This window comes from Pseudomonas sp. P4_C8 (genome assembly GCF_056401975.1).
On sequence record NZ_JBFUIH010000030.1, the window covers coordinates 1 to 55261 of the forward strand.

The 55261-nt window shown below is 56.7% G+C and carries 57 protein-coding genes and 6 pseudogenes (1 of these 63 cut by a window edge); 29 read left to right on the forward strand and 34 right to left on the reverse strand.

Translation table 11 applies throughout. From position 1 onward, the window contains the following. Positions 1-533 precede the first annotated feature (533 nt). From AC1DWM_RS19055 to AC1DWM_RS19070, 4 genes are all read left to right on the forward strand, one after another. Positions 534-896 carry a hypothetical protein gene (locus tag AC1DWM_RS19055; RefSeq protein ID WP_477795865.1) on the forward strand — a complete coding sequence of 121 codons (363 nt, stop codon included), beginning with the start codon at positions 534-536 and terminating at the stop codon, positions 894-896. Continuing rightward, a complete protein-coding gene (locus AC1DWM_RS19060; RefSeq protein ID WP_477795866.1) occupies positions 860-1351 on the forward strand; it encodes a glycoside hydrolase family 24 protein in 492 nt (163 codons plus the stop codon). Before AC1DWM_RS19055 ends, AC1DWM_RS19060 begins: the two co-directional genes overlap by 37 nt. An 88-nt stretch (positions 1352-1439) precedes the next feature. After that, on the forward strand, positions 1440-1988 hold the full coding sequence (locus tag AC1DWM_RS19065; protein ID WP_223511174.1) for a lysis system i-spanin subunit Rz: 549 nt from the start codon (positions 1440-1442) through the stop codon (positions 1986-1988). Positions 1989-2137: 149 nt separating this feature from the next. Beyond that, complete coding sequence (locus AC1DWM_RS19070) at positions 2138-2362, forward strand: hypothetical protein (RefSeq protein WP_477795867.1); 225 nt, start codon at positions 2138-2140, stop codon at positions 2360-2362. Positions 2363-2428: 66 nt separating this feature from the next. On the opposite strand, the gene AC1DWM_RS19075 is transcribed toward AC1DWM_RS19070, so the two are convergent. From AC1DWM_RS19075 to AC1DWM_RS19085, 3 genes are all read right to left on the reverse strand, one after another. Further along, the gene (locus AC1DWM_RS19075) at positions 2429-3865 is read right to left on the reverse strand and encodes an FAD/NAD(P)-binding protein (protein WP_223511176.1); all 1437 of its coding nucleotides are present in this window, start codon (positions 3863-3865) and stop codon (positions 2429-2431) included. Between the two features lie 224 nt (positions 3866-4089). Beyond that, positions 4090-5493 (reverse strand): LLM class flavin-dependent oxidoreductase, encoded by a 1404-nt coding sequence (locus tag AC1DWM_RS19080; RefSeq protein WP_223511268.1) that lies wholly within the window; start codon positions 5491-5493, stop codon positions 4090-4092. Between the two features lie 184 nt (positions 5494-5677). After that, on the reverse strand, positions 5678-6241 hold the full coding sequence (locus AC1DWM_RS19085) for a helix-turn-helix domain-containing protein (RefSeq protein WP_223511177.1): 564 nt from the start codon (positions 6239-6241) through the stop codon (positions 5678-5680). On the opposite strand from AC1DWM_RS19085, the gene AC1DWM_RS19090 reads away from it, so the two are divergent. The 7 genes from AC1DWM_RS19090 to AC1DWM_RS19120 all read left to right on the forward strand — a co-directional run bounded on the left by AC1DWM_RS19090 (position 6236) and on the right by AC1DWM_RS19120 (position 13588). Continuing rightward, complete coding sequence (locus tag AC1DWM_RS19090; RefSeq protein WP_223511178.1) at positions 6236-7252, forward strand: DMT family transporter; 1017 nt, start codon at positions 6236-6238, stop codon at positions 7250-7252. The two genes, AC1DWM_RS19085 and AC1DWM_RS19090, sit on opposite strands and share 6 nt — an antisense overlap. A gap of 272 nt (positions 7253-7524) precedes the next feature. After that, the gene (locus AC1DWM_RS19095) at positions 7525-10443 is read left to right on the forward strand and encodes a monovalent cation/H+ antiporter subunit A (protein WP_223511179.1); all 2919 of its coding nucleotides are present in this window, start codon (positions 7525-7527) and stop codon (positions 10441-10443) included. After that, positions 10443-10787, forward strand: coding sequence for a Na+/H+ antiporter subunit C (locus tag AC1DWM_RS19100; RefSeq protein ID WP_007944721.1), 345 nt, complete (start codon positions 10443-10445; stop codon positions 10785-10787). The genes AC1DWM_RS19095 and AC1DWM_RS19100 overlap by 1 nt, the downstream gene beginning before the upstream one ends. After that, on the forward strand, positions 10784-12469 hold the full coding sequence (locus AC1DWM_RS19105) for a monovalent cation/H+ antiporter subunit D (RefSeq protein ID WP_477795868.1): 1686 nt from the start codon (positions 10784-10786) through the stop codon (positions 12467-12469). The genes AC1DWM_RS19100 and AC1DWM_RS19105 overlap by 4 nt, the downstream gene beginning before the upstream one ends. Further along, positions 12466-12954: a Na+/H+ antiporter subunit E gene (locus AC1DWM_RS19110; RefSeq protein ID WP_477795869.1), complete on the forward strand. Its 489-nt coding sequence runs from the start codon at positions 12466-12468 to the stop codon at positions 12952-12954. Before AC1DWM_RS19105 ends, AC1DWM_RS19110 begins: the two co-directional genes overlap by 4 nt. Beyond that, positions 12951-13229, forward strand: coding sequence for a K+/H+ antiporter subunit F (locus AC1DWM_RS19115; RefSeq protein WP_007944718.1), 279 nt, complete (start codon positions 12951-12953; stop codon positions 13227-13229). Before AC1DWM_RS19110 ends, AC1DWM_RS19115 begins: the two co-directional genes overlap by 4 nt. After that, complete coding sequence (locus tag AC1DWM_RS19120) at positions 13226-13588, forward strand: Na+/H+ antiporter subunit G (RefSeq protein WP_223511182.1); 363 nt, start codon at positions 13226-13228, stop codon at positions 13586-13588. Before AC1DWM_RS19115 ends, AC1DWM_RS19120 begins: the two co-directional genes overlap by 4 nt. A gap of 125 nt (positions 13589-13713) precedes the next feature. Here AC1DWM_RS19120 and AC1DWM_RS19125 read toward each other — a convergent pair whose 3' ends face one another. The 4 genes from AC1DWM_RS19125 to AC1DWM_RS19140 form a co-directional block, all read right to left on the reverse strand. Continuing rightward, a complete protein-coding gene (locus AC1DWM_RS19125; protein WP_223511183.1) occupies positions 13714-14151 on the reverse strand; it encodes a DUF3995 domain-containing protein in 438 nt (145 codons plus the stop codon). A gap of 85 nt (positions 14152-14236) precedes the next feature. Then, positions 14237-15253, reverse strand: coding sequence for an ABC transporter substrate-binding protein (locus AC1DWM_RS19130; protein WP_477795870.1), 1017 nt, complete (start codon positions 15251-15253; stop codon positions 14237-14239). 117 nt (positions 15254-15370) lie between these two features. After that, positions 15371-15574, reverse strand: a complete 204-nt coding sequence (locus AC1DWM_RS19135; RefSeq protein ID WP_452626923.1) for a hypothetical protein — start codon at positions 15572-15574, stop codon at positions 15371-15373. Next, positions 15574-16023, reverse strand: coding sequence for a hypothetical protein (locus tag AC1DWM_RS19140; protein WP_223511269.1), 450 nt, complete (start codon positions 16021-16023; stop codon positions 15574-15576). Before AC1DWM_RS19140 ends, AC1DWM_RS19135 begins: the two co-directional genes overlap by 1 nt. 431 nt (positions 16024-16454) lie before the next feature. Here AC1DWM_RS19140 and AC1DWM_RS19145 point away from each other — a divergent pair, with 431 nt between their 5' ends. The 3 genes from AC1DWM_RS19145 (at position 16455) to AC1DWM_RS19155 (ending at position 17461) form a co-directional block, all read left to right on the forward strand. After that, positions 16455-16703 (forward strand): hypothetical protein, encoded by a 249-nt coding sequence (locus AC1DWM_RS19145; RefSeq protein WP_223511186.1) that lies wholly within the window; start codon positions 16455-16457, stop codon positions 16701-16703. A gap of 157 nt (positions 16704-16860) precedes the next feature. After that, positions 16861-17091, forward strand: coding sequence for a hypothetical protein (locus AC1DWM_RS19150; protein WP_223511271.1), 231 nt, complete (start codon positions 16861-16863; stop codon positions 17089-17091). A 130-nt stretch (positions 17092-17221) separates the two neighbouring features. Continuing rightward, positions 17222-17461: a DUF2789 domain-containing protein gene (locus AC1DWM_RS19155; RefSeq protein ID WP_223511187.1), complete on the forward strand. Its 240-nt coding sequence runs from the start codon at positions 17222-17224 to the stop codon at positions 17459-17461. Positions 17462-17470: 9 nt separating this feature from the next. Here the strand turns inward: AC1DWM_RS19155 and AC1DWM_RS19160 are convergent, their stop codons facing one another. The 3 genes from AC1DWM_RS19160 to AC1DWM_RS19170 form a co-directional block, all read right to left on the reverse strand. Beyond that, positions 17471-17674 carry a hypothetical protein gene (locus AC1DWM_RS19160; protein WP_223511188.1) on the reverse strand — a complete coding sequence of 68 codons (204 nt, stop codon included), beginning with the start codon at positions 17672-17674 and terminating at the stop codon, positions 17471-17473. Between the two features lie 120 nt (positions 17675-17794). After that, positions 17795-19399, reverse strand: a complete 1605-nt coding sequence (locus tag AC1DWM_RS19165; protein ID WP_477795871.1) for a methyl-accepting chemotaxis protein — start codon at positions 19397-19399, stop codon at positions 17795-17797. Positions 19400-19598: 199 nt separating this feature from the next. Then, the gene (locus AC1DWM_RS19170; RefSeq protein WP_007907888.1) at positions 19599-20003 is read right to left on the reverse strand and encodes a TraR/DksA family transcriptional regulator; all 405 of its coding nucleotides are present in this window, start codon (positions 20001-20003) and stop codon (positions 19599-19601) included. Between the two features lie 364 nt (positions 20004-20367). On the opposite strand from AC1DWM_RS19170, the gene AC1DWM_RS19175 reads away from it, so the two are divergent. Together AC1DWM_RS19175 and AC1DWM_RS19180 are read left to right on the forward strand one after the other, a co-directional pair. Next, on the forward strand, positions 20368-20979 hold the full coding sequence (locus AC1DWM_RS19175; RefSeq protein ID WP_477795872.1) for a glutathione S-transferase family protein: 612 nt from the start codon (positions 20368-20370) through the stop codon (positions 20977-20979). Between the two features lie 25 nt (positions 20980-21004). After that, the gene (locus AC1DWM_RS19180) at positions 21005-22108 is read left to right on the forward strand and encodes a DNA alkylation repair protein (protein ID WP_477795873.1); all 1104 of its coding nucleotides are present in this window, start codon (positions 21005-21007) and stop codon (positions 22106-22108) included. Between the two features lie 97 nt (positions 22109-22205). Here AC1DWM_RS19180 and AC1DWM_RS19185 read toward each other — a convergent pair whose 3' ends face one another. From AC1DWM_RS19185 to AC1DWM_RS19210, 6 genes are all read right to left on the reverse strand, one after another. Continuing rightward, complete coding sequence (locus AC1DWM_RS19185) at positions 22206-23135, reverse strand: alkaline phosphatase family protein (protein WP_477795874.1); 930 nt, start codon at positions 23133-23135, stop codon at positions 22206-22208. 145 nt (positions 23136-23280) lie between these two features. Continuing rightward, complete coding sequence (locus AC1DWM_RS19190; RefSeq protein ID WP_223511193.1) at positions 23281-24084, reverse strand: 2OG-Fe(II) oxygenase; 804 nt, start codon at positions 24082-24084, stop codon at positions 23281-23283. A gap of 90 nt (positions 24085-24174) precedes the next feature. After that, the gene (locus tag AC1DWM_RS19195; protein ID WP_477795893.1) at positions 24175-24975 is read right to left on the reverse strand and encodes a glycosyltransferase family 2 protein; all 801 of its coding nucleotides are present in this window, start codon (positions 24973-24975) and stop codon (positions 24175-24177) included. A gap of 325 nt (positions 24976-25300) precedes the next feature. Next, positions 25301-25663 carry a DUF6124 family protein gene (locus AC1DWM_RS19200; protein WP_477795875.1) on the reverse strand — a complete coding sequence of 121 codons (363 nt, stop codon included), beginning with the start codon at positions 25661-25663 and terminating at the stop codon, positions 25301-25303. Between the two features lie 541 nt (positions 25664-26204). Beyond that, entirely contained in the window at positions 26205-26387 is a 183-nt protein-coding gene (locus AC1DWM_RS19205; protein ID WP_223511197.1) for a hypothetical protein, read from the reverse strand. A 117-nt stretch (positions 26388-26504) separates the two neighbouring features. Then, the gene (locus tag AC1DWM_RS19210; RefSeq protein ID WP_477795894.1) at positions 26505-27290 is read right to left on the reverse strand and encodes a LuxR C-terminal-related transcriptional regulator; all 786 of its coding nucleotides are present in this window, start codon (positions 27288-27290) and stop codon (positions 26505-26507) included. A gap of 132 nt (positions 27291-27422) precedes the next feature. Here AC1DWM_RS19210 and AC1DWM_RS19215 point away from each other — a divergent pair, with 132 nt between their 5' ends. The 3 genes from AC1DWM_RS19215 (at position 27423) to AC1DWM_RS19225 (ending at position 30668) form a co-directional block, all read left to right on the forward strand. Next, complete coding sequence (locus AC1DWM_RS19215; protein WP_477795876.1) at positions 27423-28238, forward strand: carbon-nitrogen hydrolase family protein; 816 nt, start codon at positions 27423-27425, stop codon at positions 28236-28238. Between the two features lie 117 nt (positions 28239-28355). Beyond that, positions 28356-29465 carry a polyamine ABC transporter substrate-binding protein gene (locus AC1DWM_RS19220; RefSeq protein WP_477795895.1) on the forward strand — a complete coding sequence of 370 codons (1110 nt, stop codon included), beginning with the start codon at positions 28356-28358 and terminating at the stop codon, positions 29463-29465. An 81-nt stretch (positions 29466-29546) separates the two neighbouring features. Continuing rightward, complete coding sequence (locus tag AC1DWM_RS19225; protein ID WP_477795896.1) at positions 29547-30668, forward strand: DmpA family aminopeptidase; 1122 nt, start codon at positions 29547-29549, stop codon at positions 30666-30668. A gap of 73 nt (positions 30669-30741) precedes the next feature. Here AC1DWM_RS19225 and AC1DWM_RS19230 read toward each other — a convergent pair whose 3' ends face one another. Together AC1DWM_RS19230 and AC1DWM_RS19235 are read right to left on the reverse strand one after the other, a co-directional pair. Then, a complete protein-coding gene (locus AC1DWM_RS19230) occupies positions 30742-31176 on the reverse strand; it encodes a GFA family protein (protein ID WP_477795877.1) in 435 nt (144 codons plus the stop codon). Between the two features lie 71 nt (positions 31177-31247). After that, positions 31248-32189, reverse strand: coding sequence for a carbon-nitrogen hydrolase family protein (locus AC1DWM_RS19235; protein WP_477795878.1), 942 nt, complete (start codon positions 32187-32189; stop codon positions 31248-31250). Positions 32190-32293: 104 nt separating this feature from the next. Here AC1DWM_RS19235 and AC1DWM_RS19240 point away from each other — a divergent pair, with 104 nt between their 5' ends. After that, on the forward strand, positions 32294-32989 hold the full coding sequence (locus tag AC1DWM_RS19240) for a winged helix-turn-helix transcriptional regulator (protein ID WP_477795879.1): 696 nt from the start codon (positions 32294-32296) through the stop codon (positions 32987-32989). A 466-nt stretch (positions 32990-33455) separates the two neighbouring features. On the opposite strand, the gene AC1DWM_RS19245 is transcribed toward AC1DWM_RS19240, so the two are convergent. Beyond that, entirely contained in the window at positions 33456-33863 is a 408-nt protein-coding gene (locus AC1DWM_RS19245; protein WP_223511204.1) for a hypothetical protein, read from the reverse strand. 440 nt (positions 33864-34303) lie between these two features. Between AC1DWM_RS19245 and AC1DWM_RS19250 the strand changes: the two genes are divergently transcribed. After that, positions 34304-35206 carry a universal stress protein gene (locus AC1DWM_RS19250; protein ID WP_223511206.1) on the forward strand — a complete coding sequence of 301 codons (903 nt, stop codon included), beginning with the start codon at positions 34304-34306 and terminating at the stop codon, positions 35204-35206. Between the two features lie 31 nt (positions 35207-35237). On the opposite strand, the gene AC1DWM_RS19255 is transcribed toward AC1DWM_RS19250, so the two are convergent. After that, on the reverse strand, positions 35238-35723 hold the full coding sequence (locus AC1DWM_RS19255) for an adenosine-specific kinase (protein WP_223511208.1): 486 nt from the start codon (positions 35721-35723) through the stop codon (positions 35238-35240). A 258-nt stretch (positions 35724-35981) separates the two neighbouring features. Between AC1DWM_RS19255 and AC1DWM_RS19260 the strand changes: the two are divergent. From AC1DWM_RS19260 to AC1DWM_RS19275, 4 genes and pseudogenes are all read left to right on the forward strand, one after another. Then, a pseudogene (locus AC1DWM_RS19260) lies at positions 35982-36191 on the forward strand (thermostable hemolysin); the annotation flags it as partial. Further along, a pseudogene (locus AC1DWM_RS19265) lies at positions 36182-36484 on the forward strand (winged helix-turn-helix domain-containing protein); the annotation flags it as partial. The pseudogenes AC1DWM_RS19260 and AC1DWM_RS19265, both read left to right, overlap by 10 nt. Before the next feature lie 30 nt (positions 36485-36514). Next, positions 36515-37011, forward strand: a pseudogene (locus AC1DWM_RS19270) (two-component sensor histidine kinase); the annotation flags it as partial. 189 nt (positions 37012-37200) lie between these two features. Next, positions 37201-37587 (forward strand): YkvA family protein, encoded by a 387-nt coding sequence (locus AC1DWM_RS19275; RefSeq protein ID WP_477795880.1) that lies wholly within the window; start codon positions 37201-37203, stop codon positions 37585-37587. Between the two features lie 466 nt (positions 37588-38053). Here AC1DWM_RS19275 and AC1DWM_RS19280 read toward each other — a convergent pair whose 3' ends face one another. From AC1DWM_RS19280 to AC1DWM_RS19290, 3 genes are all read right to left on the reverse strand, one after another. Further along, entirely contained in the window at positions 38054-38866 is an 813-nt protein-coding gene (locus AC1DWM_RS19280; RefSeq protein ID WP_223511212.1) for a transporter, read from the reverse strand. Positions 38867-39185: 319 nt separating this feature from the next. Next, positions 39186-39416, reverse strand: a complete 231-nt coding sequence (locus AC1DWM_RS19285) for a hypothetical protein (RefSeq protein ID WP_477795881.1) — start codon at positions 39414-39416, stop codon at positions 39186-39188. Between the two features lie 191 nt (positions 39417-39607). Beyond that, the gene (locus tag AC1DWM_RS19290) at positions 39608-41026 is read right to left on the reverse strand and encodes a DUF1254 domain-containing protein (protein ID WP_223511214.1); all 1419 of its coding nucleotides are present in this window, start codon (positions 41024-41026) and stop codon (positions 39608-39610) included. A gap of 412 nt (positions 41027-41438) precedes the next feature. Between AC1DWM_RS19290 and AC1DWM_RS19295 the strand changes: the two are divergent. Both AC1DWM_RS19295 and AC1DWM_RS19300 read left to right on the forward strand, forming a co-directional pair. Then, positions 41439-41732: pseudogene (locus AC1DWM_RS19295) on the forward strand (transposase); the annotation flags it as partial. 169 nt (positions 41733-41901) lie between these two features. Further along, positions 41902-42425 (forward strand): annotated as a pseudogene (locus AC1DWM_RS19300) (transposase); the annotation flags it as partial. Here AC1DWM_RS19300 and AC1DWM_RS19305 read toward each other — a convergent pair. From AC1DWM_RS19305 to AC1DWM_RS19350, 10 genes and pseudogenes are all read right to left on the reverse strand, one after another. Next, positions 42398-42595 (reverse strand): hypothetical protein, encoded by a 198-nt coding sequence (locus AC1DWM_RS19305; protein ID WP_411741823.1) that lies wholly within the window; start codon positions 42593-42595, stop codon positions 42398-42400. The pseudogene AC1DWM_RS19300 and the gene AC1DWM_RS19305 overlap by 28 nt on opposite strands. 150 nt (positions 42596-42745) lie before the next feature. Then, complete coding sequence (locus tag AC1DWM_RS19310) at positions 42746-43210, reverse strand: glycine zipper 2TM domain-containing protein (RefSeq protein WP_223511216.1); 465 nt, start codon at positions 43208-43210, stop codon at positions 42746-42748. A 14-nt stretch (positions 43211-43224) separates the two neighbouring features. After that, positions 43225-43652 (reverse strand): annotated as a pseudogene (locus AC1DWM_RS19315) (hypothetical protein). Positions 43653-43711: 59 nt separating this feature from the next. Continuing rightward, positions 43712-44389: a DUF3313 domain-containing protein gene (locus tag AC1DWM_RS19320; protein ID WP_223511218.1), complete on the reverse strand. Its 678-nt coding sequence runs from the start codon at positions 44387-44389 to the stop codon at positions 43712-43714. 151 nt (positions 44390-44540) lie between these two features. Further along, entirely contained in the window at positions 44541-45992 is a 1452-nt protein-coding gene (locus AC1DWM_RS19325) for a DUF1254 domain-containing protein (protein ID WP_477795897.1), read from the reverse strand. Between the two features lie 122 nt (positions 45993-46114). Then, entirely contained in the window at positions 46115-47392 is a 1278-nt protein-coding gene (locus AC1DWM_RS19330) for an OmpP1/FadL family transporter (RefSeq protein ID WP_223511219.1), read from the reverse strand. Positions 47393-47677: 285 nt separating this feature from the next. After that, on the reverse strand, positions 47678-48706 hold the full coding sequence (locus AC1DWM_RS19335) for an AraC family transcriptional regulator (RefSeq protein WP_223511220.1): 1029 nt from the start codon (positions 48704-48706) through the stop codon (positions 47678-47680). A gap of 825 nt (positions 48707-49531) precedes the next feature. Next, positions 49532-49894 carry a DUF6124 family protein gene (locus AC1DWM_RS19340; RefSeq protein WP_477795882.1) on the reverse strand — a complete coding sequence of 121 codons (363 nt, stop codon included), beginning with the start codon at positions 49892-49894 and terminating at the stop codon, positions 49532-49534. Between the two features lie 497 nt (positions 49895-50391). After that, positions 50392-50607 carry a DUF4287 domain-containing protein gene (locus AC1DWM_RS19345; protein ID WP_223511222.1) on the reverse strand — a complete coding sequence of 72 codons (216 nt, stop codon included), beginning with the start codon at positions 50605-50607 and terminating at the stop codon, positions 50392-50394. 75 nt (positions 50608-50682) lie between these two features. After that, on the reverse strand, positions 50683-51567 hold the full coding sequence (locus AC1DWM_RS19350) for a LysR family transcriptional regulator (protein ID WP_223511223.1): 885 nt from the start codon (positions 51565-51567) through the stop codon (positions 50683-50685). 121 nt (positions 51568-51688) lie between these two features. On the opposite strand from AC1DWM_RS19350, the gene AC1DWM_RS19355 reads away from it, so the two are divergent. Together AC1DWM_RS19355 and AC1DWM_RS19360 are read left to right on the forward strand one after the other, a co-directional pair. Beyond that, complete coding sequence (locus tag AC1DWM_RS19355) at positions 51689-53341, forward strand: GMC family oxidoreductase (RefSeq protein WP_477795883.1); 1653 nt, start codon at positions 51689-51691, stop codon at positions 53339-53341. Positions 53342-53512: 171 nt separating this feature from the next. Next, positions 53513-55135: an MFS transporter gene (locus AC1DWM_RS19360; protein WP_223511225.1), complete on the forward strand. Its 1623-nt coding sequence runs from the start codon at positions 53513-53515 to the stop codon at positions 55133-55135. Positions 55136-55199: 64 nt separating this feature from the next. On the opposite strand, the gene AC1DWM_RS19365 is transcribed toward AC1DWM_RS19360, so the two are convergent. Then, on the reverse strand, positions 55200-55261 hold the final stretch of the coding sequence (locus AC1DWM_RS19365; protein ID WP_223511226.1) for a DUF427 domain-containing protein. 307 nt of this gene lie beyond the right edge of the window; 62 of the gene's 369 nt are visible here — the last part of the coding sequence; its start codon lies beyond the right edge, outside the window; the stop codon is at positions 55200-55202.

Genomic DNA, 55261 nt, shown 5'->3' on the forward strand with positions numbered 1-55261 from the left:
TAGCAAATAGCAAATAGCAAATAGCAAATAGCAAATAGCAAATAGCAAATAGCAAATAGCAAATAGCAAATAGCAAATAGCAAATAGCAAATAGCAAATAGCAAATAGCAAATAGCAAATAGCAAATAGCAAATAGCAAATAGCAAATAGCAAATACTGGACTAACAACCCTTAAAATTTTCACCCACAAAAAAATCATGCCAACAGCTAGTCATCTAGCCTTTGGCATGGCGATGCAGCACGAAAATAGCAAAATAGTAGCGCTGACCGCCCCCACGACACCATTCCTCAAACTGCGTGCACAGTCCGAATTTGGACTTGATATTGTCACTCGCCAACATCGGCGCTAATGTCAATACCAGCCCGACGTTAAACCATGAACAAGTAGATTTTCAAGTCAAGCGATCTCCCTACAGAGTATTCCTTGCTTAAACGAAAACTGTCGTTCGCGCAGTATTATTGCAGGCGCGTCGACATTGCTATTGCACACTCCAATCTAAAGAAGCTCTACATTCGCAAGGCGAGAGTTAATCATGATCAAGAGACAAAGTGATAGAGGAGTGTTTATTTTTGGTTATTTAGTAGTGGCCTGCGCAATCATCGCATCGAGTATCGCGCTAATCTTTCATGCCGAAGCAAAAATCACTAAAACTCGCTATGAAGAAGTACGCGAGGAAAGACTTCAGAGAATGCAGACTAGCCTGGACACTCTCGTGGAGCTTAAGTCCGTACTCAAGCACACCACTGGAATACCCTCCCCTGACTTACTAAAAGCGGCACACACCTTAGACCAGTTAATTTCAGACATAGAAGCCCTGCAAATTAAAATCAACATAGAAAATAACAGGGAGAAAAAAAAATGGCTCACCTCAATGAGAAAGACGCTGGCGGACTAAATATTCTTGCTTTTTTGGACATGCTTGCATGGTCAGAAGGGACGGACAATGGAAAACAGTGCTCCAGCAATCATGGTTACGACGTGATCGTCGGCGGCGCGCTATTTACTAGTTACGTCGACCATCCTCGAAGACTAGTCGCTTTACCCAGGCTGGGTATTAAATCCACGGCAGCAGGTCGCTATCAATTACTGTCGCGGTACTGGGATGCCTACAAAGACTCGCTTAAACTTGTCGGTGGTTTTACACCCGAAAATCAGGACCGAGTCGCTATCCAGCAAATTCGTGAGCAAGGGGCACTTAATGACATCAAAGCAGGAAGAGTAACGGAAGCCATTGCCAAGTGTTCAAATATTTGGGCAAGCCTGCCGGGCGCAGGATATGGACAGCATGAGCAAACCGTTGAAAAACTAATCGCTCGCTATGTTTCCGCGGGTGGCCTATTAGATGCTTGATAACCGATCCAGTATAGTGAATTTATTGACCGGTACATTTTATCGACCACTAGCTGTGAGATTGTAAAAACACCTAAGAGGTACACATGTGATTGCTTTTATTCTGAAGTCTATTCCTCTGGTTATCGCAGCCGTGATCGCGGCAAGTACCGCGTGGATGATTCAGGGGTGGCGATATGGCGTCGAGATTGAATCCTTACAGCGGGTTCACGCTGACACCATGGCCGAAATTAGCCGAGTCGCTGCACGACAATTACAGGCGCAGATGGACCGGCATAAGGAACAGGCCAACGAGATTATATTGCTCGATAAAAGGCACTATCAGGAGTTACAAGATGCACAGCAAAATTCCGCTCGTCTTAGTGCTGATCTTGCCACTTCTCATCAGCGGTTGTCAGTCCGCGTTCAGCGTTGCTCGTCCAGCCACTTGCCTGCAACCGCCAGCCCCCCCAGCCTGGATGATGGAGCCCAGCGAGCCGAACTATACCCAGAGGATGCAGCGGCTCTTGCAACCATCACCGGTGACGCCGATCGTTGCGCCGTAAAGCTGAGCGGACTTCAAGGTTACGTTTGTGCAATCAATCCTGATGCACCTGATTGTGGGTTAGCCGGTAAAGGCGCGGCAAGGCCTGAATAGGAAAACCGCCAGCGCCTCCTTGTCGACCGCACACCTCGCTGACATCGGATCAACGATCTCGATAACGACTATGCCCAAGGGTGTTTTTCCATCACCACGCTCCAGCACTAGAGTGGCGACATCTTCTCCCCACGCTCTGGAGCAACCTCATGAAAAGCCTCATCGGTCTTGGTTTCGCCCTGTCGGTTCTTGGCGCTACATCCGCTATCGCTGCGCCGCAGGCCACCTCCCGGATTGTCGCCGCCGTTAAAGTCAGCCAACCGGCCACACTCAATGTGAACACTGTCGGTAGCGATCACAAAGACAGTCAGCCGAGCGCACTGTACGTCGCTGAAAACCGCCCTGAATTCGGCTTGAAGTATCAGCGGTATTGATTAACGGCTTTGCGCCGCTTGAACAAAAAACCCTGGGTAGATCCGATCTACCCGGGGTTTTCTTTGTTAAACGCAATCCCCGACAAGTCGCGCCGCCAGGGCTTTAGCCTGTAGGGCTACGTCGGTGACTGCCGTGCTTTCCCACCACATGCCGCGCAACGGCGGCCCCATGGCGAACAGGCGCCGGGCGACCAGCCCTTCGGCGTCCAGTACGGCACCGTCGACAGCCGCTGCAATCCCCAGCGCCAACGGTCCCGGCCGGATCAATCCGCGCGCCAACAGTTGCTGTGGCAGCGGTCGGGCGACCCGGCGCCAGTCATACTCGATGCCGCTGGAGTTGATCAACGCCGCGCCACGCACCACACACGTGCAGGCCTCGCCACGACGACGAATGCGGATGCTGACTCCGTCCTGCGACCCGGGTTCAAGGCCTTTGAACGACGCCGCTTGAATCCGCAAGCGCCCTTCCCGGTGTAACCGCTCCACCAGGGCGGCACTCAAGGGTGGCGAGCGGTGGTGATGACTTTCCCACCACGGCCGGAGATGTCGCACAAACTGCCGACGCTGCCGGTCCGTCGCCTGATTCCACAACCGGCCAATGTGCGCACGCACGGTATCGAGCGGTGCTTGCCAGTCGATGCCTTGGGCGATGGCCTCCCGACAATGTTGTCGCAGCTCGCGCACCAACTGGCGTGGCGCGCGAATGCTGTGATCGTCAGCCAGAAAATCTACCCAGGCCGGTGGTTGCCGACGCACATGCGGTAGCAATCCGTGACGGGAAAACACTTCGATCGGCCCGCGATGCCCGGCCTGTTCCAGCGACACCACGGCATCGACCATGGTCAGGCCGGAACCGATGATCAGCACCGTCGACTGTGGATCAAGCTGGCGCATGGCGGCGACATCCCACGGATCCAGCGCTGCGGCGTTCAAACCGCTGGACTCTTTCAGTGGCGTGCGCGCCGCGGGAAACATCCCGGTCGCCAGCACGGCAAAAGCGCCCTGCAAGCGTTGCCCGTCACTCAATGTCAGCCGAACTGAATCGTCGTCCGTTTGCAGATCGATCACTTCCGCCTGCACATGCTCGACCGTGGAGCCATTCAGTGCCCCGACGGCTTGCGCTTCGGCCAGGCGTTGCTGCACGTACACGCCGAACAGGCCCCGTGGCGGGAACAATTCGCTGATCGGCACAGGTTGTTCGGCCGATTCCGGCCAGCCACCGGTGGCGATGTGTCCAGTCAACCATTGCGTCAGGTCATCGGCGTTGTCTGGATCGACGCTCATCCGCGCCGCGTTGCCGTTCAGCGTATGGCCCAACTCGACTGCGCTATAGGCTTCGCCTCGACCGAGCTCCGCACGGGGTTCAATCACCAGTACCGAACGACGGCCAGGCAAACGCAACAATTGCGCCGCCAGCATCGCGCCACTGAGGCCGCCGCCGATGATCAGAATGTCTGCGTGGCGGGTGGCGTCGATCGTCTGCGCGCTTTGGATTTCGCTCATGCCCTGCTCATTGGTCAATGTTTACCGGAATGGAACGCTGTGCATGCCACCTTAATGTGTTGCTCACCAGCACACAAACCTCCCCCTGTAGGAGCTGGCTTGCCAGCGAAAGCGGCATGTCAGTCAACATTTATATCGACTGATCCACCGCCTTCGCTGGCAAGCCAGCTCCTACAGGTGACCTCGTTTTCTGTGAGATAGGCGATCAAATGTAGCGAAGGCGTCTAGGCAGACACCACTTTCTTCTCCTGCTGGTGCAATGCCGCCAGATCCCGATAACCCGCTCCCGGATGAATATCCGGCAACCGCGCTCCTTCCCCAAACAACTTCTCGCGCAAGGTTCCCGGCGCATAGTCGGTCTTGTACACACCGCGCTTCTGCAACTCCGGCACCAGCAATTCCACGGCATCGATGAAGGTTTCGTGGGTCAACGCATAGGCCAGGTTGAAACCGTCCACGTCGGTCTCCTCCACCCACTCTTGCAGAAGATCGGCGACTGTCTCGGGACCGCCGACAAACAACGGCCCAAATCCGCCGATTCCCACCCAGTCCGCCAGTTCGTTGGGCGTCCAGACCTTGTTCGGGTCCGCCGTGGAAAACGCTTCTACCGCCGATTGAATGGCATTGGTGTGCACGTGCTTGAGCGGTTCATCGGGTTTGAACTGACTGAAGTCGATGCCGGTCCAGCCGGAAATCAACGCCATGGCCCCTTCGTAACTGACCCAGGTCTTGTATTCCTCGAACTTGGATTTGGCCTTCGCGTCTGTTTCACCGAGGATTACCGTTTGCAGGTTGAAGATCAGGATTTTCTTCGGATCGCGCCCGGCCTCGGCGGCACGTCGGCGAATGTCGGCCACGGTTTTCTTCAGCAACACTTTCGACGGCGCGGCGACGAATACGCATTCGGCATGTTCGGCCGCAAACTGCTTGCCCCGACTCGATGCGCCGGCCTGATAAAGCACCGGCGTGCGTTGCGGCGAAGGTTCGCACAGGTGAATGCCCGGCACCTGGAAGTGTTTGCCAACGTGGCGGATCTCGTGAATTTTGCTCGGGTCGCTGAAGATCCGCCGCTCGCGATCACGCAGAATCGCGCCCTCTTCCCAACTGCCTTCCCAGAGCTTGTAACAAACCTCCAGGTATTCCTCGGCGAAGTCATAACGGGCGTCGTGTTCGGTCTGGTTTTTCTGGCCGATGTTTTTTGCGCCACTCTCCAGGTACGAAGTGACGATATTCCAGCCGGCGCGGCCCTTGGTCAGGTGATCCAGCGTCGACATGCGTCGGGCGAACGGATACGGATGTTCAAACGATAGCGAGGCGGTCAGGCCAAACCCCAAATGCTCGGTCACCAGTGCCATCGGCGGGATCAGTTGCAGCGGATCGTTGACCGGTACTTGCGCGGCCTGACGGATCGCCGCCTCACCGTTGCCGTTGTAGACGTCGTAGATGCCCAGCACATCAGCAAGGAACAAGCCGTCGAACTTACCGCGTTCAAGGATTTTCGCCAGATCGGTCCAGTATTCGAGGTCTTTGTACTGCCACGAACGATCGCGCGGGTGCGCCCACAAGCCCGGCGACTGATGGCCGACGCAGTTCATGTCGAAGGCGTTGAGGCGAATTTCGCGGGAGATACGTGGGGGTTGGGCTGGGGTTGTCATGGGCCGACTCCGGGATTCTGGTAAATGCTCCGGAGGCATTTGCAGGAGTCGTGCCTGAATATAATTTCCTGTTATTTCAATAAGTTGGTGAATCTTCCAAGAAAGACTTGAAGCTTTAGAAGGGCAAAGTGTCTATCCACTGTTGATCGGTAAACAGTCAGATCACCACGTTGCGCACAAACCGCGCCGCCACGGGACCATCGTTGCGATAGGCATGGGGCTGGTTGCTGGCGAACATGAAGAACTCACCGGCAGCGATATGCTGCGGCGTGTCGCCCAGCATCAAGGTCAGGCAGCCTTCAAACACGTAGATCTGCTCGCTCCAGCCTTCGGCGTCCGGTTGCGACGGGTAAATTTCCCCCGGTTGCAGGCACCATTCCCATTGTTCCACCTCGCGAGTCGCGGTGGCCTTGGACAGTAAAACGGCTTTGCTGCCGGGGATTACTCCGGCCCAGGCCACTTCGTTGATGCGGCTCGGGTCGCGGGCGTCCGGGGCCTGGATCAGATCGCTGAAGGCCACCTCCAGCGCTTCGGCCACGCGGTCGAGAGTGGTCAGGCTGACGTTCTTCTCGCCGGCCTCGATGGCCACCAGCATCCGGCGGCTGACTCCGGACTTTTCGGCCAGCGCGGTCTGGCTCATGTCGGCGGCGTGGCGCAAACGCCGAACGTTTTGGCTAACGTGCTGGAGGACCGAAGCCCGTTGCGTGGAATCTTTGTGCACTATATTGCTCACTTGGTAGGGTTGGGCAGTATACTGCGCAACATTCGGCGCATTGTGCGTCCCCCTCAGGTAGCGTGCAAGGTCATGACGTCGGCGAACTCTTCCCCCCGTTTCTCACGGTTCAGCAAAGCCGAGTGCGTGCTAGTGCTGATCACCATGGTCTGGGGCGGCACCTTTTTGTTGGTGCAGCATGCGATGACCGTCAGCGGCCCGATGTTTTTCGTCGGCCTGCGCTTCGCCGCTGCCGCGAGCCTCGTCGCGCTGTTCTCCTGGCGCCACCTGCGGGAACTGACCCTGTTCGAACTCAAGGCCGGGGCCTTTATCGGTGTGGCGATCATGCTCGGTTATGGTTTGCAGACGGTCGGCTTGCAGAGCATTCCCAGCAGCCAGTCAGCGTTTATCACCGCGCTGTACGTACCTTTCGTGCCGTTACTGCAATGGCTGGTGCTGGGACGACGCCCGGGGTTGATGCCGAGCATCGGGATCATGCTGGCGTTTACCGGGTTGATGTTGCTGTCGGGGCCTTCCGGCGCTTCGTTCAATTTCAGTCCGGGTGAAATCGCCACGCTGATCAGCGCCATCGCGATTGCCGCGGAGATCATTCTGATCAGCACCTATGCCGGTCAGGTCGATGTGCGTCGGGTGACGGTGGTGCAATTGGCTACCACGTCGGTGTTGGCGTTTTTGATGGTGGTGCCGACTCAGGAACGCATTCCGGACTTCTCTTGGCTGCTGTTGTGCAGCGCCTTGGGCCTGGGCGCGGCGAGTGCGGCGATTCAGGTGGCGATGAACTGGGCGCAGAAGAGTGTTTCACCGACGCGGGCGACGTTGATTTATGCCGGCGAGCCAGTGTGGGCCGGGATTGTCGGGCGGATCGCCGGGGAGCGGCTGCCGGCGATTGCACTGGTTGGCGCGGGGTTGATCGTGGCGGCGGTGATTGTGAGTGAGTTGAAGACCAAGGGTAAGCGTGCTGCGGCGCAGGAAGAGTTGGAACGGGAAACACAGGGTTAGGCCGTAATATCTGCGGTGCATGGTAGATCGCCTTCGCGAGCAGGCTCGCTCCCACAGTTGATCGCGGTGTACTCAGATTATGTGTATACCAAAGACCAAATGTGGGAGCGAGCCTGCTCGCGATGGGGCCGGAAGGGTTTAAACCGGCACTTTGAAACAATGTTAATCAGCCTTTTACCGTCTACCGTGAAGGATTCTGCGACAGCGTGGCGTTTGGCGTTCTGGGGAGTGGCACGTATGATGCTTCACAAACTTCCGCAGATTAGAAGCCTATGTCCCTGATAGTTCTACTGCTTCTGCCTTTTATCGGCAGCTGTCTGGCAGCCGTTCTGCCGCACAACGCGCGTAATACTGCCCCCCTGCTGACTGGCCTGATCGCACTGATCGGCACGGTCCAGGTCGCGCTTATGTACCCGCAAATCGCCCATGGCGGCGTGATCCGCGAAGAATTCTTCTGGCTGCCAAGCCTCGGTCTGAACTTCGTCTTGCGCCTGGACGGGTTCGCCTGGCTGTTCTCGATGCTGGTGCTGGGCATCGGCACACTGGTCTCGCTGTACGCACGCTACTACATGTCGCCGGACGATCCGGTGCCGCGTTTTTTTGCGTTTTTCCTGGCGTTCATGGGCGCGATGCTCGGGCTGGTGATTTCCGGCAACCTGATCCAGGTCGTGTTTTTCTGGGAGTTGACCAGCCTCTTCTCCTTCCTGCTGATCGGTTACTGGCACCACCGCAGCGACGCACGACGCGGTGCCTACATGGCGCTGATGGTCACCGGCGCGGGCGGCTTGTGCCTGTTGGCGGGGGTCATGCTTCTCGGCCATGTGGTCGGCAGCTACGACCTGGACAAGGTCCTGGCCGCTGGCGATCTGATTCGCGCACACGCCCTCTACCCGCTGCTGTTACCCCTGATCCTGATCGGCGCCTTGAGCAAAAGCGCGCAATTCCCTTTCCACTTCTGGTTGCCCCACGCGATGGCGGCGCCGACACCCGTCTCGGCCTATCTGCACTCGGCGACCATGGTCAAGGCCGGGGTGTTTCTGCTGGCACGGCTTTGGCCTTCGCTGTCCGGCAGCGAAGAGTGGTTCTACATCGTCAGCGGAGCCGGCGCCTGCACCCTGCTGCTGGGTGCCTACTGCGCGATGTTCCAGAACGACCTCAAAGGTTTGCTGGCCTACTCGACCATCAGCCATCTGGGACTGATCACCCTGCTGCTGGGCTTGAACAGCCCGCTGGCGGCTGTGGCCGCGGTGTTCCACATTCTCAACCACGCGACCTTCAAGGCTTCGCTGTTCATGGCCGCCGGGATCATCGACCACGAAAGCGGCACCCGCGACATTCGAAAGCTCAGCGGCCTGATCAAACTGATTCCGTTCACCGCTACCCTGGCCATGGTCGCCAGCGCCTCGATGGCCGGCGTGCCGCTGCTCAACGGTTTTCTATCGAAAGAAATGTTCTTTGCCGAAACCGTATTCATCAATGCCACGGCCTGGGTCGAGTGGAGCCTGCCAATTGTCGCAACCATCGCCGGGACGTTCAGCGTCGCCTATTCGTTGCGCTTCACCGTCGACGTGTTCTTCGGCCCGACCGCCACCGACCTGCCACACACCCCGCACGAACCACCCCGCTGGATGCGTGCGCCGGTGGAGTTGCTGGTGTTCACCTGCCTGGTCGTCGGGATATTCCCGGCGCAAGTGGTCGGCTCCATATTGGCTGCCGCGGCCCTGCCGGTGGTGGGCGGCACCCTTCCGGAATACAGCCTGGCGATCTGGCACGGCTTGAACGCGCCGATGATCATGAGCCTGATCGCCATGTCCGGCGGCATCGTGCTCTATCTGCTGTTGCGCAATCAGCTCAAGCGCGGGCGCTTCAAGTATCCACCGGTTATTGGCCGGCTCAGCGGCAAGCGCCTGTTCGAGCGCAGCTTGGTAATCACGATGCGCCTGGCCCGTCGTCTGGTGGGACGGATCAGCACTCATCGCCTGCAAACCCAATTGTTCCTGGTGGTCCTCGCCGCCGTGTTGGCCGGGTTGATCCCGATGCTCCACAGCAGCCTGAGCTGGGGAGACCGGCCTAAAATCCCGGGCTCGATCGTGTTCGTGACCCTGTGGTTGCTGGCGATTGTCTGCGCCCTTGGCGCGGCGTGGCAGGCCAAGTATCACCGGCTCGCGGCCCTGACCATGGTCAGCGTCTGCGGTCTGATGACGTGCGTAACCTTCGTCTGGTTTTCCGCGCCCGATCTGGCGTTGACGCAACTGGCGGTCGAAGTGGTGACCACGGTGCTGATCCTGCTGGGCCTGCGCTGGCTGCCCCGGCGGATCGAAGAGGTATCGCCACTGCCAAGCAGCCTGCGCAAGGCACGCATCCGGCGTATCCGCGACTTGCTGCTGTCGACCGTGGTCGGTGGCGGCATGGCCTTGCTGGCCTACGCGATGCTGACACGCCAGACGCCCAACGACATTTCCTCGTTCTACCTCAGTCGTGCCCTGCCCGAAGGCGGCGGCAGCAACGTGGTCAACGTGATGCTGGTGGACTTCCGTGGCTTCGACACCCTCGGTGAAATCACCGTGCTGGTGGCCGTGGCCCTGACCGTATTCGCCCTGCTGCGACGCTTCCGCCCTCCCAAAGAAAGCCTGCAACTGCCGGCCCAGCAACGCCTGCTGGCACCGGACGTGGTCACCGATCTGGTCAACCCGCGCCACGCCAGCGATACCGCGCTGGGGTTCATGATGGTCCCGGCGGTGCTGGTGCGCCTGTTGTTGCCGATTGCACTGGTGGTGTCGTTGTACTTGTTCATGCGCGGGCACAATCAACCGGGCGGCGGGTTTGTCGCGGGGCTGGTGATGTCGGTGGCGTTCATCCTGCAATACATGGTCGCCGGCACGCAGTGGGTCGAGGCGCAAATGAGCCTGCGACCGCTGCGCTGGATGGGCACCGGATTGCTATTTGCCACGGTCACCGGGCTCGGGGCCATGGCGGTCGGTTATCCGTTCCTGACCACCCACACCTGGCATTTCACACTGCCGGTGCTGGGTGACATTCACATCGCCAGCGCACTGTTTTTCGACATCGGCGTGTATGCCGTGGTGGTCGGTTCGACGCTGTTGATCCTCACCGCCCTCGCCCACCAATCGGTTCGCGGCCACAAAACCGCAGCCCAGCCAAAACCCGTCGCCACGCAAGGAGCCGTCTGATGGAAGAAGTCATCGCAATCGCCATCGGCGTTCTTGCTGCGTCAGGCGTCTGGCTGATCCTGCGGCCACGGACCTTTCAGGTGGTGATGGGCCTGTGCCTGCTGTCCTATGGCGTCAACCTGTTCATTTTCAGCATGGGCAGCCTGTTCATCGGCCGGGAACCGATCATCAAGGACGGTGTGCCACAGGACTTGTTGCATTACACCGATCCACTGCCGCAGGCCCTGGTGCTGACAGCCATCGTGATCAGCTTCGCCATGACCGCACTGTTTCTGGTGGTGCTGCTCGCTTCCCGGGGCTTGACCGGGACCGACCATGTCGATGGCCGGGAGCCTAAAGAATGAATGCGATGACGCACCTGATCGCCGCACCGATTCTGCTACCGCTGCTGACCGCCGCCATCATGTTGATGCTCGGCGAGAAACACCGTCCGCTGAAGGCCAAAATCAACCTGTTCTCCAGCCTGCTCGGTCTGGGGATTTCCGTGTTGTTGCTGCAATGGACACAAACCACCGGCGTCCCTGGCTCCATCGGCGTGTACCTGCCGGGCAACTGGCAAGTGCCGTTCGGCCTGGTGCTGGTGGTCGATCGCCTGTCAGCCTTGATGCTGGTGTTGACCGGGATCATTGGCGTCAGCGCCTTGCTGTTTGCCATGGCCCGCTGGGACGGTGCCGGTTCCAGTTTCCACGCGCTGTTCCAGATTCAATTGATGGGGCTGTACGGTGCGTTCCTGACCGCCGACCTGTTCAACCTGTTCGTGTTTTTCGAAGTGCTGCTGGCGGCGTCCTACGGTTTGATGCTGCACGGTTCCGGCCGGCCGCGCGTGTCGGCGGGGCTGCATTACATCTCGATCAACCTGTTGGCGTCGTCGCTGTTCCTGATTGGCGCGGCACTGATTTACGGGGTCACCGGCACCCTGAACATGGCCGACCTGGCGCTGAAAATCCCGCTGGTGCCCGAAGCTGATCGCGGCTTGCTGCATGCCGGCGCGGGGATTCTCGCGGTGGCGTTTCTGGCCAAGGCCGGGATGTGGCCACTGAACTTCTGGCTGGTGCCTGCCTACTCCTCGGCCAGCGCACCGGTGGCGGCCATGTTCGCGATCATGACCAAAGTAGGCGTCTACACCTTGCTGCGTTTGTGGACGCTGCTGTTCTCTGGCCAGGCCGGGGCGTCCGCATACTTTGGCGGCGACTGGCTGATCTATGGCGGCATGGCGACGATCGTCTGCGCGGCGCTGGCGATTCTGGCGGCCCAACGCCTGGAGCGCATGGCCAGCCTGAGCATTCTGGTGTCGGCCGGGATTCTATTGTCAGCCATCGGCTTCGCCCAACCGAACCTGATCGCGGCGGCGCTGTTCTATCTGGTCAGCTCGACCCTGGCGTTGAGCGCGTTGTTCCTGCTGGCCGAGTTGATCGAGCGTTCCCGTTCGGTCATTGAAATACCACTGTTCGATGACGCTGACCTGATTGCGCGTCCGACACCCTCCGTGCAGCCGCCCAAAGGCACCAACCTCGATGACGATCAGAAAGCCGTGGTCGGCCAAGTGATTCCCTGGACCATGGCCTTCCTCGGCCTGAGCTTCATTGCCTGCGCGTTGTTGATTATCGGCATGCCGCCGCTCTCTGGCTTCATCGGCAAACTCAGCCTGCTCAGCGCCCTCCTCAACCCGTTGGGCCTGGGCAATGGCGCAGGCGAACCGGTGTCGAACGCGGCGTGGGGATTGCTGGCCCTGTTGATTCTGTCGGGGCTCGCCTCGCTGATCGCGTTCTCGCGCCTGGGTATCCAGCGTTTCTGGACCCCGCAAGAACGTCCATCGCCGTTGCTGCGCCGTTTTGAGTGCGTGCCGATCATCGTTCTGCTCGGGCTGAGCATTGCGCTGACGTTCAAGGCCGAACCGCTGCTGCGCTACACCCAGGCCGCCGCAGACACGTTGAACAATCCGCAGCAATACGTGATGGCTGTGCTTGGCACTCGCGCGGTGCCAAGCCCGGAAGCCAAAGCGGCGATGGCGGAGGTGCAACCATGAAACGCCTGTTTCCTTCTCCCTGGTTGTCGCTGGCGCTCTTTCTATTGTGGCTGGTGCTGAACCAGTCAATGAGCCCGGGTAACCTGTTGCTCGGCGCCCTGCTGGGTTTCTGCGCACCGTTGATGATGCGCAGGTTGCGACCGCTGCCGATTCGTATTCGTCGCCCAGGGGTGATCCTGCGTTTGCTCTTGGTGGTCGGCCGAGACGTGGTGGTGTCCAACCTCGCCGTGGCCTGGGGCGTGCTCAATGCCGGTCGCCGGCCGCCGCGCTCACGTTTCATCAAAGTGCCGCTGGACCTGCGCGATGCCAACGGCCTCGCCGCGTTGTCGGCAATCTGCACCGTGGTCCCTGGCACCGTCTGGTCGGAGCTGGCGCTGGACCGCAGCATCCTGTTGCTGCATGTGTTCGATCTGGATGACGAAGCGCTGTTCATCCAGCACTTCAAGGCGACCTATGAGCGCCCCTTGATGGAGATCTTCGAATGAGCGCATTGCTGTCGAACGCAATCCTGCTGAGCCTGTTTCTGTTTTCCGTGGCGATGATCCTGACCCTGATCCGTCTGTTCAAAGGGCCATCGGCCCAGGATCGGGTACTGGCGCTGGATTACCTGTACATCATCGCGATGCTGATGATGCTGACGCTGGGCATTCGTTATGCCAGTGACACCTATTTCGAGGCGGCGCTGTTGATCGCCCTGTTCGGCTTCGTCGGCTCGTTTGCCCTGGCGAAATTCCTGCTGCGTGGCGAGGTGATCGAATGAGTGGCGAACTGTCGCTGTGGGTTGAGATTCCAGTAACGATTCTGCTGCTGCTCAGCAGCTTGTTTGCGCTGATCGGCGCCATTGGCCTGGTGCGGATGAAGGATTACTTCCAGCGCATGCACCCGCCGGCGCTGGCCTCGACGCTGGGTGCGTGGTGCGTGGCACTGGCGTCGATCATTTACTTTTCGGCGCTCAAATCGGGGCTGGTGCTGCATGCCTGGCTGATTCCGATTCTGTTGGCGATTACCGTGCCGGTGACCACCTTGCTGCTGGCTCGGGCGGCGCTGTTCCGCAAGCGCATGGCCGGGGATGATGTGCCGGCTGAGGTGAGCAGTCGACGGAGTGAGAGTGGGAGCTGAATCCGGGGATTTGGGTTGACTGGAAGGGCCTCATCGCGAGCAGGCTCACTCCTACAGTGATCTGCGCCATGACACCGATCCCCTGTAGGAGTGAGCCTGCTCGCGATAGCAATTTCAGCAACAACTCAGGTCCAGGCCACTGCCAACAACCCCGCCCCCAACACCACACACAACGGCGAATACACCCAAGTGTCGAGCCGGGCAAACGTCGAATCCTTGACCTCTTTGAAGAACCCCACCAGGTTCGAATCGCCAATCGCCCGGGCGAACATCAGAATCGCGATGGTACTGATCACCCATTGCAACCACCGATCATGCACCACAGGCAGACACAGCCCGACTCGAAAACACACCAGCATGGCGATCATCAGCAACCCCACCGCCACCAACAACGTCACCCAACCCGACGGCTTGAACACCGGCCTTGATTGCGCGCCGCCGTCCCCGGGCACTCGCGGCACCGCCGCCTCGCTGCCCCACTTGCCGCCCGATGCCCAATACACGTGAAGCAGACTAATAATCAAAAAGATTGAAGCCATGCATTGCGCGACCATCAGACTCATATTCGGGCATCCATCCAGTGGGAGCGAATGTGCTCCGGGCGGTGACAGCGATACTCGGAAAAATACAATCGTGTGAGCAACCGGGTTACTTCAATTCGGCGGAAACCTTATCAGCCACCTCCTTTGGCACCCACGCCTTCCAGATTTCCGGATGCGCCTTCATGAACGTTTCCGCCGCCTGGCGTGGCGGGGTGTGCTTTTCGCTCATCTCGGCGAGGGCCTTGTTCAGTGGACCGATCGGCAAATCGACCTTGCTGAAAAACTCGGTAATTTGCGGGTACTGTTTTTGGAACGGCGTGGACACACCGATGGACAGCTTCGAGGGCAGCGAACGCGTTGGCTTGGGATCAGGATTGTCGGAGTCGGTCAGGGTTTTCCAGGCTTCAGCGTCGAAGGGTGGCTCTTCCAGCTGAATCAGCTTGAAGCGCCCGAGCAAGGGCGTCGGTGACCAGTAATAGAACAGAACCGGCTTACCCCGATGAATCGACGACGTGATTTCTGCGTCCAGCGCCGCCCCGGAACCGCTGCGAAAATTCACATAGCTGTCGTTCAGGCCATAGGCGGTGAGCTTCTGCTTGTTAACCACTTCCGACGTCCAGCCGATCGGGCTGTTGAGGAAGCGCCCCTTGCCCGGGGTTTCCGGGTCGGCGAACACGTCTTTGTATTTGGGCAGGTCGCTGACACTGCGCAGCCCCGGCGCCAGTGGCTTGATGCCTTTGGCCGGGTCGCCCTTGATCACATATTCCGGGACCCACCAGCCTTCCGTCGCGCCCTTGACCGTATCGCCCAGGCTCGCGACCTTGCCTTCGGCCTCAGCCTTGACCCAGACCGGGCTGCGTCCGGCCCATTCCTCACCAATGACCTGAATGTCATTGTTGGCCAATGCGGTTTCCAGGGTAATCGTGGTTCCCGGCAAAGTATCGGTTGGCAGCCCGTAACCCTTCTCGACAATGATCCGCAGGATATCCGTGATCAGACTGCCGCTTTCCCAATTCAGGTCGGCGAAGTGGATCGGGGCCTGGGCCGCGTACACCGGAACGGCTGAGGTCAACAACCCGAAACAGGCCAGTGACGCCGCCAGCAACCGTCGAATTCCTTTCATGCTTTTGCACCTCGTGCTGTTCACAGCAATAGCAGGATGGCCTGATAAAGGACCGCAAGCCTCAAAATATTCAGTCAATTGACTGTAGTAGAGGATCCTGATTTCGAGGGGCGGGAATTAATTTTCGCCAGCGTCCTGCAAGCGTGACAGCTCTCTTCTGACCATGCTGGCGTACGCCGCCGGGCGCAGCGTATAGATCTGTGACGCCACCCAATTCAGCCAGGCTCCCTGCAGAACAGCCTTCTGCTCGAACAGCCGCCGGGCTTCAGTGTGTGCACTGGCCTGGTTCTGTTCGTGGAAATCGGCGCGGGTCAGGGTCATTACTCGCTGGCCTTGAAGGTCACCAGTTCGCCCTTGCGCCACTTGGCGGCCTTGGCGGTAACGGCTTTCAGGGTTTTGGTCAGGCCTTCCTGCAACTGTTGGTGGGCAGCGAACACCGTCACCACGCTATGGCCTTCCTTGAACACAATCGCCTGACCATCGGCGGTGGTGACAAACGCGTAATCGCCCAACCCATAGACGGTCAGTTTGATTTCGCGGAACTTGATGTCCAGCTTGCCACCTTCGCGACTCGGCAGAACAGAGGCGCTGAAATGATCGCCGACCTTGAGTTTGAGCCCCGGCTTGTCGTCCACCACCAGCGCTTCTTCGGTGTCGATCTCGGCAATGTAAATGCCTTCGGCGTTCTGTTCGGTGATGTAGACGAAACGAGATTGAAACTGTTTAACCAACTTTGCGCGCAAATCACCCAGCACGAACAAAGCATGCATATCGAGATTACTTACTGCCAAGGAAACATCCCCACATCTGAAATTGATACCGCACGCAGGAAAAGCGCACAGCAGAAAAAAGCAGCCATACCGATGGTCTTGCAAAAAATCCGGGTTGAAATCCTGATCCGGGCAGAGGGCTCGTGCATCGCGAGGTCCGTGAGCGTACTGGAATATCACTCGCGCCGTCTTCCCTCAACGTCGTCAGAGGTTGAAGGAAAATACCCTTCTTGCTGCCAGAGGAAACAGGATGACTAACTTTAAGGAAAAAACGCTTCAAGAAAAGCACTTTTCTGACATATCGTCCGCAAAAAATTGCTTTAGATGTACTCCATTCGCCAACCGGTGATGGCAATTCTAGAGCAGCGATGCTGACAGCGACTAGCCAAAACGACGTACATACGTCGGCAAAACAATGAAAAGGACTTCATATGTGCACTATGACTCATTTTGCAACCGCCCAGGCGCCTTATACCCACAACGCCTCGTCACCGCCTCAGGGGGTGTTCGACCAACCTCGACTGCACCCCGAAGACCCCGCCTGGCCAAGGTTTCAGGTGGTTTTGGCCGGTAACGCGTTCTTCCATATCAAGGAAGCCGCCACAGGCCGCGTCAGAGGTTTGCGCGGTGACCACAACGAAGCCTGTGCACTTGCCCGCTCACTTGAGTCACGCGTATGAGGCGCCGCTGAACTCAATCCAACAGACGTTTCGTCACACCGCCGACTAATCTCAGCCGTCGGCGGGCAACTACTGCCATACTGCCCGCCCCATGAAACCCGTTCCCACGTCGGACGGCGCTCAAAACAACAAAATATTTCCAAGGGAAGGCTGCTACGTGACGGAATTTGATATTGGCGAATTTATTATCCGGGGCGAAGCCAGAGAGATCGACGGCGAATTCCAGGCAGTGATTGTCATGCGCGCCAAACCGAAATTGACCACAGAGACGTATCACCAGGTCGAGAAGGATCGCTGGTTCAAAACGGCGGATGTTGCAGCCATTGCCGCTCAGGAATCGGCTAAAGCCCTGAAAGCCGCAGTCGATGCAGGTGCACTGAAAGCCTGATCATCGAAATTGCCGTCTATGCTCACTCCTGCTTTGGAACATCCATCGAACTCCTGAAGCGCGACCTCCTCAGATGCAATGAAGTCGCCCTTCAGATCTCGCACTCGACGCGAACCACCAGGAGATGAACATGGATTCACCCACACACGACTTGAAAGGCTTGTTCGACCAACTGGGCCTGGACTCCAACCAGAAAGCCATCGATGATTTTATTGCCAGCCATTCCCCCTTGGCCGACAACAAAAAACTGATCGATGCCGAGTTCTGGAGCCCGCAGCAGGCCGGTTTCCTGAAAGAACAGTTACGTGAAGACGCCGATTGGGCACGAGTGGTCGACGACCTGAACCTGCGCCTGCACCAGGTTCACTAACCCACACACTCAATGCAGGCTGCCTGGTGAAGCGGCGTTCAATTGCGCCAACCAGGCAGTCCTGCACGCTTCGGCCTCATTGCGACTGGCAAACGCCGTCCCCCGGCGCTCGCCGTTGAGCAGTACAACCCAACAGACGCTCTGCCCCATCGCGCGCAAACTGGCGGGTACGCCACTGCCAATCATCACCGCGACATTAACTTTGCTTTGCATGCTGGCCTCTCGAATTTCATTAGCAACCTAACCATATAGGCATGTTAATGAGTTAATCCGCGAGGAAACAGCAACGAGCCTGCACAGCTTCGTTGCCAGAATCGTAACAATGGCCCGCCTCTAGCGAGGACTCTGTGGCTTGTAACCCAACCGCAAACCACCCCAATGCCGTCCCTTGAGGATGATCGGCACCGAGAGGTCGTGCATCAGTTCACCCGTGTCGCGGGTGTATGTCTGCAACAACACGGGTTGTTGATGGCTGCCACAGCGGATACCCGTGCGGTCAGCAAATTTACGTTTGGTGCGGTTTTGCAGTGTATCGACCTGCGTGTCGCCGGTTAGCGGCAGGCTAAAGGACTTGTTATGGGTTGGCACATAGCCCTGCTGCGTGCAGGCGATGGCAAACACCAGGCCTTCATGACGCGGTAACAACGGCTCCTGAATCRCCGGCAGGACCTGATCGGTGTAGCGGTCGAAGCGGGTCTGAAACCTGGACGGGCTGGTATTGGGGATCGCCTGGTAATTTCGGTCAAACAGGTCATCGAGGCTGACACGTCCCTGGTCGATATCCGCTTCAAAACGCGCGGCAATCTGGCTCGCGCCCTCGCGGGCCAGGTCATAAATCCGTTGGTGATAGTCATCCAGTCCGACTTCGGCCAGGCGCTCACTGATGGATTCGGCCTGACCTTCCATTTGCACAGCGGCCTGGGCCAGACGCTGGGTCTGTTGATCACTGACTGCAAGATCGCTGCGCATCTGTTCGATGGCATGGAACAGGCTGTCGAGTTGTTCGCGATTGGTGTCCGCGCCGCGGGCGATTTGTCCGACCTGGTCCTCGACGCCAGCGGCCAATCGAGTAATGTTTTCCAGGTGCTGACCGGTGTTCTCGACTTGCTCGACACCGCTGTCGAGGTCGCTGGAGAGTTGACGGATCTGCTCGACGACCTGAGCGGTGCGTTGCTGGATATCGGCAACCATCTCGCCGACCTCACCGGTCGCCGCCGCAGTTCGCGCCGCCAGGCCCCGCACTTCATCGGCCACCACCGCGAAGCCGCGACCGTGTTCACCGGCCCGCGCGGCTTCGATAGCGGCGTTCAACGCCAGCAAGTTGGTCTGGCTGGCGATGGACTGGATCACCAGCGTCACCCGCTGGATATCGTCACTGCGCAGGCTGAGGGCCTCAATCAGCTCGCGACTGTTGCTGGCGCGCTGACTGAGTTGATGCATTCGGGCGATCGACTCCATCAGCTCCTGGCGCCCTGCTGCGCCGCTTTGATGAGCCTCACTCGCGGCACCGAGGGCTTCGCGACTGAGTTTGGAGGTGGCTTGCTCGGTCGCAATCATCACTTCGGCATTGCGGACAATTTGCGCTGCCGCGCTGAGTTGCGATTGCAGTTTGTCTGCCAGTTGCTTGACCGAAAAGGCCACGCCTGCTGCGGATAGCGCGTTGTGGCTGGTGGTGTAGGAAAGGTCGCGGGTCAACGCGGTGATGGTGCTGGAGTTGTCCACGCAGGTGTCTTCCGGCGTAGCGCGGGAGCGCAGACGCGGCAGCCAGATAATCAACACGGCCAAGGGCAAGCCAAGGTATAGCGACCAGCCACCCAGTGCCATGCCGCATAACAAAAGCATCAGGGCGACACTTTGCAGGGTCGGTGTCAGCCAACGGTTTTTCGGCAATTGCACTGGCGCAGGCGTTGCCGCCGCCAGAGATCCGTCTCTCGTCATTTTCGTCACCCCACGCCTTTCTGATTATTGTCTGCGCATTTAACGCCACTACAAGGCCATTATCTATGGTCCATTAGTCGTGGGTATTGCAGCTAATCAACAGAGGTGCGCGAGGTTTTTTACAGACGAAAAAAAGCATCGCGGGCCAGCCTTGCTCCTTTTGGAGTGAGGCTCGCCCGCGATGCGGGGCGCTACGAAATCAGGCCTGACGCTGGTGCTTGTCGATCTGTTCGTGACGCTCTTGAGCTTCGATGCAGTACTTGGTGGTCGGGCTGATCAGCAAGCGTTTCAGGCCAATGGCCTCGCCGCTGTCGTCGCACCAGCCGAAGCTGTCTTCTTTGATGCGTTCCAGAGCCTGTTCCAACTGAGGCAGCATGCGCTGGTCGCGATCGATCGCGTTCACCAGCCAGGTGCGCTCTTCTTCGACAGAAGCCGCGTCTGCCGGATCGGCCGGGGTGTCCAGGCTCTCGATGGCGATGCGGTTCTGTTCGATGCGCTCATGGGTTTCGACTTTCATGTTCTGCAGCAGCTCGGAGAAAAAAGCATGCTGCTCAGCATTCATGTAGTCATCCGCCGGCATGGCCAGCAACTTGTCCTTTGTCATTGATATCTCTATAAAAAAACGTGCATTAAGGCGAATTAGGGAGCGTTCCGGCGGACCTCGGTCGTCCGTCGCAAAGGCGCCATTTATTCCAAGCGCCACCCGGCACTCAATTTACGAGGGGCGGCAGTCTAAGGCCGACTTGAGGCCCCAGCAACTGAAAAGTCAGCGAATTTGTCCGAAAAGGTGTGCAAAGTGCGCTATGGCAACCGTTGCTGCCGTTATCGGAGTGCGTTTATAGCAAGAAATTCAATCGAACGGCGGTATATAGAAGACAAACGGCCACACAAGCCCCCCGCTTGTTGCAGGTCGCGCAACCTGAGCTAAGGTTGTCCGTCCCGCAATGGTCCTCTGAAGGAATGTATTAATGAAGCTGATCGGCATGCTGGATTCGCCTTATGTACGGCGTGTGGCCATTTGCGCCAAATACTTGGGCATCGACCTGGAGCACCAATCGGTGTCGGTGTTCAGGCACTTCGAGCAGTTCCAGCAGATCAACCCGGTGGTCAAGGCGCCGACGCTGGTGTTGGATGATGGCGAAGTGCTGATCGATTCAACGCTGATCATCGATTATCTGGAATCCCTCGCCGGTCCAGGCAAAAGCCTGATGCCCGGCGACCTCAAGCAACGGTTGCGCGCCTTGCGCGTGACCGGGCTGGCGCTAGCGGCGTGCGAGAAGTCAGTGCAGCTTTATTACGAACGCAGCCTGCGCCCGGCCGAAATTCAATTCCAGCCGTGGGTAGAACGCGTCGAAGGGCAATTGGCGGCCGCCTATTCATCACTTGAACGCGAACTGCAAAAGCAGCCATTAACCAACGGCGCCTCGATTGCGCAGGACGGGATTACGCTGGCGGTGGCCTGGAGCTTCACCAATTTGGTAGTGCCGGATCAGGTCGACGTTGAGCGCTTCCCGCGAATCGCCGAATTCACCGCCCAAGCGGAAACACTTGAGGCATTCATCAGTACCCCGATAACCTGAGCCGCCCACTCAATCGGACTCACCCATGATCGCCGCCGAACAGCCCACTCCGGCGCTGAAGGAAATCTTCAACGCCGAGCGCCTCAAGCACATCGCGACCGAAATGACGGCGGTCTACCCCGAGTTCAACGCCAAAGCCTTTCTGAAGAGGGCCAACGACGGCCTCGCCGAATTGTCGATCATGCAGCGCATGGCCCGGGTTAGCGAATGCCTGCACGCGGTGTTGCCACTGGGTTATGAAGAGACCCTTGAGGTGTTGCGCGCCCTCGCCCCTCGACTTGACAGCGGCTTCGTCAGCATCTCGCTGCCGCATTACGTGGCGCTGTATGGCGCCCATGATTTCGAGCAGTCGATGGATGCGCTCAAGTACTTCACCGCGTTTGGTTCTGCGGAGTTTGCGGTCCGGTATTTTCTGCGTAGCGATTTGGAGCGCTCATTGGCGCTGATGCAGCAGTGGTCGCGGGATGAAAATGAACACGTCCGGCGTCTGGCCAGCGAAGGCTGTCGGCCGCGTTTGCCGTGGTCGTTTCGACTGGAGCAGGTACAAGCCGATCCGACCCTGGCAGCGGCGATTCTCGACAACCTCAAGGCGGATGAAAGCCTTTACGTGCGCAAGTCCGTGGCCAATCACCTCAACGACATCACTAAGGACCATCCCGACTGGGTGCTGGACCTGATCGAAGGATGGTCGCTGGATAACAAGCACACCGTGTGGATTGCCAAGCATGCGTTGCGCAGTTTGATCAAGCAGGGCAATCAGCGAGCGTTGGCGATTATTGGAGCCAGCGGCAAGGCCGAGGTCGAGATTGTTGGGGTGAAGGTCGAACCGGCGGTGATTCGTCTGGGGGAGAAAATCACGCTGTCGTTTGTTGTGAAATCCACGGTGGCGGAGAGTCAGCGGCTGGTAATCGACTATGCGATTGATTACGTCAAAGCCAATGGCAGCACGTCGGCGAAGGTGTTCAAGCTCAAGGCATTGACGTTGCCTGGCAAGGCGACTGAACAGGTCAGTCGTGGTCAGCAGATCAAGGAACTCACCACCCGCAAGCACTATGTGGGTTTGCATGCTGTGCACATTCTGGTGAACGGCGAACGCCTGGCCAGCACCTCATTTGAAATCCTCGCCTAACCGGCAGCGGCTACAAACGAAGTGCGCTAATTAACGATGCGGGCCTGCTTGGCTATTGACTGAGTTGATCTCGGTCGAAACCGACGTTGGTCAACCCTCACTGAATGAAGTCCAGCGAAGCCTGACCAATATCAACCAGGTTTCTGATGTTCACTGCGGGATGTCCAGACGGCGATATTACCAGTAGCGGCGCCCAGCGCTCGGCTTCTGAATAGTGGCCGTGACCATTGCCGGTGCCACCGTGATCACTGACAAAAATGACCAAACGCTGAGGCAGTGCACCCTGGGCGGATGGTGACGCAAATGCATTCTCCCACAGGCGCCGAATGCGGGAGTCTGTTGCTCGCACGGCGGCAGCGTAGCCCGGATCAGACGGGTCAAAAGAACCGTTATGGCCCGCTTGGTCTACAGCATCGAGATGAATGAACGCCAGATCGGGCTGGCAAGCTCGCCAGGTGGTCAGCACTTCATGCTCGATCGCTGCATCGTCGTCACGCAAAAACGCCGCATGGCGTATCTCGGGCAAAGCCCGCAAACGCCCCTCGACCAAGTCGTACAGCGGCCGCCAGGAGGTAATGAGAACGCTGCGACTATCGGCCTTGCGGCTCTGAAGGCGCTCAAACACGGTTTGAACTTTGATTGGCCCTTTGCTGCTGTTATCAACAATGCCATGTGCGCTTGCCCAGCTAGAGGTCAGCACACTGATCCAGCCAGGTGCGGAATAAGTCTGTTGCGTGCGGCCGTTGCTGACATCGACTCTCCCCCAAGCCAACCCCTGAGATTCAGCCAACTGGAACAGAAAGGGGGTCAGTGCCGGGCTAACGGCGTCCGTACGCAGGCCGTCGATACCGATGATGACGACCTGCCGGTCGGGCACTTGCGGCGCAGCTTTGCATTGCCCTACCTCTTCGCCAGGTGAACAGCCAAGCAGGCTCATCGCACACAGCGCTACCAGCAACTTGAGCCCCGAGCGCGGAGTGAGACTTGCCGTTAGTGCCAAGAATGCCCCAGAGAATAAATTCATCATGCCTGCGACGCTTCTAGTTGGTGATGGAGTCTAGCCCTGGATTGATGACCATCGTTTCCGGCCGCCACGACAGACCGAAATCGACGGTGGATTCAACCGGCCGATGCAGCAGATTGGCTAAATCGTTCAGCGGGCATTTCGCAGCTTAGTTTTTCTTCCTGATTAGTTTACTTATGTAGTACTTGAGGCTTAAACGATCTTTGGGTCTTGGCTTGTAGTGGGTCTTGTTTCTTTGTGCGGGATCGATCGCCATGGTTCCTGCGGTGTAGTAATAAAGCGCGATAGACCTGCGCGTGATGTGCTCTGGAGTCGTTAAAGGCTCTGGGTGCCCATGATTGCTGTCTTTGTCTGTATTGAAGATGACGCAGCGATTGTAAATGGGCAGAACTTTTTTAAGGCAGGTCTTCATGCCGATATCCCAAAGCTCTAGATTACCGCCGTATTCCTCTTGCCAGTTTTCATTCAGATAAATGATGACATTCAGCCTACGCTCAACATTAAGCTTTTTGTTGAGTCTGAAGTCCGAATGCACCCCAAGGAAACCACCACTCTTCGTTTCATGCAGCCCGCCACCGCTAAAGTAGGGGTCGGGTATCAAACCTTCGATGCCTGTGAGCTTTTCAAGAAACTGCAACATGGGCGCCGAGTTAAAAGCGTTAAAAACAGTCTTGAGAAAAGGGGGGCATTCATTGGGACTGATTTGACGCTTTAGTTGACCTTTATAGCCGCGCTCGTAGATCATTTCATTGTTGGTTGGCTCGACTGGAAAGTGCGAGCATATACTTGCAATCAGGTCTTCGTGCAAGAAGTTATCGATAACGATGTGCGGAAATGGCGTAGCCTGAATATAGTGGCTGGCCAATGAATGACCAAAGGCGCTGGCGGCGTCCTGGTCGAAATCAAGCCCAGAGGAGAGGGTGATAGGGAGTGTTTGAGTGATGGGTGCCATTACCGCTCCAATAACTTAATACAAAAAACCTGTGGGATGACTGAAAACAGAGCCAAACGCACTGCTCGTGCACGCCTGCTTAACTTATGTTTAGCTGTTGTCCTTGTTCAAGCGCTTAAGGATATTATTGTACATTTTTGTTCGTCTGTGCGTCGTTTCATAGCCCCCAGCCGCTGCGACAGTACCCGACTGAATATGATCCAGATAGCTGAAAATTTTACGCGGCGATAACATTTCAACGACATAGCCAAGCTCGGTCATGCGGTCTTGGAGGGTATAACCAGGAACACGATCGTCCATCGAAAAATGCAGGCCGTGTTGCTTGATAAGTTTGCAGTTCCACAAGGTACAGAAACTCTTCAAGTACACTTCCCTGTATGGTTTTGGCTCCCTGGAGCGTAATCCCACAGAAATTTTCAGGCGTCTGAAATGGTGTTTGAACAGTCGCGAACTAAAGCGCCAAAAAGTTCTCGTGGCGCCACGATTTAATTGCTCTACACAACCGACGGCTACGGTTTTTTGATTTTTAATGCATTTATTCAGCATCATCGGGAAAACGTTTTTATCGAAAACAAATGTGTCAGTATGCATGAGAAACAAATAATCAGTTTCAACGCGCTCCAAAACCAGGTCAAGTGCTTTGCCATGCGCGATATGGCCTGCCTCCGGTTCAGAAACAGAACGTTCGATTAAATTAATCCAGTCAAGCGACCTCAAATACTCAGTGCTTTCATCAGCAGAATAATTATCAACTACCCATACTGGGACACTRCCACCCAGATGCTGGTGCAATAAGTCTAAACATATTTTGGTGATTTCTGGCGTCTTGTAATTTACTATAACTATACTAAAGGCATTAGAGCTATCAGCCGACAAATTAGCACTGCTCATCATTTAGGCACTCAAGGTATTATATTTAGATGTAGAGATAATTGAACTTGCATCCAGTTGTCGCTTATATATTCGCGTATGATTTCGCATGATTATAAAACCTGATCTGTTAAGTCGCTTTTTCATACACTGAATAGCCATAGCTAACTCAAAGCCTGATGGAGAGGAGCAAATGTGAATTTCATCTTATAAGGATCCACTCTGCAGGTAAATATCCGTGAGTTAATTTGTTACATCGAAAGGCTGGTCAGGCGAGCTTCTTGGGGCGGCGTACTACATCTCCCTCTGTGGCGAGGAGCTAGCCCTGCACCACAGAGGGTCGTGCTTACTCCTTCAGCTCAACGTGATCCAACGCCTGATTCACCGCCAATTCCCCCAACATGACCACTTGCGTAATCCCCAGCAGGGTCTTGCGATGTGAGTTATCCAATAACGCTGCAAAATTGCTGAGCATGGTGGTGGCCGAGCCCAGTGATTCGCTGGCGTTGGCCAGCAGGGATTCGGTGTCGTACTTAGGATTGGCGAGGAACATGGGTTCGGGTTCGTTGGTACTGGCCATGATTTGGGCTGCCGGGTTGAGGTAGTGGTYGAGGGCGCGTTCGGCCGCTTCATGGAATTTTTTGGAATCGAGGGATTCGTAGGGGGATGCCGGATCGGTGTCCGGTGGATTGGGTGTTGGTTTGATCATAGATGAAACTCCCACTTAGAAAATTAAGGAGCCATCACCCTTGCTACCAAACAAAGGGTGGCGGCCATACGCGGGTTGGTAGACCGGTCTAAGTAGGAAACCCGGCGCTCACGAAGGAGCCCCACGCATGACCACCATATAAAACCGAGTCCAAAAAAGACTGCATATGGCGTTGTCATGCGACTACTTAAAAGCGGGCTACCAAACCCGATCACTGTTTTTCAGTGACCGGAAAACGATATAGCCCACCCCGTAGACGCACAAGCCGGCGGATTCTGTCTTACCCGTAGGCGATGACGCAAGGCGTTGTAGCCTTTGGGTGGTAACAGAAGGCTTCGTTTAAACAGGTGAAATTTTTGTTGTTTAAGCGTCAGCAAAACGAGGCAAATCACTCGCTGAGTCAGTCAAACGAAATCCGTGTGGGAGCGAGCGAGCCGGCTCGCTGCGGGCACTAATTGACAAATCAAGTACCTCCGCCCCGCTATCCCAGACCAATGTTGCAAGTGGATCGCAAATGACAAGTGCGCCTGATGATCACGCTTTATTTTGTCTTTTCCGTGGGTGTGCAGAGGGTGTGAATCTGGAACTGAACCCCCCCGAGTGATTCCTTGATCTGATTGGCTGCGTGCTGACATGCCTCCATATTCTTGTACTCGGCATGATCGATCGCTGTAGCGGGCTGTGAGCCGTTGGTGCCAAGAATGACCCAGAGAATGAAGCTCATGATGCCTCCGACGTTTCTAGTAGGTGATGAAGATTAGCCGTGAATTGATGACCATCGCTGTCAGGCTGCGACGAAGCCGATTGTCTTGGGAGCTGACGCCATCATGAAACGACGACTTCAGCTCTGCGCGTTCAGAAACAGGGAGAACAGCTCGGACTGAGATTTAATCCCCAGTTTGCTGTACATGTGCTTGCGGTGGACCTTCACAGTCTCGGCGGAAATCGCCAGCTTGCGCGCGATCTCCTTGTTCGAGCAGCCGCTGAGCATTAGCCGGCCGACTTCCAGTTCGCGGGCGGAGAGCGGCGTATCCAGCTGCTTGTCAGTAGAGTCCAGCCAGCTCTGCCAACTTGGCGTCGGCAACGCGTTCTGCTCCAGCACCTCCCGCTCGAATGCCATGCGCTGACGCATCAGGGCGGCAACCCACGGCTGAATGAGTGTGAGCAAGGCGATCTGCTCTGGACTGAAACGGGCCTCGCTTCCCAGTGACAGGCTGAGGGCGCGTTCCGCGTCGAGCTGGACGTTGATATGTACTTCATCGGCAACGATATTGAGGCGGAAGTAGCGTTGGTAGTAGTCGGTCTGCTCGAAGCACTCCGGCGCCACGTCGGCTAGCCAAAACAAACCGTTCTGCGGTGCTTCCCGGTTGGCCAGGTAAAAGGGATCGAGCAGATACAGGCCTTTGAGGTAATCCTGAAAGAGCGGGTCTGGCCCACCGTCCTTGCCTGGGCATTCTGCGAGCACCTGCGGACGGCCATTGCTGAAAATCAGCACGACCCAACTGTCCACCGGTATGTATCTATCCAGCAGACGCACCAGGGCCAGCCAGAAACCAGGACGGTCAAGCCCCTCAATCAGCCTGCCAATCGCCTGGTGCCAGGCCATGTCCTGCAACGTAATGCTCACGACTCTACCCATACGGGGTTACCCCATCGATGTGATTACTTTCCGTTTTATGCCTCTCCATACTTCATCCAGCCCTGGCGGGTGCTGTTTAGTTTGGCGATTGCGAGCCCACAACACGTGAAAGGATCACCGATGAAGATTGAACTCGTACAACTTACCGGTCGCGATGGCGATACCGCTTATAACCTGGAGCGTACCTTGCAGGCCATCGCTACCTGCGCAGTGGATACCGATCTGCTGATTTTTCCAGAAACTCAATTGATGGGATTCGCCAGCGCGCAACAGCTCGCCGAAGTCGCCGAGCCCCTGAACGGGCCGAGTGTGCAGGCCGTGCAGCGCGCCGCACGCGAACGGAACGTTGCGGTGGTGGTTGGCATGGCTGAGAACGACTGCGGCATCTTCTACAACACCTCCCTGCTGATAACGCCACAAGGGATCGCCTTGCACTATCGCAAGACTCACCTTTGGCCGTCGGAACGCGGCCTGTTCCAGCCGGGAGACCGCTATGCCACTGCGCTCTGGAAGGGCGTCCGTGTCGGCATGCTGATTTGCTACGACATAGAGTTGCCGGAAAGTGCTCGGGCCCTCGGCCAACTCGGCGCCGAGCTGATCCTGGTTACTAACGGCAATATGGATCCCTACGGCCCTGTCCACCGCACCGCGATCATGGCTCGCGCTCAGGAAAACCAGGCATTCGCGGTGATGGTGAATCGAGTCGGCGACGGCGATGAAGGCCTCGTTTTTGCCGGTGGGAGTGCAGCGATCGATCCCTTCGGACGCACGCTATTTGAAGCGGGGCGCGAAGAGTGCCGTCAGGTGGTAGAGCTGGATCTCGACCTGCTGCGCACCGCCCGCCTCGACTACGACTACCTCAGTGACCGCCGCCTGCTCCTGAACGGCGAACAGATTGAGCACGGTGATGGTCGCCGTGAACTACTGATCCCCTGAACCACAGCGACTGTTCCGTCTTGATTCGATTTTGAGCCTGCCACAACAATAATTCACACACTAGCAGGAGCAGTGCTCGTGTCCTTGGACCTGGCGCTAATGCTCTGGAGCATCCCGATGAAATCGACTCGCTACATGCCATTCGTCCTGGCCACGCTTTTCAGTTTCGGCCTGGCCTGCGCCAAGGCCGACGAGCCTGCCAAATCCAGCGTGCATGTCTACAACTGGTATGACTACATTGCCCCGAACACGATGAAAGACTTCCAGAAAGAAGCGGGCATCAGCGCTGTGTACGATGTGTTCGACAACAGCGACGTCATGCAAAGCAAACTGATGGCCGGCCGCAGCGGCTATGACGTAGTGGTTGCCAGTGGCGACCTGCTACCGAACCTGATCAAGGCGGGTGTGCTGAAAAAACTGGATCGTTCAAAGTTGCCCAACTGGTCGCACCTCGACCCGGAAATCCTCGCCAAGTTGCAGAGCAACGATCCCGGAAACAGCTATGCGGCCCCTTATCTGTGGGGTACCACTGGCATCGGCTATGACGCGGACAAGGTTAAATCGATACTCGGCCCAGATGCGCCAGTTAATTCCTGGGACCTGATTTTCAAGGAAGAAAATCTGGCCAAGCTGAGTCAATGCGGTGTGGCCATGCTCGACGCACCTAGCGAAGTCATCCCCATCGCGTTGCACTACCTTGGACTGCCTTACAACAGCCAGAACCCGGAGGATTACAAAAAAGCCCAGGAACTGCTGCTGAAACTGCGTCCCCATATCGTCTACTTCGATTCTTCCAAGTTCATCTCTGATCTAGCCAATGGCAACATCTGCGTCGTGCTGGGCTGGGCGGGTGGTGTCGCCGATGCGCAAAAGGCCTCTGAGCTGGCCGGCAATCATCGCAACCTCGTCTACAGCATTCCCCGCGAAGGTGCCCCGGTGTGGGTGGAGAGTCTGGTTCAGCTCAACGATGCGCCGAACCCGGAGCAAGGGCTGGCCTTCATCAACTACATGCTGCGCCCCGAAGTCATCGCTGAGTCATCCAACTACCTGAGCTATCCGAACGCCAACAAGGATGCCACCGCGCTCGTCGAGCAGAAAATCCGCGACAACCCAGGTGTGTATCCGTCCAAACAAGTCTTGGACACGCTATTTCCGCTTGAACCACTCCCGCTGAAGATGGAGCGCGTGCGCATCCGCGCGTGGAACACGGTCAAGACCGGCGCTTGATGGGCAGACTCGGCCCTACCGATGACTGGCCAAGCCCCGTCATGAAACAAATCAAACAAAAGAGAAATCATGAAAATGACGATGAAACCACGTGCCCGTGACCTGAACATTCAGTTCGGCCAACTGCAACCCGGCCCCCTCAATGCCATCACCGATGTGCCCGGCGTACGGGTCGGCCACAGCAATGTGCGAGGGCGCACCGCCAACGGCCGCGACATCTTGACCGGTGTCACGGTTATCGAACCGCGTGCGGGTTCCACCAGCCAGCAACCGTGCTTTGCCGGCGTCCATGTGTTGAACGGCAACGGCGACGCCACAGGTTTGGAGTGGATTCGCGAGGCGGGTCTGTTGACCAGTCCCATCGCCTTCACCAACACTCACAGCCTGGGCGTGGTGCGCGATGCGCTGGTTGTGCTGGACCGTGAACAACAGCCGGATGACGGGCGACTCTACTGGAACATGCCGGTGGTGCTGGAGACCTTCGACGGCTTGCTCAACGACATCAACGGCTTCCATGTGAAGATTGAGCATGTGGCCGAGGCCCTGCGTTCGGCCAAGAGCGGGCCGGTAACGGAAGGCTCCGTCGGGGGTGGTAGCGGCATGATCTGTCATGAGTTCAAGGGCGGCATCGGCACCGCATCACGGCGTCTGAGCAGTGCCCAGGGCGGCTGGACCGTTGGCGCCATCGTCCAGGCCAACCACGGCATTCGTAACGAACTGCGCGTCGACGGCTACCCGGTCGGACGCTACATGGAACAGGCCGACTCGCCGTTCCTCAAGGCTTCGCTGCCGCACTCGGGTATGGGCTCGATCGTCGTTTGCCTGGCCACCGATGCGCCGTTGCTGCCGCATCAATGTACGCGCCTGGCGCAACGTGCCAGCCTCGGCCTCGCCCGCACCGGTGGTGGTAATGAAGACCACAGCGGTGACATCTTCATCGCCTTCTCCACCGGTAATCAGGTGCCGCCGGCCGCTTACGAGTGTAAGCGCGCGCCGACTACCGACAACCTGAGCATGGTCAACAACGACCACATCAGCGAGTTGTTCCTGGCCGCCACCGAAGCGGTGGAAGAAGCCATCATCAATGCCTTGCTGGCCGCCGACACCGCCGAAGGCAACGGCCATGCCGTGCCGGGCCTGGATTGCGAGACGCTGCTCAAAGCCTTGCATCAGGCCGGCTGGCCGGGAGCGGCGAATGGCTAACTGATCCAGCGGTGTTGAGGTGGTGTGTTTGTTTCGCGTTCATGCCACCTCGATCAGTGAGAGCGTGCTAGCGCTATTCGTCCATGCTGACGCCCGATCCCCCTAATTCCTTGGGGACATCCTTCAGCTTGGGCAATCCATCCTTGATGCGCAACAGGGTCTCCTGATAATGGACGTGAACGCCTGGTGAAAACGCGAGGTCCGGAATGACAGCGGCATACACGTCGATGAGCCCCATCCCTGGGTGTTCGCTGAAGAGGTGCCCGCCACAATGCTTGCACCATTTGCGATAACTCTGCGGTGTCTTGTTGTAGGTGCCAATGTTCTCAGCGCCCCGAGTTATTTGCACCGCATCGGGTTTCCACAGCGTGAAGGCATTGACCGGCCCTGCTGACCAATGCCGACACGACTCGCAATGGCAATAGCCCATTGCGGCCGGCTCACCGCTGACGGTGAACTCGACTGCGCCGCAAAAACAACTGCCCTTGTAAGATCTTTGAATGCTCATGGAATGACTCCTTGACCAGTTGTTACGCATACCGTCGGCGTTGGGATGGATCGCCTGAGCGTTGCCTGGCTTCACCCGTCAATGTAGCGCACCGCTGTCGCCGGCGTGCGTCGAACCTGCAGTTCGAAAATGTCCGGGCGCGCATAGTGCCCGGTGACGTCAAGCGCCCTCCTCGCTGGCGCCACGAGTGAGACGTCGATGTCCGCATACAGAATGCCTGCCTCTCGGTGTAATGGACCGGCCACGATCCGGCCTTGAGGATTGACCACCACCGAGTCGCCATCGTTGATCCATTCGTCAGGATCGGGAAACAGTTGCGCACGAGACGGGAAATCATCGGGAATGTCGCTGCCGCGCAGCGAGGTGCCACTGCCGAGCACCCAGCATCGGCCTTCGAGTGCAATGTGACGCATCGTGCTGATCCAGCCCTCGCCAGTGTCGTACGTGGGGGCGACGTAGATTTCCACCCCCTGGGCATACAGTGAATAGCGCGCCAATGGCATGTAGTTTTCCCAGCAGATGAGCGCACCAATGCGACCGACGGATGTATCGACCGCACGCAGCCCGGACGCATCACCGAAGCCATGCACCATGCGCTCGGGATTCGTTGGCATCAGCTTGCGGTGTCGGTTGAGCACTTCACCGTTCGTACCGATAACGACTACGCTGTTGTAGAGCGTGCCGCCTCCATTGCGCCGCTCGCATTCATTGATACCGCATACGATCGTCACGGCGTGAGCGCTGGCGGCTTCGCACAACTCGCTCAGGTCACCGTTCGCGATATCAACGGCGTTGGCCAGCAGCCGCGTGTGCAACTGACCCATTACAGCCCCGTCTTTTCCCGCCGCCAGCCGCCAGATCCACGACGGGTAACCTGGAATGAACGATTCGGGTAAAACAATCAACGAGGCTCCCGCCGCCGCAGCCTCAGCGACCGATTGCACGGCTCGGGCGATCGTCGCGCTGCGATCGAGCAGCACTGGCGGGCGCTGAATGATGGCTATCTTGGTCATGACGTTCTCCTGTGGCGGTGGGCTATCGAGGGCTTCAGCGTGCGCGTGGCGAAGTCGCGGGGCTAGTTCAGAATCTGAAGCGTTGTAGTTGCGGAGTACAGGCGATGGATGAAAGCTACGGTCAGTTCTGCACCGTCGCACGCGGTGCTGAAGCACTGTGCGAACGCTGGACGCCGTTGGTCGTGCGCGAGCTGCTGTGCGGCAGTAAGCGCTTCAATGAACTGCACCGCGGCGTTCCACGAATGTCCACCAGCTTGCTGGCACAGCGGCTGCGCCACCTGGAAGATATCGGTGTCGTACATCGCACGGCCGCAGGCAAAGTCTGGGAGTACAGCCTGACCGAKGCAGGCGAGGATTTGCGCCCCATCATCATGGCGTTAGGGCATTGGGGCGCACGCTGGATAGGCAGTCGTCTTCGCGACAACGAACTCGACGCGGGCCTGCTCATGTGGGACGTGCGCCGGTTTGTACGCATCGAGATGTTCCCGTCCCGGCCGGTGGTCATCCACTTCAGGTTCCGCGACGCTCGGTCCGGCGAGCAAGAGTGGTGGCTCGTGGTCGAACAGGGTGTGGCAGATCTGTGCCGCGACGACCCCGGACGCGAACTCACACTCATCGTGGACTCTAGCGTGCGCGCGTTGACCGAGGTGTGGTCTGGCGACCGCACACCCAGGGAAGTTCTTCAGTCGCGAGAGCTGCGTGTAGACGGCGCAGTGCAGGATGCAGAAAACTTATGGCGCTGGCTTGGCACGAGTGCGTTCGCCAGTACCCGGAGCGCTGCAATCCAGCCTTTGCAATAGCCATCGAGAAACGTAAGCGTTCGACCGGTTGAATCCACAGCCGATTGCTGCGGCTCGCACCTTCAGTCTGGCACTCAAGACGCCTCGGTGAGGAGGAGTCCATCCCATTGTTTCTGGCCGATTTCTGTCTGTTGTAAAGGGGGCATCGACGGTGGATTCAACCGATCTGGAAGTGACGCAAGGAACTTTAGGCGCATTGTGTTGTTGTTTTTAATTGCTATGAAAATATCAGAAATGCACACCCCAAACAGGGTGACAAAAAACAACAAAACAGATCATTAGTGCGTTTATGCATTCAACTTTCGAAAAAATAATAAACTCCTACTATCCGAGCAATTTCGCTTGTTCCTCGAAGATGTATTCCTGGGTACCGTCCGGGAGGGGTAAGTCCAAGTCTTTGCCTCATAAAAGAGGACCGACATTGATCTTGCTGTGGACGACCCCCTATACCTCTAGTCTGTAGCCCTTAAAATAGCCTGGTGACTTCATTCAAGATCCGATCCTGGATTTGAGTACTTGGTCTTTGGCGATAAGCCACTGCTAAAAAAGCAACGCCTTCGTAGTCGCAGCGAATTGAAAAAGTCATACCCTCACGCAACCCATAAACTGTTCTTTCTCCTGTTTCAACAAAGTATCTCGCTTTTGTAAGAGCTGTTCTGGCGTGCTTCAGGCAGTCAGTTTGGCTAAGCGAATGTCGTATCCAACTAGTCGTTACACGCACAGACGAAGTCTCGCTGTCATCGATAGGTGGTCGAGTAACTTCTTTAGTAGGTGTAATAATGCTTTCATCGCTGGCGCAAGCGGTCAACCCCATTGAGATAACACTAAACAAAAAACAAAAACGAAGTCTCGAATGCTTAAGTTGATTTCGCATCGTGGGACGTTCCTGTGACGATTTGCAATGAATGAAGTGACAGCTACTAACGTAATAGCGGATTTCTGGTCTTTTGCTACCTATGTTCAGTGAATGCGACCAATGGTCGCAAGGCGAAAAAAGAGCATAAAAAAGGGACGGATTAATTATTCAAAAATAAATCCGCCCCCTTTTTCTTTTGCTGGTCTGGAGCGGTCCTGAGAGACAGGAGAAGGGGTCGCCCCCCCCATCCTCACCTCGGCATCGCAAAGCCATACCCAACGGTTCCATTCGTCCGATTCTGTTGAAAACAGTCGACCCGGCCAAGTGGGGAATTGATGGAATCCAGGCGTATATTGATAGTGTTGATCCAGATAGTTGAGGCGATAGTAAATCGTCGGTGGTGTGACAGGCGAGAGCGCTGGGGGAGCTAGATATCCCGGAACGTTTGGAGGTGTTACATGAGCCAATATCAACGACTCTTTCTGATAGTCGGTCCAGCCATGCGTCACACCCCGGCGTTGGAGCGAGCTGCTGCCATTGCCGAAGCCACTGGCGCAGCGCTGCACATCACGGTGTTTATCGAAGACTCCAACCTTATGGGGTTGATGAGCGCCGGTGCGCGTTTTCGTGAGGCCTGTCAGCAAGAGAACGAAAGGTGGCTGAAGGATGAAGCCGATCTAATCCGCGGGCGCGGGGTCATGGTGAGTACCGAAGTGCTTGTTACGCGAACCGCGTTGCAAGAAATACTTCGGCACGTGGCAGAAATGCAGCCGGATCTGTTGATCAAGGACGTGCAACACGAGTCAGCGCTCAAACGCGTTTTTATTACGCCTCTGGATTGGCACCTGTTGCGCGAATGCCCGGTGTCTGTGCATTTGGTCAGCGAAGTCAGGTGTCCACTTCCGCGGGTGGTAGTGGCGGCAGTCGATCCGTCACATCCCGAGACTCAGATCACTGGCATAAACGACCGCATCATCCAGGCAGCGAACGGATTGTCGATGCAATGCAACGCGGAGCTGCATCTGCTGCATGCCTACGATCTTTCGCAGACACATATTTCCGACGCAGGCGCYGGTGCAGTGACGATGCCGGGCTTCAGCAGCGATGTGCGCAAGTCACTGAAAAAGTCATTTATCGCATTGGCCGCCCACTACGGCGTGCCCACTGAGCGACAACACTTCGTTGAGGGGCCGCCTGGCAAAGCGCTGGCCGACTTTGCAGCGCATCACCGCGCCGATGTGATTGTCATGGGAAATGCGCATCGCAAGGGTCTGGGCAAATGGGTGGGCAGTACGACGGAGCATGTTCTGTATCAAGTGCCCTGCAACATTTTCGCCGTTACGGGATCTGCGGATCAGTGAATGGATTCGCTATTAAATGACTCTCTGCATTTCACAGTTTGTAGCCGATCTGCCGCAAGAAATTCTTGCGCCACAGGACGTCGTCGTCGCCTTCAATGTCATTGGCACAGAAGCCATCCACTACGCCCAGGATTGCTCGCCCTTGTTCCGTCTCAGCGAGAATCACTTCAGTTGGATTGGCTGTTGCACAAAAAATACGGCATACCTCTGGAACCATTTTGATGGTGTTTAACACGTTCAGCGGATAGAAACCGTCGCCCAGGAAAATGATGAAGCTATGGCCTGCGGCGATGGCTTTCGCATTTTTCTGTGCAAGTTCAATCATAGATGTATCGGTGCCAGACCATCGCACCAGACATTTGCCAGAGGCTTCACAAAAGGCCACGCCAAACTGGATCCCTGGCACGGCATTTACCAACGCTTCGTGAATGTCCTCGACGGACTTGATGAAGTGCGTCTGACCCAAAATGAAGTTCGTTTCATCCGGCTTATCGATTTTCAACGTGATGAGTTGCATCTCAAACGCCTCCATTCATGATGTTGCTACCAGAGACTGGCAACAGACCAAGCATAGCTACTCATTTGATATTGCTCCGTCCACTGTCTGCTTTTGGCTGTGGATTCAACCGGCCGATGCAACAGATTGGCTAACCCTCCCCATCAAGTCTCAAGGCCCTCTGAAGACAACTCCCCTCCCCCATTTTCGCCACCTTCAGACTCTCTTAAGCAATGCCTTTGATACTCCTCCCGAACTGACCCGTGGAGGCGTCTTCCAATGCCCGATTTTGACTGGAACATTGCGCTTCCCCTGCGTTTCGGCCAAACCGAAACCGAACAGATGAGTTTGGACAGAGCCCTGCCGGACGAGCCCCGCCGTCGCCTGTTTGAGGACTTTATCCAGCAACGTTTCCGCAAGGCCCACGGTGCCGACATCCGTCATTTCATGCCCGAGCTGTTCGGCATGAGTAACGCGTCGGGCGCGCTCAAATGCTGATCGAACACGCCGGGATCAGCCTGAACCCCGGCACCCAACTCGTCAGTTATCACGGCGAGCCGGTTGCACTGACGCCCAAGGAATATCAGTTGCTCCACGAATTGCTCTCGCCGCCGGGCCGGGTCATGACCCGCGATCACCTGATGCAGTTGCTCTATGGCTGGAACGAGGAAGCCGAAAGCAACACCCTGGAAGTACACATCCACCATTTGCGCAAAAAATTCTCCACTGACCTGATCCGTACCATTCGCGGTGTCGGTTATCTGGTGGAGGAGCGTCGATGACGTCGATCCGGCGTCGCAGCCTCACGCTGATTGATGCGCATGCCCATGGGCAGCAAAGATCACGCCGACCTGTACCAAGCATTCAATAAAGCCTTGGGTGAAGCAGCGCCCAAGGGCGACAGCCATCCTTATGAAACCAAACTGGCTTTTCAGGTCTGGAATCGCCGCGGTGAAGTGCTGGTACACACGGCCAGCGCGCCCTCCTTCAGCACGCCACCATCGACACCCGGTTTCAGTGATGTGGTCGACTTGACCAACCACCACTGGCGCGCGTTCATGCTCGAAGACAAACAAAATGATCTGAGAATCTGGGTGGGCGAACGGGACGACGTGCGTTCGGATCTGGCGGATCGGATCGTGCGCCATACCTTATGGCCCAATGTACTGGGTAGTTTGATTTTGGCGGCGATGATCTGGATCGCTATCGACTGGGGCCTCAAACCTCTGGAAAATATGGCGGCGACCTTGCGGGCGCGGCACCGCGGCTCGCTGCTCCAGTTAATCGGAGTCCTTGTAGGAGCGAGCTTGCTTGCGAAGGCGGTGTATAAGCCAACATCCATATTGAATTTGCTACTGCCATCACGAGCAGGCGCTCCCGAACGCCTGCTTTTGGCCTACTGCTGAATGTCGCGTAGGGCAGCAAACGACCGATAGCAGTCAATCACCCAAGGCGCTACGCTCGCAGGCACGTTCCTTCAGGTAATGACAATTACGACATGAAACGCATACTTGATCGTTTACGTGGCTGGGCCAGAAAACTAAAACGGCAAACCATGGTTCTCTGGTTTTGCTATCAGCATCCGCAAACACCCTGGTTACCCAAATGGATTTCGGTTTTTGTCGTGGCGTATGCTCTGAGTCCAATCGACCTGATTCCTGATTTCATTCCTCTGCTTGGATACCTGGACGACATGATTATTTTGCCGCTTGGAATTCTGCTCGCTATTCGGCTGATGCCTGCACAGGTGCTCGAGCACTGTCAGCTCAAAGCGAGTGAGTGGGAGAAAAGTCATATGAAGAGGCCAGTGAACAGATTTGCTGCAGTTATCGTTGTATTAGTTTGGTTTGTTGCTGCGGGTATTTTGGGGGCTTACTTCCTCTGATTAGAAGTCGATTTCCCCACCGAGCGGTCATGATTGGATGACTCCTGCTGGCCAATTGCTGCCTGCCGCGAAGGGCTGAAAACGACCCATTGCGGACGCTGGGCAGCCCTAAATACCTCCAGTGTCGTCAACGTCACTATAGATCCCGAGCCCAGGTCTGGCTGACCAGCCCCTTCCCGAAGCTGTGTACGGTTGGCTTCGGGGCAGGATGTCCGCAACTCGAAGCCATGCTCAAACGCGCCGTTACTTGCAGAAGCTGGACAACACTTGGTCGTGTCTTTCCTCACCTGCCCGGACTGCGCATCTCGTAGGCAGCGATTTCAGTTAACACTGATGTGCCCTCAAAGGCATGAATCCTGATGATCTTGATTCATATCTATCCTCATCAGGGGGGCAATTTCTCGAATTTCACCGAATCGTAGGCGATCAACCATTCGAGCGCTAAAAGTGAATCTTACGGATAGTTTCACTTAGGGAAGAGTAGCGTGTACGCCACCCGAAAGCCCCAACCGTGTGCACCATCTTCAGGACTGTCCGCCCAGTATCGCGGCCCCACCTGAAGGCTCATGGGCTGCTTGCCGACTTTGAACAATTGCGTCACGAACAGGTTGATCGGCACATTCCACTCCCTGGCCTCCCAGTCGTAAGTGGATTCTGTATTAATGCCAAAACTGGTGTACGACGCTGTGGTATAGACCAGAAAGGGTTGCAGATACGTCTGATTGACCTTCTCCTTGTCATTGGCCGGGTTGTTGTCCAGCGACCAAATGTGGTTCGCCAGAATACCGTTCGTCCAACCATTGGCCTGCTTCAACGCCACCGCTGTCGGTCCAATCCCCCATTGTTCACTACTCAATAGCTCATCACTACCAGTCGGCAACAACAACGCGGGGCCTGCGCCCCAGATCCAGCCGCTCTCGGTCGGCTCTTTGGGTGAGAAAAAGAAGCTTTGCGAGGTGTCGCCTACTCCGCTTTTATCGGCGATACCCCTCGGTGCCAATCCGTGTTGATCAATGATCGGGAGAATCGTGCGAGAGATCAGATTCCAATCTTCATTGAGTGTGAAGGGTAAAACCGGCTGGATATTGGTGACGCTTTGGATTCCATTACCGGAGGGCCCCATTTTCTGATTCCAGTTGTATTGGATGGGTAAGCTATACAGTGCCGCGACTGGATTCAATGACTGTTTAGCCAACTCCGCCTGATCATCGGCCTGACTGGAAACGGAAATACCGAAAACCAAAGGTGATAGCAAAAGTCGTTCAATGTGCTTGTTCATGTCGAATTCCTTGGATGCGGATCGCCGCTGGCTCCTCAATGATCAACGGAAGCCTGCTAACGACAAGCAGAAGTTACTGGAACACCTCGATCTCAGTGGGCCGTGATTCACTGACCCAAAACGATAAAGGCGCCCGATCTGTTGTGGGCATACCTGCTTCATACTGAGGTTACGTACTTCACAAGTTCAACGTCCCCCGCAACCAAGTCTTGTAGAGACTAGGCACGAGGAGTCGTAAAGTTTTACCGCTGCGGTGACGATTACCTGAGTAATGTTTGCATGTCGCCGGTCATGCCTCTAATGGCCGTTTTGAAGTCAGTCACGCCAGTGATTCTGTCTGCAGGATCAGCGCTCGCTCGTCTTTGCGAATATATGGTGTCCTCGAGGGATGTGTTCCTGAATGTTTTTTATTCAATGTCAGAAATGGCGGCAACCCTTTCGGCAATAGGGCCGATTGGATCTCGGCCTGAGCAATCGTACGAATGCGTGCCAACAGCAAGTAGTCGCGAGATCGCGCTACTTCAATACCGCCAGCGCCGGTGGCTGCCAACTGCCGCTCCCGCGTGAAGAATCGAAGGCTATGTCGCCTTCGTCCAGTAGAGGGGCAGTAAAACGACTAGGTCAGTTATTACCCAGAACAAAAGCTGTTACTGGGTAAGTTATCGATCAGTCGCGATACTCTAATGCCCAGGTACAGTGGCAGCGCACCAGCGCCGTCCGCTGTAACCGGTTGTCAGTGGGTCAAATAGCCTTGACGAGTTGGGGTGGGCTCCACGTTCCTTTGCCGGCAGGCAGGATGGAAGGCGCTACCGTCTTCGGCCAATAGAGGCGCATCACCAAGTAGATCAGATCATCCGGTGCGGGCAACCAGTTGCTTTCCTTGTCCGCGCCGGGTGAATCCTTCTGGATGTACAGCGTGAGCGAGCCGTCTGGATTCTTCTTCATGTTGGGCAGCATCGGCGAGTTGATGAGGTAGCGATTGATCGGATTATTGATCAACAGCTGCGATTTGCCGTCATACATGGTCACCGACCAGAAGGCATTCACTGGCGGGAGCTGTCCGGCGGGAAAGGTGATGGTGTAGTTGTGCTTGCTGCCGTCGAGCGGCTTACCATCGATCAGTGCCTTGGCCATCGGGTACGTCGCCTCTTCGGCGTCGTTGGCGTAGATGCCCGCTTGTGCGATGGCGGCACGCTTTAGCCAATCGCCATTGTAGAAGGCGGCGTCACCGCCGGAGCTCACGATGTTCCAGCCATTGACCTGCGTACCGAGATGATTGACTGCATCTTCGACCTTCGCATGCCCAGCCTGCATGCCCTCAACAATGGCGGCCTTTTGTTCGGTAGAGAGCGCCTGGAAGTTAAAATCCTTGCCGGCGCCAATGCCCAAACGGGCCAGCTTCGCGCGGATCGATGCTTCCTCCGGTGTGGCGGGGGCAAGCTGCATCACAACGCCCAGATATTTGAAGAAATCGGTCTTCACCAGATCCTTGTCGATCTTCGGGAAGTCGATCACCGGCGCGGCAGGCGGCGCGGGTTGCTTGAGAAAAGCCGATAGCGGCTGTGCTGCGTAGCTGGACTGGATCTTTTCGACATTCGGCATGTCCGCCGAGTTTAAGAGCTGGGTGCGAAAGATCACGAAGGGGAGTTGCGTGCGGGAATGAAACACCTTCTTGATTCCCGGCGGGGTCACGCCTTTCCAGTCGGGACCGACCACCAAGTAATCGCCGGCTTCGTTGCCGGTGGTGCGGCTGCCGATGTAACCGAAGTTGTAGGTGTTGTTATCGATGAGCTGCACCGAGTAGTACCGTTGCTTCTCCACCGCCGGTACCGAAATCACGATAGGCTCGCTGCGCACATCCATGAACATCAAGGAATACGGTGTGTCGCTGTTCGGCGAGACGATGGCTGTGTCTTTGTAGGTAAAGACATTGTGCATGCTGTGGATGTGGTTGAACGGCGCCTTGTACTGGCCGGAGTTCTTGTCCACGGCATAGTCGTACATGGTTGCGTAGTTCATCACGATGGGCAGGCCGAAGACATAACCCTCTTCGGCGATGGCCTTCGTTTCGGCGGGAGTGATGTCCGCTGCTTGGGCGAGTGTGAATGTAAAGGACGCGAGCAATGCTATCGCACCACTAAAGGCTCTTGGTAATCTCATGTACCTGCATCTCCATTTTTTGAATTGTCTGAGTGTTGGCTAGCTACTAATTAGGCGATAAACAATGTCGCGGATGCTCGCGACATGATGTCTCTTTACGATCCGTGTCATCCCCTCCATCGAGTATTCGTTTGCCAACTCCTTTCGAAAGTGTTCAAGCATAGCAGCGGCAGTGTGGATTGAACCCTACAAAAACGGACACCAACTCCCTGTTAAATTGATGCGGTTGCCAAGCACCTGAACTCTTTCGATGATCCGCGAAAAGATTTGGCGTCGAACGTATGAGGGTCAAAACTCTTCTGTGCTATTGACCGATTACTGCCAGGTATCACGGGCTGCAATAGGCTGATTGTGTTGAAACGTAGCTCCCGGCAAAATTTCTGTATTGGCCAGCAGGGAAGCACGCAGCAAGATGGAACAGTTGTCGAGTGGCCAGGAACGGCTGCTTTACTCGTTCAACCTTGAAGATCACATCCCCGCCAATCACCTTCTGCACAACATTGATCCGTGTCTCGATCTGAGCGATCTGCGCCATTACCTCATCGACTTCTATCGTCCGATTGGGCGTCCGTCGATTGATCCTGAGCTGATGATCCGCATGCTGATCGTGGGTTATTACTACGGTATTTGCTCCGAACGGCGGTTGTGCGAAGAGGCCCATTTGAACCTGGCGTATCGCTGGTTCTGCCAGTTGAGTCTCGAAGATTAAGTACCGAATCACTCGACCACCATTCATCACCTTCATAGCTTTGAAAATTATGGCGAGTGGCGCACAGATATCTGTCCTGTGCCGAATGCGTTCCGGGCGCAGTGGTGCAAGGCAAGTCTGCGAGACGTTGCTATGATTTCTGAGGATTTCATTGCAAGGATTGCCCATGAAGCGCTTCATGCAAAGCGAACATCGAGCCCTAAACACCTTACTTCCCGAGAGCCTCGACGACTACATCAGCGATACCAATCCGGTGCGAGTAGTCGACGCCTTCGCTGATGAAGTCGACCTGGGCAAGCTGGGTTTTTAAGGCGTCATTCCAGCCGGTTCTGATCGACCTGCTTACCACCCCGCGATCCTGCTGAAGATCTACTTCTACGGCTATCTAAACCGCATCCAGTCAAGTCGATGTTTGGAGCGTCAAGCTCAGCGCAACGCCGAACTGATGTGGTTGACCGGGCGTTTGATGCCTGACCTCAAGACCATCGCCAACTTCCGAAAAGACAACAGCAAGGCCATCCAGGGCGGCTGTCGCCAGTAGTTGGAGAGAATCTGGTCGCCATCAATGGCAGTAAATTCAAAGCGATCAACAACCGTGACCGCAATTTCACTAGCACCAAACTGAAGCGGCGAATGGAAGAGATTGAATCGAGCATCAACCGTTACGTGACAGCACTCGATGCTGCCGATCTGTTGGCGCTGATTGAAAATTGACCCAGGGCGGCTTGCTGATTTTTTGCATCAGCAATTGTGGATAAGCTTAGCAGCGGTGTCCCGCTAGCCAAGCGGGCGTCTGCGCTGGAGGTGCTGAAGTCGAAGTATGCCAAATCACGATGCATGGGGAGTTTTGCCATGTTCATCTGATGAAAGAACGAGGGGAGCACATGGCAGTTTTGCTTTTTTTGCCGACTCAAGGTTTTTTAGCCGGTGGGAGGTTTTGTAGAAGCGAGCAAGCTCGCCCCCACAAAATTCGTACAGGAAGCAGGTACAGTGTTTACGAATCTGAACAGTCAGCCTTCACTGCCTTGCGGCACAACGCGGGCATTATTGCCTGCGCCCTGGATATACACCTTCGAGCCTTTAGCCAGGGACGGATTGATCGGTTGGGTCACCGACACCAGCACGCCACTGCTGACTCGCACGATGATCTGTTGTGCCTCGACCGGTTGGTCATACTTTTTCTTCTCGGCGTAGTTACCTCCAGCCGCACCGGCGAGTGCGCCGGCAACCATGGCGACGTCACGCCCGGTGCCACCCCCGATCAAGCTGCCAACCGCCAGACCGCCAAGGCCACCGAGTACGGCGCCGACGCCACTGTCGTGGTTGGTCTGCATCTGCGTCAGCGATATCTGCTCGATCTTCCCTGAGCGAATCTCGATTTCACCGGCGCCGCCATCGGTTGACCCGACGGCGGAACAGGCACTTATCAGCACAGTCATCAACGTGACTGACAGCCAGGACAGAATTGCTTTCATTGCGGTGCACCTCGTTATTGGTATTTGATGGCGATGCCTTTCAGCTGCGCCCCTGAATCGTTTCGATGTCCCGACTCCACAGAGGGCCTGTGATATAGGCGGCGACGGGTTGAATGCGGTCGTAGACGACAACGACGGTGTTTGCGCCAAGTATGGCGCCCTCTTCACGCAGTTTTTGTTCGACTTGGGTGATCGCCGGTGCCGGGTGGACCGTGGCATCAATCAGTATTTCGCCCAACCGCACATAGGGTCTTGTCGGTTCTGAGCGTAACACCTGGACTTTGCTGGGCAAGGTCGGCGCGGGATGCTCGACCCCAACGTAAGCGGTTGTCTGGGCGTCAACCGATGCGCAGGCACTTAACGCAAGCGCACTGGCAACGAGAGCCGCGACGAGCAACGGCCGCTTCAATCTTGAGAATCGAAGCGATGAAGAGGGAGACATGTCAGCATCCTCTGCTGGAATCTTATTGAGCCAAGGTCTGTTGGTAGTTCAATCAAGGCTCAACTGCGAATGAATGCCCACAGATCGGCGTTCAACCTGTCGATCGCTACCTTGAAGTCCTGAGCGGTGATCTTCTGGCTTTCATTTTCCAGGGTAGTGCCGAACACTTTGCGCACGACTTTGGCTACGGTCTGGTTGGTTCTCGCATCGATTATCTCGGCCTCGATGAACAAAGTGCTGTCCTGATCGCGGTGGCCGGTGGCGGCCTGTGTTGCCCCGATCACGGCGGCGACCGGCACCACTTCATACCATTTCATCCCTTGGTTTTCGGCATTCACCCCGGTGATCGCCGCACGCATCAGCAGGGGTTTGGAGCCCGCCGGCGCAGCACTGGTGTTAGTCACCTCGCGGTATTTCTGACCCAGAGTGCTTTTGGCCTTACTGGTCATGTAGCTCTGGATATCCGTCAGCGTTTGCTGGCTGACCCGCTCATCGGGCTTGGGCGCGGGATAGAGCTCCAGTTTGTTGAATACCACGGTGTCATAGGCATTCGGGTTCCACGACGGACTGACCCAACGCATGGCTGTGCCGCCGCTCGGCGTTTCGACCTGCTGCAAATTGTTGTAGTTGGACAGGTAGCCCGAGTATTGCTCGGTTTCAGTGACTTTCGATACGCAGCCGGTCAATAACAAGCTGCTCAGTGCGGCACCCGTTATCCATTTGTGCGAGAGGCTCATATAACGGTACTCCTTGAGGGATGTGTTCCTGAATGTACTTTATTCAAGGTCAGACCTTGTGGCCTCAGCCCTTTCGGCAATAGGGCCACTGGATCTCAGCCTGAGCAATCGAACGACTGCTTGCCAACTGCAAGCAGTCGCAAGCGTCGCGTTACTTCGATGCCACCACTGCCGGCGGCTGCCAGCTGCCCGCGCCAGCGGGAAGAATTGAAGGCGGCGTGGCCTTCGGCCAATAGAGGCGCATCACCAGATAGGCCGAGTCGTCAGGCGCCGGCAACCAGTTGGACTCTTTGGTCTTGCCCGGCGAATCCTTCTGGATGTACAGCGTCAGTGAGCCATCCGCGTTCTTCTTCATGGCCGACAGCATCGGCGAATTGATCAGGTAGCGGTTGATCGGATTCTTGATCAGCAGTTGGCTCTTGCCGTCGTACATGGTTACAGACCAGAAGGCATTGACTGGCGGCAGTTTGCCGGCGGGGAAGGTGAGCGTGTAGTTGTGCTTGCCGGTATCCAACGTCTGGCCTTTGCCATCGGTACGCGTAATGGGGTACATCGCCTCGGCGGCGTCATTGCCGTACAGACCAGCCTTCGCGGCGCCAGAACGCATCAGCCAGTCGCCTTTGTAGAACGCCTGGTCGCCGAAGAACGCGCCGACGCTCCAGCCGTTGATATTCTTCATTCCGCTCGAGAGGAACTTGTCGACCTGCTCGTCGCCGGCCTTCATCCCGAGCAGGACCACGGCCTTGTGCTCGAGCGAGAGGTCTTTGAATTCGAAGTTCCGACCGGGGCCTACACCGATGCTGGCCAGCTTCGCCCGGATCTCCTTGTCCTCCGCTGATGGCGGCACATACTGCAGCGCCGCCGACAGGTACTCGAAGAAGTTGGCCTTGATGCCTTCCGTGGTAGCCGGCACGAAAGCAATCTTCGGCGCGGTGGGCGGCGCAGGTTGATGGAGGAAGGCGGACAGCGGCTGGATCTTGTAGCCCACCTGCACCTTCTCGACATTTGGCATGTCGGCCGGATTGAACAACTGGGTCCGGATCAGTGTCAGCGCGAAGGGGGTCGTAGAGCTGAACACCTTCTCGATGCCTGGAGGTGTCACCCCCTTCCAGTCGGGGCCTGCAATCAGATAGTTCCCGGGAGCGCTGGCAGTTGCCCGACTCCCAATGTAACCGTAGTTATAGGTGTTGCCGTCGATCATTTGAACCGCGTAGTAGCGTTTTTTGGAGACGGCCGGCACGGTGATTACGAGCGGCTCTGCACGCAGGTCGGCCCAGAGAAAGGAGTACGGCGTGTCGCTGTTGGGTGTAATGATGGCGGTGTCAGCCGGTGTCGCGACCTGATGATCGTTGTGCAGCTGGTTGAAGGGGGCCTTGAACTGGCTGGACTTGGAATCCACCGCGAATTCGTTCATCACGGCGTAGTTCATGACCAGCGGCAAGCCGTAGATAAAGCCTTCCTCGGCGATCGCCTTGGTTTGCTCCAGACTCGGCGCGGAAACGCCCTTGGCCGCATCCGCCTTGTCTGCCTGCGCGATCGGATCGTTCTTGCTCGCACACCCCGTGAAAAGCGTTGAACCTACGACGACGACCGCCGCAGCCATTGTCCAGCTACTGTGAGACTTCCTGTTCATTTCCACCTCGTTAGTTTTGTGCAAGCTGGCGTCGTGAGTATTCATGTCCACGGTTAAGTAATCTGAAGACCTGAAACCCTCGCCGATTTTTTTCAATAGCGCCAAGTCATGTTGGCGGTCAGGGCTTGAATCCAGGCGTTGTCGAATTCGCCTGATACACGATTGCCAGACAGAGATTTTTGCTGATCGACTGGCATGTCCCCCATCCACACCGTGACCCAACTGAAATTCACGTCTGTCTCTTTATTCAGCGAATAAGTAAAGCCTGTGGCGAAGCGCCAGGCGGCGCCCATGGGCACGGTGGGCGTACGATTACCGTCGGACACAGCGGACGTGTCATAGGCGACACCGAAATCCCAGACCCAGTCCTGGTTCATCTGGTATTGAGCGCCAAGCGCCAATTGATACGTGTCTTTGTAATGCGCATCGATTGAAGCGGCCCGGGAACCGGTTCTGGACGTGTCTACGTCAATGCCGATGTCGCCGAATTTCGACCAATCCTGCCAATTGACCGAGGCCAGAAAAGCCCATTGCGTATCCAGTTGCTGGTACAGGCTGAGGGTCGCCGTTTGCGGTACTTTCAGGTCGATCTTGGTATTGAGGCTGTTGAGGCGACTCACCAACGGAGCACTGCTCTTCACATCCAGGCGATCCTCGAAGTCGAGGTCAACCTGACTGGTGTAAGCCAGGCCAATCCGGGTACCGGGCTTTGGGGCATAAATCACGCCTGCGTTGGCGCCGTAACCCCAGGTGCTGTCCCGGTATTTGTATTGGCCGTCACCCCGTTGTGTCAGTCCGAGCGGAGCCTGATCGATGGCGGCTTCGCTCTTCAGCGTCCCGTACATGGCTTTCAGTCCGACGCCGACGGACCATTGATCGTTGAAGCGATAGGCGACACTGGGTACCAGTGACAGTCCCGCAATGCTCGCGTTCTGCACGAAATAACGGCCGGACCAGTCGTTGTCGTAGTTTTCCGCGAGGCCGAAATCGCCATAGGAGCCGAAGCCGACGGACCACCGATCATCCAGTTGATGGCTGATGAAGAAACTGCCGCCCGGTATGGGATTGAGCGCGTTACCGCTGCCAGTGCCCGGCACATTGGTTTCACTGTCCCGATCAAACGATAAGTCACCAAAAAGAACCTGGGCGCCAGCGGAGATCTGTGTTCCGCTGAGGTAACTCAAGCCTGCGGGGTTGCTGGCGATGGTCGAAGGGCCTTGTGCCCGGGCCGCTGCACCGGCATTGGCCAGTCCGACGTTGTCGGTGGCGATTTCGTACAACATAAGGCCACCTGCAACACTGTGGCCACTGGTAAAGAGTGTCAGCACACCAAGAACAGTAATCGACAACACACTTTTATTTAATGGCATGAAATCCCTCTCTTCAGATCACTCAATCGATATCGCTTAGATCGCCCCAAGGCCGGGGCGCCGTCTTTTACTCATGCGGCTTTCTTGAGTATCTGCGCGGAACTCCGACCGCAGGTGCAACTAATCGCCAGCCTCATGAACAGCACAAGAAACCGAAGATCAGCTTTGCAGCCAGCCTGTTGTTGCGTTCACTTTACGGCAATCATCAGAAAGGCATCTTGCATTTGCGGACACCGACGTGCGGTATGGGTGTATGGAAATTGTTGAATCAACCCTCAATGGAGGCTACCCCAGTTCATCTCTCCAATGCTGTGGTGACGTATTTGTCCACGTTTTGAACGCACGGGAGAAGGCGTTTGGATCCTGGTATTGAAGGGTCTGAGAGATTATGGATATCGGCAAATCCGTATCTTTCAAGAGCTGCCGCGCGAAGTTGCTTCTGGAATCGGCGATGAGTTCTCTCAGGTGAGAACCTTCCGCATCCAGTCGGCGTCGCAGCGTTCTTTCATTCAATGAGAATTGACTGGCGATGTGCTTGGAGTTTGCCTGGCCTTTCAATAATAGAGCGTATGTCTGGCTCTTTATTTTTTCTGAAATCGTCAAATGTGACGTGGCGGTCGAAATAGCCAGTTTAAGCAGATGGTGTAAGCGTGGATTCGCCGTACATTGAACTTGCCGGAGTTGCTGATTGTTTATTACAAGTCCGGAGATGCTTGCATTGAACTGAATGTTACAGCGAAATCTTCTGACGTACGGGGTGATGTCTGATGGCTTGCGATATGAAAACTGCACGCGAACTGGCGTCCAGTTAGCGCCTAATAAGGTCCGCAGCATTTTGAGGCCAACCATGACGGCAGTGTCAACAAGTAATGATTGATTGGGCAGGTCGTGGCGATAAATGACATATCCCAACAAACTGTGTTGGCCCGCCAAGGGAAGAAGGAGTGGGGTCGCGCCACGATCATAGAGACAGGCATGCCCGACCAGGTCGTTCAATGCGTCGCCTGGTGAAGTCGCGAGACGCATAAGCTGACCCACCGGCCCCAATTTATCCAGCGAAAAGCGCTCACCGATCAGCAGGCCAATATGGGGGCACTGAGTGTGTTCGAATGCCGTTTTGAACAGGCGAGCAACGTCCATGTAGGCGAGGTGGTTGTCTTCATTTGTAAATTGCTCAAGGCTGATACCGGCGTCTTTAAAAACGCTTCGCGAGGAACCCCCTATCGCGTCAACTACTTCCGAGAAGCTACGGAATGGGCTTGTACTAATTTCTCCAGGCCCGCCCATTCTTAAAGATAATTTTTTGGAGGGCATATTAGCTCGCTATCATTCCTGAAATTGGCGCATTGGCCACGCTGACGAACGTCTGACACATGACGAGCAAAAGAGCGTAGCGCTCATGAACCAGCGCTTGACACCTCGCGGCCGTTCTGCGCCGCCCTCAGTCCTTGGGCCGAATCATCGAATACACGAGTCGTGTGCATTAATTGCATCCAAAAATACATAATATTGAATACGCTGCTTTTAGCACGGATGCGCTTTTTTTTAAATGGTCCATAGATACTATGCTCCACCCTAATAGCCGCTTCCATACATCGAGGAAGTTAGGTTAGAGGGTATTCTTCTGGTGTTTTTGTTCCGATATGCTCAGGGTAAACAGGTCTTGACTAGCGACGTGCCATTGCCGCGTGAGGTGCTCGAAGCTTCATTGGATCTCATCCGCTAAAAAGTATGCTTGTCCTCACTCATGAATATTGTTGGTTTCAATTGTATATAGGCGATGCATTGGTGACCGGCTGCCTCCCACTCGGACTGTGTGTAAATGCAGCAGCCTGGTCGGGCGACGCGAACATGCACTTGGTCAAAAATAAAAATGAAGTGAAGCCAACAGGGGGAATGGGCCCCCTTTTTTCTGGATTAGCAAGGAGACTGTCCGCGCGCAAGGGTTGCAGCTTGCCGGCGCTTTGGGAACGCAGATGTGTCCGATGTCGTTTATCTGCGAAGACCGCTATTGGCCGATATCAGCCAGAACAGACACGATTTTTCCCGAAAGCTTAGAAATCATGCACGCCCATGCGGACTTACTACATATCCCTCTGTGGCGAAGAACTACCCTCCCCCCGCTACAGAAGGTCGTGCTTACTCCTTCAGCTCAACCTTATCCAACGCTTGATTCACCGCCAATTCCCCCAACATCACCACTTGCGTAATCCCCAGCAGGGTCTTGCGGTGTGAGTTCTCCAGTAACGCCGCAAAATTGCTGAGCATGGTGGTGGCCGAGCCCAGTGACTCGCTGGCGTTGGCCAGCAGGGATTCGGTGTCGTACTTCGGGTTGGCGAGGAACATGGGGTCGGGTTCGTGGTTACTGGCCATGATTTGGGCCGCCGGGTTGAGGTAATGGTCGAGGGCGCGTTCGGCCGCTTCGTGGAATTTTTTGGAATCGAGGGATTCGTAGGGGGATGCCGGATCGGTTTCCGGTGGGTTGGGTGTTGGTTTGATCATGGCGAAACTCCTGATTGTTCATTAGGAGCTACCTGCATCACTCGCAGATGATGGGTGGCAGCTATGTGCGGGTCTGCAAGACCGGGAAACCAGGAACCCGGCAGACCGAGGTCTCCCGCACAAAGCCGCCATTTCGCGGACATAAACGAGCGCCCTTTGACAGGGCTATGCGACTGGTATTCCGGCGGGCTTGCAGACCCGATCACTGATGAGCAGTGACAGGAATCAAGTTACTGGTGGGCACCTGGACGCACAAGCCGGCGGATTCTGTCTTACCCGTAGGCGATGGCGCAAGGTGTTGTAGCCTTTGAGTGGTAACAGGGGGCTTCGTTTAAACAGGCAGGATTTTTGTTGTTTAAGCGTCGGTAAACAGAGGGAAATTACTCACTGCGTCAGTCAAACGTAATCCATGTGGGAGCGAGCCTGCTCCTACAGGGTTTTGTGTTTTATCTGGGGGTATTGGGAGGGCATGAACATGCCCTGCCCGCCCTGTTCAGTCACTTCTTGTTGGCTGCCAAATAATACGCAACCAAAGCATTGGCATGGCCATGCCCCAGACCGTGTTCAGTCTTCAGCCAGGCCACCATTTCCATGTGCTTCTTGCCGCTCACTGTTCCAAGCAGATTCAGCCAATGGCTGATGGGCTGACCGTACTTATTTTCAATTGAAGGGAAGTACGACGCTGGCCCTTTTACTTTTGTCTCTTCGCTCATGCTGCAAGCTCCCTTAAGCGCGACGGAGTGTCGGATAACGCTCCTTGTCGTCTCCAATAGATTGGACGCCGAACGCTATCCCAGCAACAACCCCTGCTCCGCTTCACACAACCCCACCACATAATCCCAGACCACTCGCAGCCGCACCGATTTGTGCAGCTCGCGCCGGGTACTGATCCAGTAGCTGCGCTGGATGCTTTCATCCGGCAGCAACGGCACCAAATCCGCATCGGCGCTGGCCATGTAGCACGGCAACACGGCGATGCCCAACCCGGAACGCGCGGCCTGTTGTTGAGCGATGACGCTGGTGCTGTGGAACACTACTCGCGGGTTGCGGCAGAAACTGTTGAGGAACATCAGTTCCTGGCTGAACAGCAAGTCGTCGACGTAGCCGATCCAGGCGTGACGACCGAGGTCTTCGCGAGTGTGCAACGGTGGGGAACGGTCAAGATACGCCTGGCTGGCGTAGAGCCCCAGGCGGTAGTCGGTGAGTTTGCGGGTGACCAGCATGTCGGCGGCCGGGCGTTCGAGGTGGATGCTGATTTCGGCTTCGCGGTTGAGGATGCTGACGAAGCGCGGCACCGCCACCAGTTCCACTTCCAGCCCCGGATAGCGTTCGAACAAACCGTTCATGCGGCTGGCGAGGAACATGATGCCCAGCCCTTCCGTCACCCCGACGCGAATCTTGCCCAGTGGCGCGCTGGACTGGGTGATTTCTTCCTGGGCCAGCAGCGCTACGTTTTCCATCGCTTCGGCGTGTTTGAGCAGGGCTTCGCCGGCCGGGGTCATTTCATAACCCTGGGCATGCTGGACGAACAGCGCCGTGCCGAGGCTCTTTTCGATGGCCTCAATGTGCCGGGCGACCGTGGCGTGGGTGGTGTTCAAACGGCGGGCAGCGGTGAGCAAACGCCCGCTGCGCTGCAACTCGAGAAAAAACCGCAGGTCATTCCAGTCGAACATGATCCGTCCTTGAGGCAAGGCTGTTTAAAAACGCACAGCGGCTGCGCAAAAACTAACATTCTTTTGCCGAAAGCTAACAACTAGGATGACTGACAACAAGAACAACAATACGAGGTCAGGGATGCAGACTTCCCTTGATGAATTCGACTACATCGTGGTCGGCGCCGGCCCGGCCGGCTGTTTGCTGGCCAATCGACTGTCGGCCAACCCGCAACACCGGGTGCTGCTGCTCGAAGCCGGTGGCCGCGATAATTACGCGTGGATTCACATCCCCGTGGGTTACCTGTTCTGCATCGGCAACCCGCGCACCGACTGGTGCTTCAAGACCCAGGCGCAAGCCGGCCTGCAAGGGCGCACTCTGAGCTACCCGCGCGGCAAAGTGCTCGGTGGCTGCTCCTCGATCAACGGCATGATCTATATGCGTGGCCAGGCGGGCGACTACGACAGCTGGGCCGCTGACGGCAATCCGGGCTGGAGCTGGAACGACGTGTTGCCGCTGTTCAAAAAGAGTGAAAACCATTTTGCCGGCGACTCCGAATTTCACGGTGCCAGCGGCGACTGGCGGGTCGAGCGTCAGCGGTTGTCGTGGCCGATTCTCGATGCCTTTCGCAGCGCCGCCGAGCAAAGCGGCATCGCCAGCATCGATGATTTCAACCAGGGCGATAACGAAGGCTGCGGCTACTTCCAAGTCAATCAGAAGGCCGGGATCCGCTGGAACGCGGCCAAAGCGTTTCTCAAACCGATCCGCCACCGCGCCAATCTCACGGTGCTGACCGACGTCGAGGTGGACCGTGTGCTGCTGGAAAACGGCCGCGCCTCAGCAGTCATTACGCGCTGGCAAGGTCAGGCGAGAACCTTCAAGGCACGCAAGGAAATTGTCCTGTGTGCCGGCTCCGTCGGCTCACCGGGCATCCTCCAGCGCTCCGGAATCGGTCCTCGCCCGCTGCTGCAAAAACTCGGAATCGGCGTGGTGCATGCACTGCCGGGGGTGGGTGGCAATCTGCAGGATCACCTGCAACTGCGGCTGATCTACAAACTGGAAAACGCGCGGACGCTGAACCAGATCGCCGGCAGCGTGTGGGGCAAGATGGGCATGGGCTTGCGCTACCTGTATGACCGCAGCGGCCCGCTGTCCATGGCGCCGAGTCAACTGGGGGCCTTCGCCCGCTCGGGGCCGGAACAGACCTCGGCCAATCTCGAATACCACGTGCAACCGTTGTCGCTGGAGCGCTTCGGCGAGCCGTTGCACCCCTTCCCTGCCTTTACCGCGTCGGTCTGCGATCTACGGCCGCAAAGCCGTGGCCGGGTGGACATTTGTTCCGCCAACCCGCAGGACGCGCCTCTGATCCAGCCTAACTATCTGAGCCACCCGGAGGATTTGCGCGTCGCGACCGATGCCATTCGCCTGACCCGCCGCATCGTCGCCGCACCAGCGCTGCGCGCCTTCAATCCGGTCGAGTACTTGCCCGGTGCGCGCTTGCAGACCGAAGAGGAATTGCACGAAGCCGCCGCGCAGATCGGCACCACCATTTTCCATCCGGTCGGCACCTGCCGGATGGGCAACGACGCGGATGCGGTGGTGGATGCCGAGTTGCGGGTCCACGGCATTCATGGTTTGCGTGTCGCTGACGCCTCAATCATGCCGCGCATCACCTCGGGCAATACCTGTTCGCCGACGCTGATGATCGCCGAAAAAGCGGCGCAACTAATACTCGAAACTACCGCCAACACACCCACCCCTGTGGGAGCGAGCCTGCTCGCGATGACGAGATGACATCCAGCATATGTGTTGATTGATACACCGCCATCGCGAGCAGGCTCGCTCCCACAGGGGATTGTGCAGCCCCTAGGATTGCATTTGATTCACGGGCATTGAGCTTTACCCCTGCAAGGAACACGCAACACCAGTGGAACAACAAAAACAATCACTGTAAGGGATACCGATATGTCAGAAAATGTTCAGTCTCTGGAAGCCGTGCCGGTCGAGACGATCAGCCACGACACCCGCAAAGTCATCTTCGCCTCGTCGCTCGGAACGGTCTTCGAGTGGTACGACTTTTTCCTCTATGGCGCTCTCGCGGCGGTGATCAGCAAACAGTTTTTCGCCGGGGTCAACGACACCACGGCGTTCATTTTTGCGCTGATGGCCTTCGCGGCGGGCTTCGTGGTGAGGCCCTTCGGCGCCCTGGTCTTCGGCCGACTGGGGGACATGATCGGACGTAAATACACGTTCCTCGCAACCATCGTACTCATGGGGCTGGCGACCTTCTGCGTCGGCTTGCTGCCGACCTACGCGAGCATCGGCATCGCCGCGCCGATCATCCTGGTGGTGCTGCGCATGCTTCAGGGCCTGGCCCTGGGCGGTGAATACGGCGGCGCTGCGACGTATGTCGCGGAGCACGCACCGATGGGCAAACGCGGTTTCCACACCAGTTGGATTCAGTCCACGGCGACCCTCGGATTGTTGCTGTCGCTGTTGGTGGTGCTCGGCTGCCGTTACTTCACCGGTGACCAGTTCGAAGTCTGGGGCTGGCGCATTCCGTTCCTGTTTTCGATCGTTCTGCTGGGCATCTCGACCTGGATTCGCCTAAGCCTGCACGAATCGCCGGCCTTCGTGAAAATGAAAGCCGAAGGCAAACTCTGCAAATCGCCGCTGCGCGAGTCCTTCGGTAAGTGGGAAAACCTCAAAGTTGTACTGATTGCCCTGTTCAGCATCAACGCCGGGCAAGCGGTGACCTTTTACGCCGCGCAGTTTTACGTGCTGTTTTTCCTCACCCAGTTCCTCAAGATGGACCCGGCCTTGGCCAACGGCCTGCTGATCGTCAGCGTGATCATCGGCGCGCCGTTCTTCATCTTCTTTGGCTGGCTGTCGGACAAGGTCGGGCGCAAGCCGGTGCTGATGATTGGCCTGCTGCTGGCCACTGCGCTGTATTTCCCGATCTTCAAATCCCTGGCGCATTACGCCAACCCGGCCATTGACCAGGCCAGCCGCCAGGCGCCTATTACCGTGTTGGCCGACCCGGCGACGTGCACGTTCCAGTTCGACCCGGTGGGCAAGGCGAAATTTGATAGCCCGTGCGACAAGGTCAAAACCTTTCTGGTCAAGCAAGGCCTGCCTTACGCCAGCGCTGCCGCACCCGCTGGCAGTGGCGTGCAGGTCAGTGTCGGTGACGTGACGCTGGAAGGCTTCGATGAAGCTGCCCTGCGTGGCGCGGTGACCCTCGCCGGCTATCCGTCAAAGGCTGACATGCAGCAAATCAACAAACCGATGATCGTCGCGCTGATCGTGATCCTGATCATCATCTCGGCCATGTGCTACGGCCCGCTGGCGGCGTTGATGGTCGAGCTGTTCCCGACGCGAATCCGCTACACCTCGATGTCACTGCCCTATCACATCGGCAATGGCTGGTTTGGCGGGTTCCTGCCGACCGTGTCGTTTGCCTTGGTGGTCTACACCGGCGACATCTTTTACGGGCTCTGGTACCCGGTGGTGATTACCGCGGTGAGCCTGGTGGTGGGGATGATCTGTTTGCGTGAGACCAAGAACGTGGACCTCGATAAAAACTGACGGGCCTTTGTGGCGAGGGACTCCCTCGCCACGCTTGGCTTTTTTATCTTCAGTAAAACGTCCCTCAGACCTCGGCGTCGAGTAACTCGAACTTCACCTGATCCGGGTAGAACGCCACATATTCGC

What these genes read in the sequence shown, in the direction of transcription:
- AC1DWM_RS19320 (WP_223511218.1), bottom strand. Translation starts at nt 44,389, where the DNA reads ATGAGCCTCTCGCACAAATGGATAACGGGTGCCGCACTGAGCAGCTTG.
- AC1DWM_RS19325 (WP_477795897.1), bottom strand. Translation starts at nt 45,992, where the DNA reads ATGGCTGCGGCGGTCGTCGTCGTAGGTTCAACGCTTTTCACGGGGTGT.
- AC1DWM_RS19060 (WP_477795866.1), top strand. Translation starts at nt 860, where the DNA reads ATGGCTCACCTCAATGAGAAAGACGCTGGCGGACTAAATATTCTTGCT.
- AC1DWM_RS19075 (WP_223511176.1), bottom strand. Translation starts at nt 3,865, where the DNA reads ATGAGCGAAATCCAAAGCGCGCAGACGATCGACGCCACCCGCCACGCA.
- AC1DWM_RS19105 (WP_477795868.1), top strand. Translation starts at nt 10,784, where the DNA reads ATGAATGCGATGACGCACCTGATCGCCGCACCGATTCTGCTACCGCTG.
- AC1DWM_RS19110 (WP_477795869.1), top strand. Translation starts at nt 12,466, where the DNA reads ATGAAACGCCTGTTTCCTTCTCCCTGGTTGTCGCTGGCGCTCTTTCTA.
- AC1DWM_RS19290 (WP_223511214.1), bottom strand. Translation starts at nt 41,026, where the DNA reads ATGAGATTACCAAGAGCCTTTAGTGGTGCGATAGCATTGCTCGCGTCC.
- AC1DWM_RS19220 (WP_477795895.1), top strand. Translation starts at nt 28,356, where the DNA reads ATGAAATCGACTCGCTACATGCCATTCGTCCTGGCCACGCTTTTCAGT.
- AC1DWM_RS19340 (WP_477795882.1), bottom strand. Translation starts at nt 49,894, where the DNA reads ATGATCAAACCAACACCCAACCCACCGGAAACCGATCCGGCATCCCCC.
- AC1DWM_RS19310 (WP_223511216.1), bottom strand. Translation starts at nt 43,210, where the DNA reads ATGAAAGCAATTCTGTCCTGGCTGTCAGTCACGTTGATGACTGTGCTG.
- AC1DWM_RS19130 (WP_477795870.1), bottom strand. Translation starts at nt 15,253, where the DNA reads ATGAAAGGAATTCGACGGTTGCTGGCGGCGTCACTGGCCTGTTTCGGG.
- AC1DWM_RS19360 (WP_223511225.1), top strand. Translation starts at nt 53,513, where the DNA reads ATGTCAGAAAATGTTCAGTCTCTGGAAGCCGTGCCGGTCGAGACGATC.
- AC1DWM_RS19350 (WP_223511223.1), bottom strand. Translation starts at nt 51,567, where the DNA reads ATGTTCGACTGGAATGACCTGCGGTTTTTTCTCGAGTTGCAGCGCAGC.
- AC1DWM_RS19305 (WP_411741823.1), bottom strand. Translation starts at nt 42,595, where the DNA reads ATGAACATGGCAAAACTCCCCATGCATCGTGATTTGGCATACTTCGAC.
- AC1DWM_RS19160 (WP_223511188.1), bottom strand. Translation starts at nt 17,674, where the DNA reads ATGCAAAGCAAAGTTAATGTCGCGGTGATGATTGGCAGTGGCGTACCC.
- AC1DWM_RS19140 (WP_223511269.1), bottom strand. Translation starts at nt 16,023, where the DNA reads ATGCATGCTTTGTTCGTGCTGGGTGATTTGCGCGCAAAGTTGGTTAAA.
- AC1DWM_RS19175 (WP_477795872.1), top strand. Translation starts at nt 20,368, where the DNA reads ATGAAGCTGATCGGCATGCTGGATTCGCCTTATGTACGGCGTGTGGCC.
- AC1DWM_RS19095 (WP_223511179.1), top strand. Translation starts at nt 7,525, where the DNA reads ATGTCCCTGATAGTTCTACTGCTTCTGCCTTTTATCGGCAGCTGTCTG.
- AC1DWM_RS19355 (WP_477795883.1), top strand. Translation starts at nt 51,689, where the DNA reads ATGCAGACTTCCCTTGATGAATTCGACTACATCGTGGTCGGCGCCGGC.
- AC1DWM_RS19100 (WP_007944721.1), top strand. Translation starts at nt 10,443, where the DNA reads ATGGAAGAAGTCATCGCAATCGCCATCGGCGTTCTTGCTGCGTCAGGC.
- AC1DWM_RS19245 (WP_223511204.1), bottom strand. Translation starts at nt 33,863, where the DNA reads ATGCGAAATCAACTTAAGCATTCGAGACTTCGTTTTTGTTTTTTGTTT.
- AC1DWM_RS19055 (WP_477795865.1), top strand. Translation starts at nt 534, where the DNA reads ATGATCAAGAGACAAAGTGATAGAGGAGTGTTTATTTTTGGTTATTTA.
- AC1DWM_RS19120 (WP_223511182.1), top strand. Translation starts at nt 13,226, where the DNA reads ATGAGTGGCGAACTGTCGCTGTGGGTTGAGATTCCAGTAACGATTCTG.
- AC1DWM_RS19185 (WP_477795874.1), bottom strand. Translation starts at nt 23,135, where the DNA reads ATGATGAATTTATTCTCTGGGGCATTCTTGGCACTAACGGCAAGTCTC.
- AC1DWM_RS19125 (WP_223511183.1), bottom strand. Translation starts at nt 14,151, where the DNA reads ATGAGTCTGATGGTCGCGCAATGCATGGCTTCAATCTTTTTGATTATT.
- AC1DWM_RS19235 (WP_477795878.1), bottom strand. Translation starts at nt 32,189, where the DNA reads ATGACCAAGATAGCCATCATTCAGCGCCCGCCAGTGCTGCTCGATCGC.
- AC1DWM_RS19115 (WP_007944718.1), top strand. Translation starts at nt 12,951, where the DNA reads ATGAGCGCATTGCTGTCGAACGCAATCCTGCTGAGCCTGTTTCTGTTT.
- AC1DWM_RS19190 (WP_223511193.1), bottom strand. Translation starts at nt 24,084, where the DNA reads ATGGCACCCATCACTCAAACACTCCCTATCACCCTCTCCTCTGGGCTT.
- AC1DWM_RS19330 (WP_223511219.1), bottom strand. Translation starts at nt 47,392, where the DNA reads ATGCCATTAAATAAAAGTGTGTTGTCGATTACTGTTCTTGGTGTGCTG.
- AC1DWM_RS19225 (WP_477795896.1), top strand. Translation starts at nt 29,547, where the DNA reads ATGAAACCACGTGCCCGTGACCTGAACATTCAGTTCGGCCAACTGCAA.
- AC1DWM_RS19215 (WP_477795876.1), top strand. Translation starts at nt 27,423, where the DNA reads ATGAAGATTGAACTCGTACAACTTACCGGTCGCGATGGCGATACCGCT.
- AC1DWM_RS19180 (WP_477795873.1), top strand. Translation starts at nt 21,005, where the DNA reads ATGATCGCCGCCGAACAGCCCACTCCGGCGCTGAAGGAAATCTTCAAC.
- AC1DWM_RS19255 (WP_223511208.1), bottom strand. Translation starts at nt 35,723, where the DNA reads ATGCAACTCATCACGTTGAAAATCGATAAGCCGGATGAAACGAACTTC.
- AC1DWM_RS19335 (WP_223511220.1), bottom strand. Translation starts at nt 48,706, where the DNA reads ATGCCCTCCAAAAAATTATCTTTAAGAATGGGCGGGCCTGGAGAAATT.
- AC1DWM_RS19170 (WP_007907888.1), bottom strand. Translation starts at nt 20,003, where the DNA reads ATGACAAAGGACAAGTTGCTGGCCATGCCGGCGGATGACTACATGAAT.
- AC1DWM_RS19070 (WP_477795867.1), top strand. Translation starts at nt 2,138, where the DNA reads ATGAAAAGCCTCATCGGTCTTGGTTTCGCCCTGTCGGTTCTTGGCGCT.
- AC1DWM_RS19280 (WP_223511212.1), bottom strand. Translation starts at nt 38,866, where the DNA reads ATGAACAAGCACATTGAACGACTTTTGCTATCACCTTTGGTTTTCGGT.
- AC1DWM_RS19155 (WP_223511187.1), top strand. Translation starts at nt 17,222, where the DNA reads ATGGATTCACCCACACACGACTTGAAAGGCTTGTTCGACCAACTGGGC.
- AC1DWM_RS19205 (WP_223511197.1), bottom strand. Translation starts at nt 26,387, where the DNA reads ATGAGCTTCATTCTCTGGGTCATTCTTGGCACCAACGGCTCACAGCCC.
- AC1DWM_RS19345 (WP_223511222.1), bottom strand. Translation starts at nt 50,607, where the DNA reads ATGAGCGAAGAGACAAAAGTAAAAGGGCCAGCGTCGTACTTCCCTTCA.
- AC1DWM_RS19135 (WP_452626923.1), bottom strand. Translation starts at nt 15,574, where the DNA reads ATGACCCTGACCCGCGCCGATTTCCACGAACAGAACCAGGCCAGTGCA.
- AC1DWM_RS19145 (WP_223511186.1), top strand. Translation starts at nt 16,455, where the DNA reads ATGTGCACTATGACTCATTTTGCAACCGCCCAGGCGCCTTATACCCAC.
- AC1DWM_RS19230 (WP_477795877.1), bottom strand. Translation starts at nt 31,176, where the DNA reads ATGAGCATTCAAAGATCTTACAAGGGCAGTTGTTTTTGCGGCGCAGTC.
- AC1DWM_RS19275 (WP_477795880.1), top strand. Translation starts at nt 37,201, where the DNA reads ATGAAACGCATACTTGATCGTTTACGTGGCTGGGCCAGAAAACTAAAA.